Raw genomic sequence first — 55,326 nt, 5'->3', positions numbered from 1 at the left:
GAGCATAACGCGGGCCCGGCGTGGCGGGCCCGCGTTATGCCTTTTTAAAGGTGCTCGGCGAGGAAGGTCAACGTGCGGCCGTGCGCGAGCGCCGCCGCGCGCTGGTTGTACGAGGCGCGGTCCGTGCAGTTGAAGCCGTGCTCGGCGCCCGGGTAGACGTGAAACGACGCATCGCCGTGGCCGGCGAACGCGGCCTTCACCTGGTCGACGGCGGTGAGTGGAATGCCGTGGTCGTTTTCCGCGTAGTGGAACAGGATCGGCTGCGTGATCTGGGCGGCGAGATCGAGTGCGTTCTGGATGCCGCCGCCGTAATAGGCGACCGCCGCGTCGAGCTTGCCGGTCGCCGCCGCGCGGTACGCGATCTGGCCGCCGAAGCAGTAGCCGATCGCGGCGAGCTTGCCGCTCACTTCGGGGCGTGCGCGCAACGCGTCGGCCGCCGCGCCGATGTCCGCGACCGCGAGACCCACGTCGGTCTTCTTCATCAGCTCGATGCCCTTGTCGCGATCCGCGCCCTCGTAGGTCAGCTCGACGCGCGGCTGCGTGCGCCAGAACACGTCGGGCGCGAGCGCGACGAAGCCGTCGGCCGCGTACTGGTCGGCGACCGCACGGATGTGCGAGTTCACGCCGAAGATCTCCTGGATGATGATGACGGCAGGGCCCTTGCCGCGCTTGGGCAGTGCGAGATAGCCGCCGAAGCTGTCGTTACCGGTCGGGATGTCGATCCATTGGGCAGTCACGTTCTGAACTCCTGGCGTGCGGGGTGCGCGAGGCGCCCCGCGGGTAAAAAGAGGGCGGCCTAGTGTGCCACCAATCGTGCTGTGGTGCAGCGCGCGCGACCGCTTCTCGCGCAGCGATCGTTTCGATCTCGATTATTCATTTTTCGGCGCCGCGCCGCTTCGATAGAGTCGATGTGTCGGCCTTTACAAAGCGCTTTCGCGCATCGTCATCGAAGGATTCGCCATGTCTTCCCGCTCGTTTTCCACGCCCTTTTCCGAACGCTTCGGTTTGCGCCTGCCGCTCGTGCAGGCGCCGATGGTCGGCGCGACCACGACCGCGATGGTCACGGCCGCGTCGAATGCCGGTGCGCTCGGCAGCCTCGGTGCCGGCGCGCTCGCGCCCGAGCGCCTCGCGGCCGAAGTCGCCGCAATTCGCGCGGCGACCGATCGCCCGTTCGCGATCAACCTGTTCGTGCTGCCCGACGTCGCGCCCGATGCGGCGACGCTCGCGCGCGCACTGGCGGCGATCGACCCGCTGAACGCGACGCTCGGCTTGCCGCCGGGCACGGCGCCGGCGCGCTACGCGCCCGATTTCCGCGCGCAGCTCGATGCGCTCGTCGCGCTGCGCGTGCCGGTCGCGAGCTTCACGTTCGGCGTGCTCGACGCGGCCGACGTCGCGCGCCTGAAAGCCGTCGGCACTTATGTGATCGGCACCGCGACGCACGTGGCCGAAGGGCTCGCGTGGCAGGCGGCCGGCGCCGACGCGCTGTCCGCGCAGGGCGCCGAGGCGGGCGGCCATCGCGGCACCTTCATCGGTTGCGCTGACGATGCGCTGATCGGCACGTTCGCGCTCGTCCCCCAGCTCGCCGACGCGACGGGCTTGCCCGTGCTCGCCGCGGGGGGGATCATGGACGGCCGTGGCATCGCGGCCGCGCTCGCGCTCGGCGCGCAGGGCGCGCAACTCGGCACCGCGTTCCTCACGTGCGCGGAAAGCGCGATCGCGGCAGACTGGAAGGCGCGGCTGCTCGCGAGCGCCGATACGTCGACGCAGGTCACGCGCGCGATCACCGGCCGTCATGCACGCGGGCTGCGCAACACGCTGATGGCGCGGCTCGGCGAGCACGTGGCCGACGCCGCACCGTATCCGGTGCAGAATGCGCTGACCCAGCCGCTGCGCCAGGCCGCCGCGCGCGCGAACGACGGCGACTATCTGTCGCTGTGGGCCGGACAGGGCGCGCCGCTCGCGCGGCGGCGCGGCGATGCGCTGACGACGTCGCAGCTGGTCGCCGCGCTCGACGCGGAATGGCGTGCATCGGCCGCCTGAACGCTGCTTCATCCGCCGCAACCATCGATATCGGGCGGCGAAACGCGCGTGGTGTCACGCGCGTTTCATTCAATGATCACGGGCATAAAATACCGAATCGAAATGCCCCGTGAATAGGTCGAAACGACCTTTCGAAAGTATGCCGGGAATTAGCGGAAACCCTTATCCGCCGGGGCTTGCAGCGTTATTCGAGTCATCCTTCCAAAGCGCGCATATCGGTAGTGTTACCACTACCCCAAAAAAGTCCCACAAATTAATTTGATCACCTACACTTGCGCGCAAGTACGGGCGGGCAGCTGCTAAAAGCGGCGGTTTTCACGTACTTGAGGCCAAGTGCATGAACGATGCAACCGGCGAATCGTCCAGTGATGGCAAACACGGGGATGGCAGCGGGGCACCGGGCGATGGCGTTTTTTGGGACCGAACTGGAGACTTACATGAATATCAAGATGCAAAAGCTGTTGCCGATCACCGCAGCGGCGATGCTGTGTGCTGCAGCTGCAAGCAACGCGTCCGCCGATCAAGTCGTCAAGATCGGCCACGTCGCGCCGTTGACGGGCGGCATTGCACACCTGGGCAAGGACAACGAAAACGGCGCACGTCTCGCGGTCGAGGAAATCAACGCGAAGGGTCTCACGATCGGCGGCCAGAAGATCACGCTGCAACTCGACCCGCAGGATGACGCCGCCGACCCGCGGCAGGCGACGCAGGTTGCGCAGAAGCTCGTCGACGACAAGGTCGTCGCGGTGGTCGGCCACCTGAACTCGGGCACGTCGATCCCGGCCTCGAAGATCTACAGCGATGCCGGCATCGTGCAGATCTCGCCGTCGGCGACCAACCCGGTGTACACGCAGCAAGGCTTCAAGACCACGTACCGCGTGGTGGCGACCGATGCGCAGCAGGGCCCGGCACTGGCGAACTATGCGCACTCGAAGGGCATCAAGAGCGTGGCGGTGGTCGACGATTCGACCGCTTACGGCCAGGGTCTCGCGAACGAATTCGAGAAGAAGGCGAAGGCGCTCGGCCTGAAGGTGATGTCGCATGACGCGACGAACGACAAGGCGGTCGACTTCCGCGCGATTCTGACGAAGATCAAGGGCGAGAACCCGGACGCGATCATGTACGGCGGCATGGACGCCACCGGCGGCCCGTTCGCGAAGCAGGCGAAGCAGCTCGGCCTGCGCGCGAAGATCTTCGCGGGCGACGGCGTGTGCACAGAGAAACTGGCCGACCTGGCCGGCGACGCGACCGACAACATCGTGTGCTCGGAAGCCGGTGCTTCGCTCGAGAAGATGCCGGGCGGCAGCGCGTTCAAGGCGAAGTACGAGAAGCGCTTCGGCCAGCCGATCCAGATCTACGCGCCGTTCACGTATGACGCCGTGTACATCATCGCCGACGCGATGAAGCGCGCGAACTCGACGGACCCGGCGAAGATCCTGGCGGCGATGCCGGCGACGAAATACACGGGCGTGATCGGCACGACGACCTTCGATTCGAAGGGCGACCTGCAGCACGGCGTGATTTCGCTGTACAACTACAAGAGCGGCAAGAAGTCCCTGCTCGACGAAGTGAAGATGTAACGCAACGAGCGGTCGACAGGAGGGTGAAAGCGCGCATGCGGCAACGCATGCGCGCTTTCTTTTTGGGCCGGCGTGCGCCGCCGCGCCGTCAGATCTTCAGGTGCGCGAGCACCTTCGGTGCGACGAGCGCGACGAGCGCCGCGCACAGGGCGACGACCGACAGGCCGATCGTCAGGTTCGCGGCCTGCGCGACCGCGCCGATCACGACCGGACCGAACAGCAGTCCGAAATACGCGAGCCCGGCCACGTGCGCGAGCCCTTCGGCCGCATGGATGCCTTTCACGCGCGCGGCGGCCGCGAACAGCACGGGCATCATGTTGGCCAGCCCGAGGCCCATCAGCGTGAAACCGGTCAGCACCGCGACCGGATTCGGCAGCAGCAGCGCGCCGATCATCCCCGCGCAGGCGAGCGACGCGCTCGCGAACACGAGCTGCGGCGCGCCGAAGCGGGCGCGCACGGCGTCGCCCGCGAAGCGCGCGATGGCCATCCCGCCCGAGAACGCCGCGTACGCGGCGCTCGCGAGCGCCGGGCTCGCCGCGACCACGTCGCGCATGTAGACCGTCGCCCAGTCGTACATCGCGCCTTCGGCGATCAGCGCGACGAGCGCGATGCCGCCGAGCATCCACAGCGCGGGCGAGCGCCAGCGATTGCCGCCGCCGTGCGCCTGTTCGTGATGCGGCACGTGCGGCAGCACGGCCGGGCTCGCGACCACGAGCACCGTGGCGCACACCGCCGCCGCGAGCGCGAGATGCGCGACCGGCGCCATGCCGGCCGACAGCAGTGCGCCGCCGGCCGCCGCGCCGGCCATCCCGCCGATGCTGAACATCCCGTGCAGCGACGACATGATCGGCTTGCCGAGCGCGATTTCGACCGCGCTGGCCTCGGCGTTCATCGCGACGTCGAGCGTCGCCATCGAGAAGCCGAACAGCGCGAGCACCGCGAGCAGCATCCAGTAGTCGGGCACGACGAGGATCAGCGCCGCGCACGCGGACATCACGAGCCCGCCGGCGAGGCAAGCGGTGCGCGAGCCGACGCGCGCGATCCAGCGCGCGATGGTCAGCATCGCGGCGATCGACCCGCCGGCGACCGCGAACAGCGCGATCGACAGCAGCCCGGGGCTCAGCGCGAACTTGTCGCGCACGGTCGGCACGTGCACGCCCCACGACGCGTACATCATGCCGGCGACGAAGAACAGCGCCATCGACGCCGTGCGCGCACGCTGGCGGGCCGGCAGCGGCAGCACGCGATGCGCGTCGGGCGGCGCGGCGAACGGGGACGACGATTCGGGGGAGGAGGATTCGGACACGGGAAGGCTCGTCGGGAAAATGCGCGGGCGCACATGGCGCCCGGCGGATTTGTCCGATTCTATCGAACCGCTTACGTTTCTGCCGGGCGATGGCCGTTCGGTCGATGCTCGGGCGGTCGAGCCATCCCGCGGCGGCGGCCCGGTGTCGCATTGGCCGTTCGGCCGATGCGACGCGTGCGGCGAGCGCGGGTAACATCGAAGCCATGCCCGAGGCACCGCCTTTCGACCGCAGGAGTTCCTCTTGAACATCGATCCCGCCTTCGCCCTGCATCTGCTGCACCGCTGCGCGCTCGGCACGCTCGCCACCCATGCGCGCGAACCGCAGGGGTTCCCGTATCCGACGGTCGTGCCGTTTGCACCGGATGCAAGCCATCGGCCCGTGATCCTGGTGAGCGGCCTGGCCGAGCACACGCGCAATCTCGCCGCCGATCCGCGTGCGGGTTTCCTCGTCGTCGATGCCAATGACGGCGATGTCCTGAACGCCGAGCGCGCGACGCTGCTGGGCCGGTTCGTGCCGCTCGGCGACGATCCGCACGTTACCGCGCGTTACCTGCGCTACGAACCGGACGCCGCGCGCTATCTCGCGCTCGGCGATTTCGCGTTCTGGGCGCTCGAGATCGAGCGGCTGCGCTATATCGGCGGGTTCGGACGGATGGGCTGGGTCGACGGCACGCATCTCGATGCGCTGCCGCCGCTCGCGTTCGACGACGAACAGGCGCTATGGCGTGCCTACGAAGCGGGCGACGCGCACCGCGACGGGCTCGACCTGCTCGGCGTCGATCGCCATGGCGCGGACTGGCGATGCGACGGGCGCCGCGTGCGCACGCCGTTCGAGTCGCCGTCGGCCGATATCGGTGTGCTGCGCGAGCGGCTGATCGCCTGCGCGAAGAATGTGACGTGACGTCGCGGGTCAGTGATTTGTCCGTTTAGCAAACCGCGTCATGTGGTTTTCGCAAAACTGTCGTCCGATGAAAGCTTTGATTTTTTGAATGCAGGGTAATTGCGTATATTGATAGACCTAATAGCCAATCGCTAATGTCCTAATCTCTATGCAGGAGCGTAAAAATTTGAGAAAAGGCCGCGGCCGGTCAAAATGACATGTGCGAATTACAATTGGTCTCGGGATTTTCGTGAATCTCGCTTCTATCAAATCTTTTTTGTGCTAATCTCTGCCTTCGAAAATCCGAGGCACATATATTTCATGAATGGTGAGCTGGCTCAGACCGGCGCCATTGGTCAGATAGATAGAAAGGGAAACTATGTCTTCTTACAAGGACCTGCTGGCCCAGCGGGAGAAGCTGGAGAAGCAAATCGAAGAAGCGAAGTCGCGTGAATACGCTGAAGTGCTGAATGACGTGAAGCAGAAAATTGCCGACTACGGCTTTTCGCTCGCCGAACTCGGTCTCAGCCGCGCGAAGGCCGGCAAGGTCGGTCGCCCGCGCGCAGGCGTGGCGGCAAAATACCGCGATCCGGAAACGGGCGCGACGTGGTCGGGTCGTGGCAAGCCGCCGCGCTGGATCGCCGGCAAGAACCGCGAACAGTTTGCGATTTAAACGTTCGTTTAGGTTGTCCGCTCTTCAGAAGAGCCGCGTGTCCGTCGAGGAGCGCGGCTTTTTTGTTTTCCGGACGCCGGCAAGGTCGCTGTGCCGTCATGAAAATGTAAGTGTGTCATGTGAATGAAAATGCGACACGTTCGCATAAGCGATTGATTTAAATGAGAAATTTGTGGGTACTGGAAGGGCTCGCGGGGCGCCTTTGATAGAATTACGTCCCGCACACCGATATCTCATATTTCATGTCCACGTTTTCCGGCGACGCGCAGAGCGCAGATAAGCACGCAGTTGCGCGCAAGAGCACGCTCGTCAGTATTGTCCTGAATGTCGTGCTTGCGACATTTCAGATCGCCGTCGGCGTGATTGCGCATTCGCAGGCATTGATTGCTGACGGTGTGCATTCGATTTCCGATTTGATCTCGGATTTTGTCGTGCTGGTTGCGAATCGGCATAGCGGCGCATCGCCGGATGCCGACCACAATTACGGCCATAGCCGCTACGAGACGGTCGCGTCGCTGTTTCTCGGCGCGATCCTGATTGCGGTCGGTATCGGCATGCTCTGGCGCGCCGGCGACCGCCTCGTTAATCTCGAAAATATTCCGGCCGTGCATTTTTCCGCGCTGATCGTTGCGCTGACGGTGCTCGTGTCGAAGGAAGCGCTGTTTCGCTACATGCTGCGCGAAGCGCGGCGCGTGCGCTCGGCGATGCTCGTCGCCAACGCATGGCATGCGCGTTCGGATGCCGCGTCGTCGCTCGTCGTCGCGATCGGCATCGTCGGCAGCCTGGCCGGTGTGCGGCTGCTCGACCCGATCGCCGCGGCGATCGTCGGCTTCATGGTCGCGCGCATGGGCTGGACGTTCGGCTATGACGCGTTGCAGGACCTCTCCGACCGCGCGCTCGATACGGCCGACACGGCCGAGATCCGCGCGCTGCTCGCCGCGACGCCCGGCGTACGCGACGTGCACGACCTGCGCACGCGCAAGATGGGCGATGCCGCGCTCGTCGATGCGCACATCCTCGTCGATCCGAAGATCTCCGTCTCCGAAGGGCATTACATCGCCGAGACCGCGCGGGCACGCGTGCTGTCCGACCCGCGCGTGCTCGATGCGCTGATCCATGTCGACCCGGAGAACGACGCGGCGCGCCGTCCGGCGCTCGCGCTGCCGCCGCGCGACGAACTCGTGGCCCGGCTCGAGGCCGCGCTCGCGCAGCGCGGGCTGCGCGCCGCGGCGATCAATCTGCATTACCTGAGTACGGGCCTCGAGGTCGACGTGACGCTCGACAGCGACCCGCGCGACACCGATGCGGCGCTGGCCGGCCGGCTCGACGTCGAGACGCTGAAGCGCGAGTTCGGCGCGCGCCGGATCGGCTTCACGCGCACGTTGCCCGTGCAGACGTGACCGGCGGCCGGTAGCCGGCAGCCGCGAGCGCGGCCGGCCTCAGGCGGCAGGCCCGCGCGTTACAGCGGCAGTTGCGTGTCGAACTTGATTTCGCGCAGCACGACGCTCGTGCGTACCTGCGACACGGCCGGGATCTTGAAGATGCGTTCGTGCAGGAACACGTCGTAGGCCTTGATGTCCGGCGCGACGATCTTGAGGATGTAATCGGCTTCGCCGGTCGTGCTGTAGCACTCGGTGACTTCCGGGCAGGTCGCGATCTCGCGCTCGAACTGCTCGACGCCGCCTTCGTTGTGACGCGTCAGGTGCACGTGCGCGAGCGCGCAGACGTGCAGGCCGAGCTTCTCGCGATCGAGCAGCGCCGTGTAGCGCTGGATCACGCCCGACTGTTCCATGTCCTTGATGCGGCGCCAGCACGGTGTGCTCGACAGCCCGACCTGGTCGGAGATTTCCTGAACGGAACGGCGCGCGTCGAGCTGCAACAGGCGAAGGATTTTTTGCGAAAAGGAATCGAGCGTCACCTGCGCCTCCATGCGGCAGCTACAACACGCTGAATGTTAGAGGCCCGGGGAAGGAAAGGCAATCTGGCGACGCGCTGGTGAGCGGGATTCGCTAATTTGCTCGCGGATCCGTGGGATTTTGTCCCGCCCCCGCGCTTTCCGACCGATCGGTATCCGACACGGCCAGGCCCGCGAGCGCGGCCTGCTGACGGCGCAGGTCGGCGAGCATGTTGCAGAACAGCGCGCCTTGCTCGATCGCATCGTCGAGCGCGACGTGCGTGTGCGGATGGTCGTCGAACCAATGCTTCGGAAAGCGCGGCTTGATCGCCTTGCGGTACGGCAGGCCCGTCATCGCGAACGCGAGCGTCTTGATGTCGAGCGCCGACCACGAGAACGGGCAGCGCCCCGCGAAATGCATCATGTACCAGAACATGAAGGTGAAATCGAAGCCGGCCGGCATCGCGACGAACACCGGCTTGCCGGGCAGCGCCTCGACCCATTCGACGTAGGCGACCAGCGCCGCCTCGGGCGTCTGCAGGTCGCGCCGGCATGCGGCCCAGGCTTCGGGTTCGGTCTTCCACCAGGCTTCCTGCACCGGGTGCGCGTGCGCGCCGGGCAGGGTCTCGAGGTTTGCCGAAAACGTCGCGATCAGTTGCTTGTCCTCGGTATAGGCGGCTGACGCGAAGCTCAGCATCGAGTGCGGGCCGGGAATCGGGCCATCGGCCTCGACGTCGGTGCTGACGTAGATTTCGGGGATGGCGGTCTGGTTCATCCAAATACCTTGTCGGACACGAACGGGTTCGTGCGGCGCTCGTCGCCGAACGTCGACACCGGGCCGTGACCGGGCACGAACGTGACGTCGTCACCGAGCGGCCACAGCTTTTCCTTGATCGAACGGACGAGATCCTCGTGATTGCCGCGCGGGAAATCGGTCCGGCCGATGGAGCCCGCGAACAGGACGTCGCCGACGATCGCGACGCGATGTGCACGGCTGAAGAACACGACGTGGCCGGGCGTGTGGCCCGGGCAGTGATAGACCTCGAGCGTCTCGTCGCCGAACTGCACGGTGTCGCCGTCGTTCAGCCACTGGTCGGGCTCGAAGATGTCGGCGGCCGGAAAGCCGAAGCGTTCGCTCTGCGTCGGCAGCTTCTCGATCCAGAAGCGTTCCTCTTCCTGAGGCCCCTCGATCGGCACGCCGTAGCGCGTCGCGAGCGTCTTCGCGCCCGCGCAGTGATCGATGTGCCCATGCGTGAGCAGCACCTTCTCGACCTGCACGTTCTGCCGCGCGACTTCCTGTTCGATCCGGTCGAGATCGCCGCCCGGATCGACGACGGCGGCGCGGCCCGTCTTTTCGCAGACGAGCAGCGAGCAGTTCTGCTGGAATGGCGTGACCGGAATGAGCGTGACTTTCATGGGAGCACCGGCGGCTAAAAGGAGCGATTGTACCGGTCGCGCGCGCGGCCTGCCGTGCGTGCGATGCATGGCGCGGCGCGCCGATGAGGGCTTTCCCCGAGCATGCCGATTGTTACAGCCATAGTGAGAATCAATGGTCCGCCGGGGGCGCTTTTCGAGACAAGGTTTTGATTTATGTATAATGCGCCCCATTGCGCGTGAATTTCACGCAATTCGCTGGTGTTTCGGCCCCGTTAAACGAGGCATTCGATTCACCGTCAAGCATCGGCCGCCGGGAAGTCCGGCGGTGTATCCAGCACCGAGCATTCGGTGCTCACGTCTTGTCCGGCCGGGCGCTGCGCGCCCGCCTGCGGCCCTGCTGCCGCGCCGCCGGATGAGGCCTGTGCCGCCGTTCCTGTGCGTTGGTCGTATCGACGCGCGCGAACGTGAAGCCATGTTCGATGGCGGCATGTGGGGTCTGGTCAGGCTGTTGGGGACAGGTTGCGCCAGACGTGAAAGCTAATCAGGACGGTTGCGGCCTAGACGAATGCCGCGCCCATGCTAGCCGCCTGCTCGCACTCGAGCCGGGCGTGCACGCATTTGCCGTCCGGGGCGCATCTCTGCGTTGTGAAGCAGCGTTGTATCGATGCGGCCCGAACCAGAAGGCGACACGTCGATGAATTTACGTTTTCCGAGCCGATTCGGAACCATTGCATTGTTTTTTGCGCTGACGGGCTGTGCGGTGCCACCCAGCCAGACCACCGGCAGCGTGAGCCAGAAGAAGGCGGTCGACAAGACGGCCGCTGCCGCGAAGGCGGACGACGACAAGCAGCCGCTCAGCTTCGATTCCGCGCTGGCATCGATGCCGGCTGCCGACAGCAAGGACGCGAAGAAGTCGTCGCTGGCGGACGCCGAGCCGATCGACGGCAAGGATGTGTCCGATTTCCGCCAGACCGGCCGCGCATCGTGGTACGGGCGGGATTTCCACGGCCGCCGCACCGCGAACGGCGAGCGCTTCAACATGAACGCGTTCACCGCCGCGCACCGCACGCTGCCGCTGTCGTCGTACATCAAGGTGACGAACGCATCGACCGGCAAGTGGGTCGTCGTGAAGGTCAACGATCGCGGGCCGTTCAAGCGCGGCCGCGTGCTCGACCTGTCGTATGCGGCGGCCAAGGTGATCGGCCTCGTGCACGCCGGCACGGGCCGCGTGAAGATCGAAGGGTTGTCGCCGCAGGAAGCGCGCGAGGCGCGCGACGAAATGTTCGCGTCGATCTCGGCGAAGTAACGCGGCGGATCGTCCGCTCATGCACAAAGGGCTGCCTTCCGGCAGCCCTTTGTCGTTTCCGCGTGCCGGCGGCGCGCGTCAGCCTTCCTTCAGCGCGAGCGCACGTGCATACAGCGTGTTGCGCGACGCGCCCGTCAGCGCGGCCGCCAGCTTGGCCGCGCTCTTCACCGGCACTTCCTCCAGCAGCAGCCTGAGCAGCGCGTCGTGTGCGGTGTCGTCGGCTTCGCCGCTTGCCGCCGGCGCGCCTTCGACGACCAGCACGAACTCGCCGCGCTGCCGGTTCGCGTCGCCGGCGAGCCAGCTCTGTCCTTCGGCCAGGGTGCCCTGGAACAACTGCTCGTGTAGCTTGGTGAGCTCGCGCGCGATCAGCAGCCGGCGCGCGGGGCCGAACGCGTCGGCGAGTGCGGCGACGGTTTCGGTGATCCGGTGCGGCGCTTCGTAGAACACCAGCGCGTACGGGTGCGACGCCAGCGCCTGCAGCGCGGTCGCGCGCTGCTTCGCCTTCGGCGGCAGGAAGCCCGCGAACGTGAACGCGCCGGCCCAGTCGCCGGCCACGCTCAGCGCGGTCACGGCCGCGCTCGGGCCGGGCAGCGGAACCACCGTGAAGCCGGCGGCACGCACGGCGTCGACGAGCCGTGCGCCGGGGTCCGAGATGCCGGGCGTGCCGGCGTCCGACACGTAGGCCACGCGTTCGCCTCCGCGCAGCAGTTCGATCACGCGCTGCGCGGCTTCGCGTTCGTTGTGCTCGTGCACGGCGACGAGCGGTTTCGAGATCCCGTAGCGGGCGAGCAGCTGGCCCGTGTTGCGGGTGTCTTCGGCCGCGATGCGGTCGGCGAGGCCGAGCACATGCAGCGCGCGCAGCGTGATGTCGGCCGTATTGCCGATCGGCGTGGCGACCACGTAGAGCGCGGCGTCCGGGTAGTGCTGCGTATGCGCGAGTTCGAGGAGGGCAGTCATGGCAGGCAATGCACGCAATCGCGGCACGAACGGAACAAGGACGGCATTGTGCCACGCGGCGCCGGCCCGGCCGGATGGCGCGCGCGGCCGGCTGCGTTCGGGCGACAACTTTTCCGGCGCGGCGCGATCCAAACCGGTCGGCGCGGCGTTCGAGCAGCGCGCGCGGCAGTTTCTCGAGCGCCGTGGTCTCGGGTTCGTCGCCGCGAACGTGACGATGCGCGGCGGCGAGCTCGATCTCGTGATGCGCGAGCCCGACGGCATGCTCGTCTTCGTCGAGGTGCGCGCACGGCGCAGCACCCGGCATGGCGGCGCGGCCGCGAGCGTCGGCTGGCGCAAGCGGCGCCGTCTGGTCGCGGCCGCGTTGCAGTTCTGGGCGCGACACGGCGCCGGCGCCGCGTGCCGTTTCGACGTCGTCGCGTTCGAGGCCGGGCGGCTTGCGTGGCTGCGTGACGCATTTCGTACCGACGATGCGTAGCCGCGAGCTGTGACGAGATGTAAAGAGTTCTTGCCGGACCCCCGGAGAGGGCGCCGGAGTACGGTAAACTCGCCGCACCCACGATGTCGCGCGAGTTGTGCCGCGCGCCCAGTTCACCAGGAATCGATGTCAGTCGAACGTATTCAGCAACAATTCCGCGACAGCGCCGCGCTTCATGCCGAAGCGGCCGACGCGCTGTCGCTGCCGATCGCAGCCGCGGTCGATGCGATGTTCGCCGCACTGGCGAACGGCAACAAGATCATCGCGTGCGGTGACGGCCCATCGGCCGCCGCCGCGCAGTATCTCGCCGCGTCGCTGGTCGGCGGTTTCGAGCGCGAGCGTCCGGGCCTGCCCGCGATCGCGCTGGCCACCGACGCGTCGCAGGCCGGCCTCGCGGGCGCGGCAGCCGTCGAGCAGTTGTTCGCGCAGCAGGTGCGCGTGCTGGGCCAGACGGGCGACATCCTGCTGGTGCTCGACGCGGGCGGCGCGTCGCCGCGCGTGCTCGCCGCGATCGACGAGGCGCACGAGCGCGAGATGACCGTCGTCGCCTTGACGGGCGGCAGCGACCACACGGTCGCGGCCGCGCTGTCCGACACCGATATTCCGATCAGCGTGCCCGCCGTTCGCGCGGCGCGCATCCACGAAGTCCATCTGCTGACCATCCACTGCCTGTGCGACGGCATCGACGCGATGCTGCTGGGTGAGGATTGAACGAAGGAGAGCCGTCGATGAATCAAAGCCGCGTCAAACAGACGCTCGTCAGAACCACGCTGCTCGCCGCGCTGACGGCGGGCCTCGCCGTGTCGCTGCAGGGTTGTGTGCTCGGGGTCGTGGGCGCAGCGGCCGGCGGCGGCGCGCTGATCGCGACCGATCGCCGTACGCTCGGCGCGCAGACCGAAGATCGCGAGATCCAGGTCAAGTCGCTCACGCAGATCAACAACGGGCTGCCGGACCAGTCGCACGTGAACGTGACGGTGTTCAACCGTCGCGTGCTGCTGACGGGCGAAGTGCCGAACGATGCGTCGAAGCAGCGCGCCGAGGAAATCGTGCGCGGCATCAACAACGTGAACGGCATCGTCAACGAACTGTCGGTCGAGCCGGCGTCGTCGCTGTCGTCGCGTGCGAACGATTCGTACCTCGAAGGGCGCGTGAAGTCGGAGCTGATCGCGACGAAGGGCATCTCGGCGAACTACTACAAGGTCGTCAGCGAACGCGGCAATCTTTATCTGATGGGCCTCGTGACCGTGGATGAAGGCAATCGCGGTGCGGAAGCCGCGAGCCAGGTGCCGGGCGTCGAGAAGGTCGTGAAGGTGTTCCAGTACGTGAAGCCGCAGGACGCGCAGGCGCTGCAGGACGCGTCGCCCGCGAGCGGCGCATCCGCCGCGCAGGCGGCCGCCGCACCGTCGGACAGCGCGACGGTCGGCGCGGTGCCTGACGCGTCGGTGCAGTCCGCGCCGCTGCAGCCGCCCGCGCCGATCTCGAATTCGTCGAACGTGCATCCGGGCAATCCGAAGGCGAAGGCGCAATGACGGGCATGCGGATGAAGCGGATGAAACGATGGATGGTGCGGGGCGCCGCGGCTGCGGCGCTCGTGGCCGGCACGCTGGGCGTCGCGCATGCGGACGTCGGCGACGGCCTGAAGGTGGCCCGCAGCAACGCGTGCATGGGCTGCCACGCGGTCGACCGCAAGCTCGTCGGCCCGTCGTTCAAGGATATCGCCGCGCGCTACAAGTCGGATCCGCAGGCCGTCGCGAAGCTGTCGAAGAAGGTGAAGGACGGCGGCTCGGGTGTCTGGGGCGCGATTCCGATGCCTGCGCATCCGCGCATGAGCGACGCCGATGTCCGTTCGGTGGTCGAATGGGTGCTGGCGGGGGCGCCGTCGAAGTGATGCGTGAGCTAGGGGGAACCCTATTGCCAGGCGTGGAAATGCGTGTGTATGATGGTCGACTGTTGGGGCGGTAGCTCAGCTGGGAGAGCGTCGCGTTCGCAATGCGAAGGTCGGGAGTTCGATCCTCCTCCGCTCCACCAACGGAATTTGAAGGGCTCGGTCGCAAGATCGAGCCCTTTTGTTTTTTGCGGAATCTGTGACGACAGGCAGCGCCTGCACACTGCGCTCGGCGCGGCACGGCGCGGCGCGGCGCGACGACCGACGGTGACTACGTCACCAGCCCCTGCACAAACCTGAACGTCGGCACCGACAGCGCGGCGAACGCCACCGTGATGGCCGCGAGAACCGCCGTTCTCCTCCGCAGCAGCGTGCAGACGACGATCGACAGCGCGCAAAACGCGCCGGTCAGCAGGATCAGCCACGGAGCGTCGCATAACCCGCACCGCCTTCGAAATTCGATACGTTCCGCGCGATCCGGGTCGCGACATAGCCGGCGACGGCCATGCTCGCAGGCAGACAGAGCACCGAATACAGCACGAAGACGATGATTTGCCGCGGTGTCGGATCGGATGATGTCATGGAGAGCGTTCTTTGCGGGTGGACGACGGCGCCCGACCGTCCGCCGCGCGGACCGATCCGGGCAGCCGGCAGGATGCGGCCGTTTTCCGCGTTTGGCAAACGCTACCCGTCGGCCGCCTCCCGTCACCCCGCCCTAAACCCTCCCGAAACTCGGCCGCTTCGGATCGTACGTCCACCCCGGCACCAGATAGCGCATCGCGACCGCGTCATCGCGCGCCGTGCCGCCCACCTCTTTGTACAGCGCATGCGCGGCCTCGATCTGCGCCATGTCCAGCTCGATCCCGAGCCCCGGCCGTTCCGGCACGGCCACCTTGCCGCCGACGATCCTGAGCGGCTCGCGCGTAAGCCGCGCATCGCCTTCCTGCCAGATCCAGTGCGTATCGATCGCGGTGATCGTGCCGGGGGCGGCCGCTGCCGCATGCGTGAACATCGCGAGCGACACGTCGAAGTGGTTGTTCGAGTGCGAACCCCACGTGAGTCCCCAGTCGCGGCACAGCTGCGCGAGCCGCACCGAGCCCTGCATCGTCCAGAAATGCGGATCGGCGAGCGGGATGTCGACCGCCTGCAGCCGCACCGCATGATCCATCTGCCGCCAGTCGGTCGCGATCATGTTGGTCGCGGTCGGGATCCCCGTCGCGCGGCGGAATTCGGCCATCGTCTCGCGGCCCGAATAGCCGCCTTCCGGCCCGCACGGATCTTCCGCATACGCGAGCAGGTGGCCTTGCCCGCGGCACAGCGCGACGGCTTCGTCGAGCGACCACGCACCGTTCGGGTCGAGCGTCGCGCGCGCGTCGGGAAAGCGCGCCTTGATTGCCGCGATCGCTTCCATCTCGTCGGCGCCGGCCATCACGCCGCCCTTCAGCTTGAAATCGGCGAAACCGTAGCGCTCGACCGCGGCTTCGGCCTGCCGCGCGATCGCGGCCGGCGTCATCGCCGCTTCGTTGCGCAGCCGGAACCAGGCGTCCGACGCAGAGGCTTCGTCGCGATACGGCAGATCGGTGCGGCGCCGTTCGCCGATATAGAACAAATACGCGAGCATCGGCACCGCGTCGCGCTGCTGGCCTTCGCCGAGCAGCGCCGCGACCGGCACGTCGAGGTGCTGGCCGAGCAGATCGAGCAGCGCGGCCTCGATCGCGGTGATCACGTTGTCGAGCCGCAGGTTGATCTCGTGCGGCTGGCGCAGCACGGCCGCCTCGCCGGCCGACGTCACTTCGTGGCGGATCGTGCGTCCGGCGCCCGCGCCGGACAGTGCCGCGCGCACCGCGTTGAGCGTTGCCTGGTAGCGTCCGATCGACTGCCCGACCACGAGATCCGTCATGCGCTCGAGCGCGTGGCGGATGCCTTCGCCGCCCGGCACTTCGCCGACGCCCGTATGCCCGCTGCTGTCGTCGAGGATCACGAGGTTGCGCGTGAAGTACGGCGCGTGCGCGCCGCACAGGTTGAGCAGCATGCTGTCGCGGCCGGCGACGGGAATCACCTGCATGCGCGTGACGCGCGGGGTGCCGGCACGGCTGGGTTCGGACATCGGTTCGCTCCTGGTTCCGGTGGCGTGCGGGCCGCCGGACGCGCCGGCGCGGCCCGCGCCGTTCATTGAAGCTCGACGCGGCGGATCTCGCCGACGACGAACAGGTAGCAGATCACGGCGACGAGCGCATGCGCGACGACATAGACGAGTGCGCCGTTGAACGAGCCGCTGCGGTCGACGATATAGCCGATCGCGATCGGCGTCGTGATGCTGGAAAGATTGCCGCACGTGTTGAGCAGCGCGCCGCTCAGGCCCGCGATCTGGCGCGGCGCGGTATCGGCGTTGACGGCCCAGCCGAGCGCGCCGAGCCCCTTGCCGAAGAACGACAGCGCCATGAACACCACGACGAGCACGTGCGAATCGGTGTAATTGCAGACGATCATCGACATCGACAGCAGCATGCCGATCACGATCGGCACCTTGCGCGCGACCGACAGCGACCGCCCCTGCTTGAGCAGCGCATCGGACACGACGCCGCCGAGAATCCCGCCGAGGAACCCGCATACGGCGGGGATCGACGCGACGAGTCCCGCGTTGAGGATCGACATCCCGCGCGCCTGCACGAGATAGACGGGGAACCACGTGATGAAGAAGTAGGTGAGCGCGTTGATGCAGTACTGGGCGACGTACACGCCGACCAGCATCCGGTTTCTCAGCAGCGCCTTCACGTGGCGCATCGACGGGCCGCCGTCGCGCGCGCCCGTCGCCTGGTCGATGTTGACGAGCGCACCGCCTTCGGCGAGGTAGTCGAGTTCCGCGCGGTTGATGTTCGGGTGGTCCTTCGGGTCGTACATCGTGCGGTTCCACACCAGCACGAACGCGAAGCCGAGCACGCCCATCACCGCGAACACCGACTGCCAGCCGAACGCGTGCACGAGCCAGCCCATCAGCGGCGCGAACACGACGGTCGCCGCGTACTGCGCGGCGTTGAAGATCGCCGACGCGGTGCCGCGCTCGGGCGCCGGGAACCACGCGGACACGATCCGGCTGTTGGCGGGGAACGACGGCGCCTCGGCCGCGCCGACCAGGAAACGCAGCCCGAACAGCAGCGCGAACGCGGCCGCGCCGCCGAAGAAGCCGATCCCGCCTTGCAGCAGCGTGAACAGCGACCAGAAGAAGATGCTGAATGCGTAGACGATACGCGAGCCGTAGCGGTCGAGCAGCCAGCCGCCCGGCAATTGCGCGATCACGTACGACCAGCCGAACGCGGAAAAGATGAAGCCCATCTGCACGTGGCTCAAGTGCATCGAGCGGGCGAGGGCCGGGCCCGCGATTGCGATGGCGGCGCGATCCGCGTAGTTGATCGTCGTGATCGCGAACAGGACGGCCAGCACCAGCCAGCGCACGCGGGTGCGCCGGGCCGTTGCCGAGGCGGACGCCGGCAGCGCGTGAAGCGGATTCATGACTTGTCTCCTCCGAAGGGCGGAAGGTGCCGTCGTGCGGCAGGCGCGTCGGGTGCGCGCGTTGTGTGTGTAGATGCCGCCGGCGGGAGGCCGGGCACCGGACGCCGATTCAGACAGAGCGTCCCGGCCCATTCTGTCATGTCGAAATTTGCGCTTTCATGCCAATTGCTGACTTGATCGATTCAGTATTTGAATCGATCGAACGGGTGCATGGTCACGCGCGCGTCGTCCGTGTCGCTGCCGGGGGGCGCCACGTGCTGCGCGAGAAACGCGATGGCGGAGCGTCCCGCATGCCGCCGCGCTGTGCGCGGCTCGCCGACGATGCCGGCGTGCAGTTCGCGCACGCGATCGAGGAGAAGCTGCCGCAGCGGGCGTCGTCGGCGTTCGAAGGGCGAGTGTCGCACGCCGGCTCGCTGGCCGGCGCGAACGATCTCATCGGCGCACGCCGGTCGCCCGACAGAGTGGAGTCCATCCGCAACATTTTTACCCGGATAATATTGACATCCAATTAATACCCGGATAAAAATAGCGTCATTCCGATTCCAGCCTGTGGGCGGCTCCCATGACGACTTCCACGCTCCTTCCTTCGTACACGGCCTTCGACGGTCACCGGCGGCTCGCATCGGGCCCGCTCGCGACGGTCGCGCTGGCGGTCCGGCAGGCGGCCGGCGACGCGATGCCCGGTTCGATCCTGGTCTTCGACGACGCGACGGGCCGCTCGATCGGCCTCGACCTGCGCGGCACGGCGGACGACATTCGCGCGCGCTATGCGGTGCCGTCGGGCGATGCATCCGGCGGCGGCGGCGAGCCGGCAGGCGCGGGCGAACAGCGCGGCCGCGGCCGGCCGAAGCTCGGCGTCGTGTCGCGCGAGGTCACGCTGCTGCCGCGTCACTGGGAGTGGCTCGGCGCGCAGCCGGGCGGCGCGTCGGTCGCGCTGCGCAAGCTCGTCGAGGACGCGCGGCGCACGCATGCGGCGGCCGACCGGCACCGCGACGCTCAGGCCCGCGCCTACCACTTCATGTCGGCGATGGCGGGCGACCTGCCCGGTTTCGAGGAAGCCGCGCGGGCGCTGTATGCGAACGATCCGGCGCGGCTGGCCGAACGGGTCGCCGGCTGGCCGGCCGACGTGCGCGACCATGCGCTCGCGCTGGCGCGCGGCGACCTGCCGCCGTCCGCCGAAGGCTGCTGACGGAGCGCCGACGCGATGACCGTATTCGACCTGAACCGCGGCGCGATCGCGCCGGTCGCCGACGAAGTCGACATCGTCGACCTGCGCGTGACGGGCGCCATTCCGCACGAACTGGACGGCACGTTGCTGCGCAACGGCCCGAACCCGCCGGGCGGCCGCTTCGACGGCAACGACATGCTGTCGTGGTGGCCGGAGGCCGCGATGCTGCACGCGATCGCGTTCGACGACGGCCGCGCGGCCGGCTACCGGAACCGCTGGGCGCGCACGCAGCGCTGGGCCGCCGTGCATGCGCCCGGGCAAGTGCCGCATCTGCCCGACACCAATCCGAACGTGAACGTGTTGCAGCATGCGGGCGAATTGCTCGCGCTGGCCGAGGGCGGCGCGCCGCTCGCGATCACGGCCGCGCTCGATTCGTTCGGCATGCCGGCGCGGCACGCGGGCTTCGACGGCGGGATGACCGCGCATCCGAAAGTCGATCCGGTGACCGGCGAGCTGATCATGTTCCGCGCGGACTGGCGTGCGCCGTGGCTGCGCTACGGCGTCGCGGATGCGCAAGGCGTGCCGCGCGTCGATCTCGAGATCGAGCTGAACGCGCCGTCGATGATGCACGACTTCGCGATCACCGAAACCCGCAGCCTGCTGCTCGACCTGAACGTCGGTTACGACTTCTCGCTGCTGAAGCAGGGCCACCGGATGCCGCTGCGCTGGCACGACGACCGGCCCGCGCGCATCGGCGTGATCGCGCGCCACGGCGGCGCCGTGCGCTGGTTCGACGTCGAGCCGTGCTTCATCCAGCACGTCGTGAACGCGTACGACTGCGACGCGTCGTGCATCGTGCTCGACGCGGTGCGCTATCCGTCGTTCCTGCGGCTCGACGCGCGCACGGGCCGCTTCGCCGACAACCCGGTCGGCGAGCTGTGGCGCTACGTGATCGATACGGCGAACGGGCTGATCGACGAAGGGCCGCTCGCCGACGGCGGCATCGAGTTGCCGCGCATCAACGAAAGCCGGACCAGGCGCCGCTACCGCTACCTGTATGCGGCCGAGCAGCCGAACCCCGCGGAAATGCGCGGCGTGATGCGTTTCGATCACGTGCGCGGCACGACGATGCACTACGCGGTGCCGCCCGGCGACCAGAACGGCGAGCCGGTGTTCGTGCCGCGTCCGGGCGGCACCGACGAGGACGACGGCTGGCTGCTGGTGATGGTCTACCGCGCGGCGACAGATACGACCGACGTCGTGATCCTCGATGCGCGCGCGATCGACGCGGGGCCGGTCGCGACCGTGCATCTGCCGCGCCGCGTGCCGGCCGGGTTCCACGGCGCGTGGGTGCCGCGCGAGCGCTGAGCGGCGGCGGCGCGCGTCACTGCGCGCGCAGCGCGTCGACGATCTTCAGCCGCGCGGCGCGCATCGCCGGCAGGAATCCGCCGACGAGCCCCATCACGAGCGAGAACACGAGCGTCTTCACGACGATCGCGGGCGTCAGCAGGAAGCGGAACGACAGGTCCGAGAAGGTCTGGAAGTTGGTCGTCGAGAACGACGCGAACTGCATCAGCGACGCACACGCGAGCCCCATCACGCCGCCGACGAAGCCGAGCAGCAGCGCCTCCAGCAGGAACGCGGCGAGCACGTTGGTGCGCTTGAAGCCGAGCGCGCGCAGCGTGCCGATCTCGGCCACGCGGTTCGCGACCGATGCATACATCGTGATCATCGCGCCGATCATCGCGGCGATCGAGAAGATCGTCGACAGCGTGATACCGAGGATATTGATGAACGTCGACAGCGCCTTCGACTGGTCGCCGTAGAAGGTCTGTTCGCGCTTCGCCTCGTCGGTCAGCCGCGGGTCGACGTCGATGTCGGCCCTGAAGCGCGCGAAGCCGTCGGCGCTCGGGATGCGCAGCACCATCGACGAATAGCTGGTGCGCCGGAACGACTGCATCAACTGGTCGACGTCGCCCCAGATCTCCGAGTCGAAGCCGCTGCCGCCCGCATCGAAGATGCCGACGATGGTCCAGTCGCGCTGCGCGAAATGCAGGCTGTCGCCGAGCTGCGTGCCGCTGAAGCCTTTCGCGATCGCGCTGCCGACGACGATCTCCGACGAGCCGGGCGCGAACGGGCGGCCGGCCACGAGCTTCACGTGCGGCCGCAGCGCGAGGCCGGCCGGCGACACGCCGCGGATCACGACGTTCGACGGCTTGCCGGTCGACGTCTTGACGAGCGAGATCAGCACGACGGCTTCCTTCGACACGAGCGGCCGGCCGTCGGGGCCGAGCGCGACGGCCGGGTGCATCTCGAGCGCGTTGGCCTGCTGATGGTCGATCGAACTCTGGATCTCGGTCTCGGCGCCCTTGCGGATCACCACCGCGTTGTCCGGTTCGCCGGTCGACACGAGCGTTTTCGTGAGCCCCGCGTCGAGCATCTGCACCGTCGCGAACACGAAGATCACGAGCGCCATCCCGCCTGCGGTGAGCGCGGTGGTGAGGCGCCGGGTCCACAGGTTGCGCGCGATGTAGGTGAGCGGGATCGCCATGCGCGTCTCTAACCGATCGCCCGCAGGCCTTCGACGACGCGCACGCGCGCCGCCTGCCACGCCGGCACGAGCGCGGCCGCGAGGCCGACCGCGACCGAGCACGCGGCCTGCAGCACGACCGTCTCGGTCGAGACCTTGAACACCGGGAAGATGCCGCCGGCCGCCTGCTTGAACAGGCTTGCGGCGGGCGGCGTCGCGAGGATGCCGAGCCCGCCGCCGGCCACCGCGATCACGACCGATTCGCCGAACACGATCAGCGCGAGGAAGCCGGGGCCGAAGCCGAGCGCCTTCAGCGTCGCGTATTCGGCCGTGCGCTCGCGCGCGCTCATCGCCATCGCGTTGGCCATCACGGCCATGATGATCAGGATCACCACGTACGACACGAGGCGGATCGCCGCGATGATCTGGTTCGACATCGCGACGAAGCCGAGCTGGAACGCCTGTTCGGTCTCGGTCAGCGTTTCGGCGAGCGAGTTCTTGAACACCGCGTCGACGTTGCGCGCGATCGACGCGCCGTCATCGGGGTTCGCGACGCCGAGCACGAACACGCCGACCTGGTCGGCCTGCTTCGGCGTGCGCTTGCGCACCGTCTCGTTCAGGTATTCCCAGTGGAACACCAACTGGCGCGTGATCGTCGAATCGTCGCGGCCGTCGAGAATCCCGCGCACGACGAAATCCCACGTGCCCGGATAGATCGTGCCCTTCAGCGGGATCACGTCGCCGACCTTGAAGCCGAACTGCGTCGCGAGCTGGCGGCCCACGAGGCAGCCGCGGCGGTCGCGGGCGTAGTCGGCGCGCTGCTGCGCCGACAGGATGTATTCGGGATACAGGTCGAGATAGTTGTCCGACACCGCGAAGCTCGCGAAGAAATTCTTCGGGTCGCGATAGATGCCGCCGAACCAGTTCGAGCGGACCACGGCCGTCACGCCGTCGACGCCGCGGATGCGGTTCTCGTAGCTCACCGGCAAAGGAAACACCAGCGAGATCGCGTTGCGCGTGACGAGCCGGCCGCTGGACGCGGCCGCCGCGCCCGCGTACCACGCGTCGACCACCGTGTGCAGCAGCCCGAACGCGAGCACGGCGATCGTGAGCCCCAACACGGTCAGGAGCGTGCGCAGCCGGTGCCGCAGCGCGTTGCGCGCGATCAGCTTCAGCACGTACATCGCGCGCGCTCCCGCTGCCGCTGCCGGTCAGCCGGCGTGCCCATCGATCAGCTCCCCTTTTTCCAGATGGACGAGCGAGCGCGCGGCGCCGGCCGCGTGCGCGTCGTGCGTCACCATGATGATCGTCTTGCCGAGTTCGGCGTTCATCCGCTGCAGCATCGCGAGCACGTCGGTCGCCGACGCGCGGTCGAGGTCGCCGGTCGGCTCGTCGGCGACGATCAGCACGGGATCGGTGATCAGCGCGCGCGCGATCGCGACGCGCTGCTGCTGGCCGCCCGACAGCTCGGACGGGTAATGGCTCGTGCGATCGCCGAGATTCACCATGTCGAGCACGAGCTCGACGCGCTCGCGCCGCTCGCGGCGCGACAGGTGCGTGAGCATCAGCGGCAGCTCGACGTTCTCGAACGCGGTGAGCACGGGCATCAGGTTGTAGAACTGGAAGATGAAGCCGACGTTCGCGGCGCGCCATTCGGCCAGTTGCGCCTCGGCGAGTTGCGAAATGTCGAGGCCGCCGACGCGCAGCTCGCCGCTGTCGGGCCGGTCGATGCCGGCCACGAGGTTCAGCAGCGTGCTCTTGCCGGAGCCGGACGGCCCCATCAGCGCGACGAAGTCGCCTTCGCCGATGTCGAGCGTGATGTCGGTCAGCACGGGCACGATCTGGTTGCCGCGCCGGTACGACTTCGCGACGTGGCTGATCTCGACGAGGGGCGGCGGGGCGTCGTTCACGCGCGCTACTTCTTCGCGACGGTCACTTTCGCGCCGTCCTTGAGCTTCGCGCCCGGCGCGAGCACGACCGTGTCGCCGGGTTTCACGCCACGGATCGCCACCAGCTCGCCGATCCGCATGCCGCGCGTCACGGCCACCGCATGCACGGCGTCGTCCTTCACGACGAACACGACCGGCCTGCCGTCGCGCTCGACCACGGCGCTCGCCTGCACGGCGGTCACGGGCTGCCGGTCCTGCGGCGACGCCGGCTTCGACAGGAACGCGATCTTCGCGCTCATGTCGGGCAGCACGCGCTCGTCGCGGTCGACGAAGCGCACCTTCACGAGCACGGTGGCCTTCGAGCGGTCGACGGTCGGCACGATCCGCGACACGCGGCCGGCGAAGCGCATGTCGGGCAGCGCGTCGAGCTGGATCTCGCACGGCTGCTCGGCGCGGATCTTCGCGATGTTCGATTCGGCGACGTCGGCTTCGACCTCGAGCGTCTCCATGTCGGCGATCGTCACGACCGCGCCCTTGCTGTCCGACGCGGACGAGAACGGCGTGATGTTGTCGCCGACGTTCGCATGCTTGGCGAGCACGATGCCGTCGAACGGCGCGCGGATCACCGTCTGGTCGACCGCGACCTGCGCGGCTTGCGCGTTCGCTTCGGCGGACGTGATCGCTGCCTGGTCGCTGGCGAGCGTCGCGCGCGCCTTGTTCACGCGGGCCGTGTCGGTGTCGAGCTGCGCGGCCGGCACGGCGCCGCGCGGCGCGAGCGCGGCGGTGCGGCGCAACGCGATCTCCGCATCCTTGAGTTCCGCCTGCGCGACGCCGAGGTTCGCGCGGGAGACCTGCACCTGCGCGCGCGCCTGGGCGAGCGACGCCCGCACGTCGCTGCTTTCGAGCCGCGCGATGATCTCGTCCTGCTTCACGCGCGTGCCCTCGAGCACGCCGAGCCATTCGACGCGCCCCTGAGCCTTCGACGCGACCGCGGCCTTGCGCTGTGGCACGACGTAGCCGGTCGCATTGAGCTGCGTGTCGTTCTGGTACGGGTAGGCGGACGTGACGGAGGTGGTGTCGACGGTCGGCCGACCGGTGAGGGCGAGGCCGGCGACGATCGCGATGACGATCAGCGCGGCGGCGACCGCATAGCGGGCCCACCGGCGCCGGCGCGGCACCGGTGCGATCGGACGCCGGTCGATTTTCAGTTTATCCAGATTGTGATCGGGCAATTTGAGCGCCTCGAGACGGCGGCGGTCGTGCGACCGGCGCGATCCGGTTTCCGGGGAAAGGGACGGATGGACGCCAGTATAAGCGTCGCCCCGGTGCCGCGCGAGCCGGTTTGCGGCGCCGCCTCGGCGGCCGGCTGGCCGGTCGCCGGCGCCGGGTGACGCACCCGCCCCCGGGGAAACCCGAGGACGCAAGCAACGTGTCAACTTGCCGCGAACGCGATGCGTTATGGAACCAGTGCGTCAGGTTTTGTCGCGACGGAACGGCGCAAGCCGGCCTCGCGGCCTGGGGCTCCGGTGCGAATGCCTCGCATCTTTGATTACCGGTACGTTTGATTTTTTCTCCGCTAAAGGAAGAACAATGAAGAAGACGCTCGCTTCGATCATCGCCGCAGCATTCGCTCTCGCATCGGTTTCGGCATTCGCCCAGGAGGCGGCGTCGGCGCCGGCAGGCGCGATGGCTCCCGCTTCCGCGCCGATGAAGAAGGATCACAGCAAGCCGAAGCACCAGCTGAAGCACCACGGTTCGAAGAAGGGCCAGGCGAAGGCTTCGGCCGCTTCGGCCGCCGGCACGAACGACGCAGGCACGCAGAACTAAGCGGTTCGCCGCCACGGCCGGCGTTGCCGGTCATCGGTCGGCCAACCCCGCATGCTCCGGCATGCGGGGTTTTGTTTTTTTCAGGCGTCGGATTTGCCCGGTTCGTCGAGCCGGGCGGGCGGCGGCATGCGCATCGCGTCGACCACCGCGCGCATGCGCCGCCAGTGCGAGCCTTCCCAGAACACGCGCCGGCACACGTCGCATGCGGCGAAGCGCCGGTGCCGCTGCCGGACGCCGGCCGGCACGCGCGGCGCGGCGGCTGCCGCATCGAGCGGATGCAGCGGCGCGTTGCAGCGCAGGCACAGCCGGAACGGCCGCATGTGCGGCGCGAGATCGAGCCGCTCGAACAGTTCGCGCAACTGGTCGGCCGGCTGCAGCGCATGGAGATAGCAGCCGCGCACCACCGCGCGCCGCTTGAGCAGCTCGCGGTCGCGCGTCAGCACGATCCGGTTCTCCCGCCCGGCGAGCGCCGCGAGTTCGTCGTCGCGGTAGTGGTTGTCGTAGCAGGTGTCGAAGCCGGCGAGGCGCAGCAGTTGCGCGAGACCGCCGAGATGCGCGTCGGCGACGAAGCGCCATGACGTCGGCTGCAGCGCGGGTGCGCCGTCGGCCGCCGGCCCTGCGCGCTCGGGAAAGACGTCGACGCGGTCGCCGTCGTCGAGCGGCCGGTCGAGCGCGGCTGGCGCGTCGTTCACGGACAGCCGGCCGATTTCGGTATGCGGGACGCCGAGCGCTTCGATCGCATGCTTGACCGTCGCATCGCGGGCGCACGCGTGCGCGAACGCCCGGTCGCGCTGCGGGCGCGCGAGAAAGGCGTTCAGTTCGCCGTGAAAGCGGAAGGTCGCGGTCGCCATCCGTGCAGTATCGCACCGCGCCCGGCCGGCGGCAGGCGCTGCAGAGCGCCGGCATCTGTGTTTAACTCGCGGCTTCACGGAGCGAAGGAGCGGGCAATGGATCTCGGGTTTATCGGGCTGGGCGAAATGGGGCAGGCGATCGCGACGAACCTGCTGAAGGCGGGCCACACGGTGCGGGTCTGGAACCGGTCGCGCGAGCGGGCCGAGCCGCTGGCGGCATTCGGCGCGCGGGTCGTCGACACGCCGGCCGACGCGTTTCGCGGCGACGCCGTGTTCTCGATGCTCGGCGACGATGCGGCCGCGCGCGCGGTATTCGACGACGCGCTGCTGGCCCAGGCGCCGCGCGGGCTGATCCACGTGAACATGGCGACGGTATCGGTCGCGCTCGCCGAATCGCTCGCGCACGCGCATGCGTCGCGCGGCATCGACTATGTCGCCGCGCCGGTGATGGGGCGCCCCGACGTCGCGGCCGCTGCGCGCCTGACGATCATGGCGGGCGGCCCGGCCGAGGCGATCGACCGCGTGCAGCCGCTGTTCGACGCGATCGGCCAGAAGACCTGGCGCTTCGGCTCGCTGCCGCAGCACGCGAACGTCGCGAAGATCGCCGCGAATTTCACGCTCGCGTCGGCGATCGAGACGCTCGGCGAGGCGTCCGCGCTGCTGGGCGCGCACGGCGTCGCGATGCGCGATTTCCTCGACGTGATCACCAGCAGCGTGTTTCCGGGGCCCGTCTACGAAGGCTACGGCGCGATGATCGCGGAGCGGCGCTACGAGCCCGCGCGTTTCAAGGCGCGGCTCGGGCTGAAGGACGTCCGGCTCGCGCTGGAGGCCGGCGACGCGACGTCGGTGCCGCTGCCGGTGGCGAGCGTCGTGCGCGACAGCCTGCTCGACGCGCTCGCGCACGGCGGCGGCGACCAGGATTTCGCGGTGCTCGGCGAGGCCGCGCTGCGCCGCGCCGGCCGCTGACACGCGACAGAAGCACCGTGCGCACGGCATAATCGGCAGTCCGTTTTCCCTACATTTATTTCAGGCAGAGGCAGTCATGAACTTGCATACGTGGTGGCTTTTCGTGGCGACGGTGTTCGTCGTGTCGGCGATTCCGGGCCCGAACATGCTGCTCGTGATGACCCACGGCGCGCGGCACGGGCTGCGGCGCTCGTCCGCGACGATGGCCGGCTGCCTGAGCGCGCTGGTGCTGATGCTCGCGGTATCCGCGGCGGGGCTCGGCGCGGTGCTCGAGGCATGGCCGGCGATGTTCAATGCGTTGCGCTTCGCGGGCGCCGCCTACCTGATCTATCTCGGCGTGAAGGCGTGGCGCGCACGCGTGGACGACACGTCGGCGGCCGACGTCGAGGCCGTGTCGCAAGCGGCGTCGGCATCGCGCGTGGCGCTGTTCCGTAATGGCTTCCTGGTCGCGGGCAGCAACCCGAAGGCGATCCTGTTCGCGGCCGCGCTGCTGCCGCAGTTCATCAACGCGGCCGAGCCTACGCTGCCGCAGTTCGGCATCCTCGTCGTCACGTTCGCGGTGATCGAGGTGAGCTGGTATCTCGTCTACGCGGCGTTCGGCACGCGCATCGGCGCCACGCTGAAGAGCCAGAGCGTCGCGAAGGTGTTCAACCGGCTGACCGGCGGGCTGTTCGTCGGCTTCGGCGCGATGATGGCGCTGGTTCGTCACTGATTCCCGACCGACACCGGCGTACCGAACGCCCCGTCTCTCGCAAGAGGGCGGGGCGTTCGGCTTTTGGGCGCCGCGTCGCTGCTGTGCGCTTATGCCCGCTTACGCCCCCGGGGATCCAGCGCCGCCGCGCCGGCTCCGCGTCCAGCCGCCAGCCCGAACACGGCCGCCGCGCCGGCGAACGCGAACCCGACACCGCACACCGCGCTCCATCCGCCCCACGCCCATGCGCTGCCAGCGAGCACCGCGCCGAGCGCGCCGCCGACGAAGAACAGCCCGACGAACAGCCCGTTCAGGCGTCCGCGCGCGGCCGGATTCAGCAGATTGATCTCGCGGCGGCCGATCGTCTGGTCGACGATGACGCCCGCATCGAGCAGCGCCGCGCCGCCGGCCAGCAGCGCGAGCGCGAGGCCGCGATGCGCATGCGCGTCGAAGCCGAACCAGCCGGCGCCGGCGATCCCGAGCACGGCGAGCGCCGCGAGCATCGTGCCGTGCGCGAGCCGCTGCGCGGCCGGGCCGTGGCCGCGGTCGCCCGCGCGGCCGGCGAGCGGCGTGACGATCGCGCCGCTGGCGCCGGCGAACGCGAACAGCGCGATCCCGTGCAGGTCGAGCGCGAACGGCGGCTGCGCGAGCCGCAACCCGATGGCGGTCCAGAACGCGCTGAACGCGGCCATCGCGAGCGCGGCCGACAGCGCATGCCGGCGCAACACCGGCTCGTCGGCGAGCAGGCGTCCCATCGACGCGAGCAACGCGCGGTAGCCGGCCGTGATCGACGGCGTACGCACCGGCAGGCGCAGCGCGAGCACGACGGCGATCACGGCGTTCGCGAGCGCGGCCAGCAGATAGAACGTGCGCCAGCCGGCCGACCCCGCGATCAGGCTCGCGAGCGGCCGCGACAGCAGGATCCCGAGCATCAGCCCGCTCATCACGTTGCCGACCGCGCGGCCGCGTTGCGCTTCGGGCGCCATCGACGCGGCCATCGGCACGAGCATCTGGATCACGCTCGACGCGGCGCCGGCCGCGAGCGTCGCGAGCAGGAACACGGTGCCCGACTGCGTGAAGGCGGGCAGCGCGAGCGCCGCCGCGCAGACGGCGAGCGTCGCGACGATCAGGCGGCGGTTCTCGAGCAGGTCGACCAGCGGCACGAGCAATGCGAGCCCGGCCGCGTAGCCGAGCTGCGGCAGCATCGCGACGAGGCCGGTGAGACCGGGCGGCAGATGCAGGTCAGCGCTGATAGGGCCGGTCAACGGTTGCGCGGCGAACAGATCCATCACGATCACGCCGACCGTCGCGGCGAAGAACAGCGTCATGCCCGTGCTCAACGCGGGCGGCGCCGCGACGGACGGGGAAACGGGGGCGGAGCAACGATTGGCAGGGCAGTTCATCGGAAGCCTGGCGTGGAGATCGAAGGAATTCCCATCGTAGGTGTCCGATGTTTATGCGACAATTGAAATATGTCTAATATGATTATGCGAGTTTGTTTTGAATACGCGTGATCTCCAGGCGTTCGTCGCGGTCGTCGACAGCGGGTCGATGGTCGCCGCGGCCGCGAAGCTCCACCTGACGCAGCCGGGCCTGACGCGGCGCGTGCAGAACCTCGAAACGCTGCTCGGCGTGCCGCTCCTCGAACGGCAGAGCAAGCCGCTGAAGCCGACCGCGGCCGGGCGCGACGTCTACGCGCTCGCGCGCAACGTCCTCGGCGCGGTCGACGAGCTGATGGCGGCGGGCGCACCGGACAGCGAGCCGTCGGGCGAGCTGCGCATCGGCGTGCCGCCGTTTCTGTCCGAGCTCGCGCTGGAGCGGCCGATCGACCGGCTGCGCGACGCGTTCCCGCGCCTCACGCTGCGCGTGACGGCCGGCTGGTCGCCGGCGCTGATGCAGGGCATGGAGCGCGGCGCGCTCGACGTCGCAGCCGTGATGGTGCCGGCGAGCGCCGTGCTACCGGACACGTTGACGGCGACGCTGCTCGCCATGCAGCCGACGGTGCTCGTCGCCGCGCGCGATTTCCCGCTGCCGGACGGTCCGCTGTCGCTCGACACGCTGTCGGGTTTTCCGTGGGTGCTGAGCCAGGACGGCTGCGGGATGCGTTCGGCGCTGAGCCGAGCGCTCGGCGCGGCCGGGCTGCCGTTCGACGTCGCGGTCGAGGCATTCGGCTCGGAGCTGCAGTTGTCGCTCGTCGCGCGCGGCGCCGGCATCGGGATCGCGCCGCCGAACGCGCTGGCGCGCAGCGCGCATCGCGATGCGCTGAGGATCGTGGAAACGGTGGGGCTGGAAACGCGGATCAACGTATGGATCGTGCACGGCACGCTGCCGGGCCGGCTGGTGCGGCCGGTCGCGCTGCTGCGCGACGCGCTGGGCGAGGTGCTCGAACGGGAGAATGGAAAGGGGGCGGGTGCCGTAACAACGAACTAGAGGCCGCATTCGAGGGAAAGTCCTTATTTTCTCTACGGAAATGTTGCATTGCGGAAACCGATTCGCTATAGTTGCACCTGTCTCCTCCATGTCTCCTCTGATATGGATTCAGCCCGCCACTTAGGCGGGCTTTTTTTTGCCTGCGATTTTGTCGCGGCGCTCCATTTGCCGGCGGTCGCCGCGCTCAGAACTTGTACGTCATCCCGACGTAGCTGATGATCGGATCCGCCTTCAGGTCCGATTTCGACTCGGCGAGCACCGAGCCGTCGGCCGCCTTGATCGTCACCGTCGACGTCGTCTTCAGCGGGATGTAGGTCACCGACGCGACCAGCCCGAAGTGTTCCGTCAGGTTGTACTGCAGGCCCGCGTTGAACACCGGCTGCCACGACGACGACGCCTTCGCCTCCACCGAGGTCGTCCCCGGCTTGCCCGCGCCCGCCGCGAGGATCGCACCGAGGTTGTCCTGCGTCTGCTTGATGAAGTTCGTGTTGAGCTGCAGGTCGCTGAACCAGTTGTACGACACGCCGAGGCCGAGGAACGGCCGGAACTTCGCGGTGGCCTGCCCGAAGTAGTACTGCAGGATCACCGCCGGGCTCCACTGCCGCACGCTCTTCACGATCGGATTGACCGATCCCAGCCCGATGTTCTGCGTGCCGAGCGCGCCGGCAGGGCCGGGCGGCTTGATCGTGCCCTGGCCCGATACCTTGAACACAGGCGGCACGCCCGCCACCGAGGTGACCGCGATGTGATCGGTCAGGAAGTGGCTGACCGTCAGGCCGACGGTGTCGGCGCCGTTCGTACGCAGCCCGGTGCCCGGCGACGTGAACGACGGCGGCAGCCGCAGCGGCGTGTTGATCGGCGTCGGCGCGACGTTGGTCGTCATCGGCGTGCTGCTCTGCTGCGGCATGATGTGGAACCAGCCCAGCGTGACGACGTTGCTGCCGGCGCTCTGCGCGTGCGCCGCGAGCGGCGCCGCGACGGCGGCGGCGCCGGCCGCCGCGCAGAGAAGGGTTTTCTTCATCACGGCTTCTCCCTCCGCTTACTGGACGAATGCGCCGATCGTGAAATACGGCGTCGATCCGGCGTTGTCGAGGAAACCGAACACGCCACCCGTGAAGATGAACTTGCCGGTCGGCGACGTGCTGCCCGAACCCGTGTGGATCGTCGTGACCGTGCCCGGCACCTTCTGCGTGTAGTCGAGGTCGAGCGCGGTCGCGAGCGACGCCTGCGACGGCTGGAACGGGTCGAGCAGCGTGGCCTGCTTGTCGATCAGCGCGGTGGTCCGGTAATCGAACTGGCTGTCGACGCCGATGTACTCCCCGTTCTGCGAGCCGGCCGCCACGGCCGTCTGCGGCGCGAGGATCGAGATGCTCGATTCGTCGTCGGCGGTCAGGCCCGGCACGCCGTTGCTGTCGGGCGTCGGGTTCGGGTTCGCGACCCCCGTGCGCACGAGGATCGGCACGAGCTGGTTGCGCAGCTTGCCGACGATCATGAAGCCCTTGCCCTGCGGCGTGGCCGACAGCGTCGGCTTCAGCTGGCTCGCGTAGTTGTTCGACTGGAACGCGCCGCTGCCGTCGGCCGACGGCACGAAGTTCGTGCCCTGCTGCGTGCACGCGCCGCCGGCGAACTGGCCGGTCGTGTCGCACTTGGTCCACGTGCCGTCCGCGTTGATCGTCACCTTCGCGTCGATCGATGCCGGCGCGAATTTCTGCGACGGCACTTCGCCGAAGCCGACGTGGCTGTACGTGCCCGCGACCTTCGTGATGTCGGTCTCGATCGACGAGAAGCCGATGAACGGGTAGTACGGGAATTTCGTGTCGGGCACCGCGGCCTGGCCGAGCACGCCGTCGAACTGGATCTCCTTGCCCGGAATCGTGCCGCCCGCGACGCCGAAGCCGACGAAGATGCGCGCCGGACGCGACGCGTCGAGGCTCGCGCCGTTCAGGCGGAACGCGCACTGGTTCAGCTTGTTGGTCGGCAGCAGCGTTTCCTGCGTGAGCGTGCCGCTGTCGACGGTGCCCGCACGGGTCGGCGTGACCGTGCCGGTCTTTTGCGGCACCGCCGATTCGACATAGGTGACCTGCCAGGTCATCTTGGTCGTATCGAGCTGGACCTTCGCGAGTTCGCCGCTGCCCGCGCCGCCCGTGAACACGGTGTTGTAGTCGAGCGACGCAGGGCAGAGCCGGTCCTCGACGAGCGGGGGCGGATTGTCGCTGCCGCCGCCGCATGCGGAAAGAAGGGGGGCGGCAAGGGCCGCCGCCAGAATGAGGTTGCGCTTCATGTTGCTCCTCCAGATTTGTCTTGTGCGGCGGCCAGCTCCCTGTCGGCCGCTTCTGTTGTGTGCTCGTCCTGCTTGCGCCGAGCCGAGCGCCTTCGTGCCTTCCCTGCGTCACGCGGCGGCGGGCCGGCCGCCGCGTCCTCGATCGCTACTTGCTGATCTGCGCGCCCACGCCGAAGTACGGGGTCGACGACGTGCCGTCGATCGCCGACGTCGACGTGACGCCGCCGTTCACCGTGCCCTGCACGAGCGCCGCATACAGCCCGCCCGTCGCGATCACCACGCCCGACGCGGACGGGTAGCTCGCGCCGCTCGGCGGGGCGGTCTTCGCGTTCAGCAGGCCCGGCGTCGTCTGGCCGTAGTCGAGCGTGAAGCCGTCTTCCTCGGCCTGCGTGGACGGGTTGATGAACGACGCGTTGCTACCGCGGATCAGCGCGGCCGTGTACTTGAAGTTCGAGTCCGCGCCCGCATAGCCGCCGTCGATCGCGCCCGACGTGATCGCCGTCGCCGCGCCGAGCACCGCGATGCCCGACTCGTCGTCGACCTGCGCGTCGGTGTGCAGCGGTGGCGTGCCGAGGTTCACGTTGCCCGTGCGCACGATCACCGGCACCGTCGCGCCGTTGAGCTGGCCGATCACCATGTGCGCGGTCGCCGACTTGCCGGTCGCGCCGACGATCGGCAGTTGCGTCTGCGGCAGCGTCTGCGGTGCCTTGGCGCTGTCGAAGTAGCCGCCCTTCGCGCTCGTCTTCCACGGATCGCCGGTCGTCTGGCAGCCGCCCGAACCGCTCGACGTGCACGCGCCGTTCGCGTCGAACGTCTCGCTCGAATTCGAGCCCTTCGTCGCGTAGTTGCCCGACGGCACGAGGTGATAGAGCAGCGCGTTGTACGTGCCCGGCAGTTTCGAGATGTCGGTCGTCGTGTTCGCGAAGCCGAGGAACGGATAGAAGTCGAAGTGACGGTTCGGCACCTGGCCGACGTTCTGCACGATGCCCGGGATGATCGTCAGCCCGTCGTACTGGATCGTCGCGCCGGGAATGCCGCCGCCCGCCACGCCCATGCCGACCAGCAGCATCGGCGGGTTCGCCTGGTTGAAGTCGGCGGCCGTCGAATAGGTCGAGCCGTCCGGCGCGGGGCCGGTACCCGGCGTGAGGACGAACGCGCAGCGCGTCTGCTCGGCGGTCGGCAGCGTGCCGGTCGGCGGGTGGATGACCTTGCCGGTGATGGTCGTGCCGACGCGGCTCGGCGTGACGGTGCCCGTCTTCAGCGGAATCGGCGATTCGAGCCACTTGAGCGTGTACGTCATCGCGACCGCGTCGATGTTGACGCTGACGATCTCGCCGCTACCTGCGCCACCGAGATACGTGCTCTTCACGATATCCGCGTCGGCCGGGCAGAGTGCGCCGTTGATGGGCTGCGAAGGCGGCGGCCCTTGCGTGCCGCAGCTCGAGCCGGAACATTGGGGCGCATTGATCGGCGCGGGCGCGCCGCCGGAGTCCCCCCCACCACATGCAACCAGGAAAGGGGCAATGGCAAAGGCCGTTGCCACCCCCTTCGATAAGGCGTGCGACATGCCGCTGTCTCCAATCGTTTAATTGTGCGAGCTAATGTCGCTGCCTGGATTTTTGCTGTCAATTGATGAACCCGTCTAAAAAAGGCGATTGAAACGGGATCGGCGATTTGAATCCTTGCCCGATAAGGCAATTGGTAAGAATTTAAACGCGAGACGGGCTGTCGAAAGCTGCCGCAGTGGGGGATCCGCGACGCCCGGCGCGTTCTCGCAGCGCCTTCTCGCGTATAACGGCAGCGTTTAAATCGACGGTATCCGGTTTATCCCTATTCGGGATTGACTGGATAAGGGAGGGGCGGGATTAATTCACTGGTAATCGCGCAATGGAAAGCTTGTAAATATTTGTAAATGCGCGATCCGGTGTTTTTGTATATTGCCTGATACGGGTAAATAAAAAGCCGGCCAGTGGCCGGCTTTGCATGGCGTGCGATGCTGAATCAGCGTTTGAGGCCCGCGTCCTCGGCCGCGCCGATGCTGAGGTTCATGCACTGGATCGCGGCGCCCGACGCGCCCTTGCCGAGGTTGTCGAGGCGCGCGACCGTGACGAAGCGCTCAGCGTTGCCGAACACGAACAGGTCGACACGGTTCGTGTCGTTGTTCGCCTGCACGTCGAAGAAGCCGCTGTCGAGGTTCGCATCCGCGTCGAACGGTGCGACGCGCACGAACGCTTCGTCCGCGTAGTACTCGGCGAACACGCGCTGCACGTCCTGCGGCGTCGCGCGTTTCGCGAGCTGCTCGGGCGTGAAGTAGGTCGTCACCGCGAGGCCCTTCAGGAACGGGCCGACGATCGGCGTGAAGATCGGCGCGTTCGCGAGGCCGGTATGCGCGGCCATTTCCGGCAGGTGCTTGTGAGCAAGGCCCAGTGCGTACGGGCGCGGGCTCGCGAGCTTGCCGCCCGGCGCGGCGCTTTCGTACTCGGCGATCATCGACTTGCCGCCGCCGCTGTAGCCGGTGATCGAGTAGCTGTGCGCGGCGAACGTCGGCGCGACGATGCCCGCATCGACGAGCGGACGCATCGCGAGCACGAATGCCGATGCGTGGCAACCCGGCACCGCGATGCGCTTCGAGGTACGAATCTTCTCGCGCTGCGCGCGAGTCAGCTCGGGCAGGCCGTAGGCCCAGTCGGCGCTGGTGCGGAACGCGGTGCTCGCGTCGATCAGCGTGGTGTTCGGGTTCTCGACGAGCGATGCGGATTCGCGCGATGCGACATCCGGCAGGCACAGGAACGTGACGTCCGACGCGTTGATCAGGCGGCGGCGCTCGTCGACGTCCTTGCGCTTCGCTTCATCGATGCGCAGGATCTCGATGTCGCTGCGTGCCGACAGGTATTCGAAGATCTTGAGGCCGGTCGTGCCTTCCTGGCCGTCGACAAAAACTTTGGTGCTCATTTCGCTCTCACTGAATGAAACGGGAGCCGCGGCGCCCTGAAACCGCCATTTTAAGACGTCATCCGGCGGCACTGCACCGCGCGGGGCGAAAAAAGACGGCCGGCGGGCCGTCTTGTGTCCCTTTGACGCGCCCGGCGCCGCGTGGCCGCGAACGGCTGCACGCGAGGTCGGGCGCCCGGGTGTGCTCAGCGACCGCCGGCCACCCAGCGCGCCGTCGCGTCGGCAACGCGCCGGCCGAACGCTTTCGCGGTGTCGAGGTCGCCGGGCAGCGGGCCCTCGTCGGGCGTCGCGTCCGCCGGCGACTGCGCGAGCAGGCCCGTGAAGCCGCCGACGTAGTTGATGTCGTTGCGCGTGGCCGCCTTCGAGTTGGCCGGCATCATGCCCGTGCCGACCCACACCATCCCATGTTGCATCGCCAGCGTGACGAAATACTGAATCGTCGAGAACTTGTCGCCGTTCATCGTCGCCGAGTTCGTGAAGCCCGCGGCGATCTTGTCCTTCCATTTCTGCGTAAACCACGGTTTCGACGTGGCGTCGGCGAACTGCTTGAACTGCGCGGACGGTCCGCCCATGTAGGTCGGCGCGCCGAACACGATCGCGTCCGCCGCGTCGAGCGCGGCCCAGCCCGCGTCGTCGAGCTCGCCGACGGCGATGAGGCGTGCGGTGGCGCCGGCATCCTGCGCGCCCGCGTGCACGGCCTCGGCCAGCTTCTGCGTGTGACCGTAGCCGCTGTGATAGACGATGACGATGTTCGACATGAAGCGTTCTCCGGAAAGGAATGGGAGCGGCGGACCGCAGGCTCGCCGCGTCACGCGCCGCACTCGGGCGGCGCGACGGATGGGCGGCGGGTGCCGCGACCGGTGCAGTCGAGTCTAGCAAGCCGAAATGACGGGAAAAAGCACGCGGGCCGCGCTCGGAAATTCGCGGGCGCGGGCAGGCAATCGCGAGCTGCAACGGGCGGCGGCGCGCGAGCGCTTACTGCCCGTAAGTGACCGTGAGTTGCGCGGTGCCGATCGCGAGCGTGCCGATCTCATGCTCGAACATCGGCGCCGGGCGGCCCTGCGAGATGCGCAGGTCGGTGCCCTTCAGCGCATAGACGGTGATCACGTAGCGATGCGGCTTGCCGGGCGGCGGGCACGGGCCGCCGTAGCCGTCGATCCCGAAATCGTTGCGCGCCTCGCTCGCGCCGATGCGGCGCAGGAAGCCGGATGCGCTCGCGTCGGCCGGCAGGCTCGTGACGGTTGCCGGGATGCCCGCGACGGCCCAGTGCCACCAGCCGTGCCCGGGCGCGTCGAGATCGAAGATCGTGACCGCGTAGCCGCGCGTGCCGGGCGGCGGGTTGTGCCACGCGAGTTGCGGCGAGCGGTTCGCGCCCTTGCAGTCGCCGCGGTCGAACACGTTCGCGGCCCGCACGCGGGCGCCGGGCGTCAGGTCGTCGCTCGTCACGGTGAACGGGCCTTCCGCATGCGCGGGCAGCGCCGCGAAAACGGCGGCGCACAGGAGAACGGGGAGGAGGAACGGAGACGGGCGACCCGATGGCGCAGGCGGAGTGATCCGGCGATCCACACGCATATGGCGCTTCTCCCGTCACGTGGGCCGGTGGAGGCTCCCGGCATTGTTGGCGTTGTGCGTTGCCCGCGCCGCCGATGGCGGCGATGGATCAAGTCTAGCATTAGGGTTCGATGAGCGACGCACATCGGCGAGCGCGATTGCGATCGGTCAGGGCGCCGGTCGACGGACGAAAAAAAACCGCCTGCGATGAAGCAGGCGGCTTTCTCGGCCAGCGCGCCGGCATGCGTGCCGGCGTGGCGTCATTCCTTCGGGGCCGTCGCGCCGCCGTGCGCGGCCGACCACTCGGCCGGTGCGTGCAGGAATTTCTCGACTTCGTCGAGCGTCTTCGTCTCGAAGTAGCCCGAGGCCTTCGCGACGCGCAGCACGTCCCACCACGTGGCGAGCGCGTGCAGGTCGACGTCGATGTCCTTCAGGACCGACACGCTTTCCTTGAAGATGTCGTAGTGGAACAGCACGAAGCAGTGGTTCACCGTCGCGCCCGCGGTGCGCAGCGCGTTGACGAAGTTGATCTTGCTGCGGCTGTCGGTCGTCAGGTCTTCCACCAGCAGCACGCGCGAGCCTTCCTCGAGATGGCCTTCGATCTGCGCGTTGCGGCCGAAACCCTTCGGCTTTTTGCGCACGTACTGCATCGGCACCATCATCCGGTCCGCGATCCAGGCCGCGAACGGAATGCCGGCCGTCTCGCCGCCCGCCACCGCGTCGATCTGCTCGAAGCCGATGTCGCGCGTGATCGTCGTTTCAGCCATTTCCATCAGCGCACGGCGCACGCGCGGATACGAGATCAGCTTGCGGCAGTCGATATAGACGGGGCTTGCCCAGCCGGACGTGAAGATGAACGGTTTTTCGGCATTGAAGTGCACCGCCTGCACTTCGAGCAGGATTTTGGCGGTCGTATCCGAGATCGACTGACGATCATAGCCTGTCATGGGCATTCCTTGGGTGATGAGCGAGGATCGGGCGCGGGCCCGGTGGCGCAGCAAGGGAACCCGCCCGGGGGGCCGGGGCGCGATCGGCGAACCAATCGCATCGCTGCGCGCGTAGCCGGCTATTTTACCCGATTCAGGCCGGTTTTCGGCGGAATTCGCGCGGGTTCACGATGCCGCTCACCACCCGCGAAACAAACGGGGCGCGATCAGTTCGATGCTGATGCCGAGGATGCGGCGCTGCACCAACAGAGGTCATTTAGGGGGTGTACACTAGGCGACCCTTGGAAATCGTTCAGTACTTTGTACTTTCTTCTTGCCATCCGCCAAGGTTCGTTGGCGTGCCGATCCGGCGCGTCGCGGGCCGTCTCGCAGTCGACCATCCCCTCGATTCAAGCAGACGCGGCCGAAGGTGCTGTGTACTGAGTCGTCAATATTTCGCATGTCTCTCGCAGGTCAATCATGGACGAACAACTGAAGCAGGCCGCTCTCGCTTATCACCTGAATCCGAAACCCGGCAAGATTTCGGTCACCCCGACCAAGCCGCTGTCGAACCAGCTCGATCTGTCGCTCGCGTATTCGCCCGGCGTCGCCGCCGCGTGCGAGGCGATCCACGCCGATCCGCTCGACGCGCAGAAGTACACGTCGCGCGGCAACCTCGTCGGCGTCATCACGAACGGCACGGCCGTGCTCGGTCTGGGCAACATCGGCCCGCTCGCCGCGAAGCCGGTGATGGAAGGCAAGGGCTGCCTCTTCAAGAAATTCGCGGGCATCGACGTGTTCGACATCGAATTGTCGGAGTCCGACCCCGACAAGCTCGTCGAGGCGATCGCGATGCTCGAGCCGACGCTCGGCGGCATCAACCTCGAGGACATCAAGGCGCCGGAATGCTTCTACATCGAGCAGAAGCTGCGCGAGCGCATGAAGATCCCCGTCTTCCACGACGACCAGCACGGCACCGCGATCATCGCGTCGGCCGCGATCCTGAACGGCCTGAAGGTCGTCGGCAAGAAGCTCGCCGAAGTGAAGCTCGTATGCTCGGGCGCGGGCGCGGCAGCAATCGCGTGTCTGGATCTGCTGGTGAACCTCGGCCTCACGAAGTCGAACATCCTCGTCGCCGATTCGAAGGGCGTGATCTACGAAGGGCGCGGCAACCTCGATCCGTCGAAGCAGCGCTATGCGGCGAACACCGACGCGCGCACGCTCGCCGACGCGATCGTCGGCGCGGACGTGTTCCTCGGCTGCTCGAGCGCGGGCGTGCTGAAGCAGGACATGGTCAAGACGATGGGCGACCGCCCGCTGATCCTGGCGCTCGCGAATCCGGAACCGGAAATCCGCCCGGAAGACGCGAAGGCCGTGCGCCCGGACGCGATCGTCGCGACCGGCCGTTCGGACTATCCGAACCAGGTCAACAACGTCCTGTGCTTCCCGTTCATCTTCCGCGGCGCGCTCGACGTCGGCGCGACGACGATCACCGAAGAAATGAAGCTCGCGTGCGTGCGCGCGATCGCCGAGCTGGCCGAGGAAACCGACCAGAGCGAGGAAGTCGCGAAGGCGTATGAAGGCCATTCGCTCGAATTCGGGCCGGACTACCTGATTCCGAAGCCGTTCGACCCGCGCCTGATCATCAAGATCGCGCCGGCCGTCGCACAGGCCGCGATGGATTCGGGCGTCGCCACGCGCCCGATCCAGGACATGGACGCCTACCGCGAGCAGCTCGGCGCGACCGTCTACCGCACCGGCATGGTGATGCGCCCGGTGTTCGCGACCGCGAAGCAGAAGCAGGCCCGCATCGTGTTCGCCGAAGGTGAAGACGAGCGCGTGCTGCGTGCCGCGCAGTTCGTGCTGCTGGAAAAGATCGCGAAGCCGATCATCATCGGCCGTCCGTCGGTCGTCGACATGCGTCTCGCGAAGATCGGTTCGAAGCTGAAGGCAGGCACCGATTTCGAAATCGTCGATCCGGAAGACGATGCGCGCTACCACCGCTACTGGCAGGCGTATCAGGAGATCGGCGCGCGCGACGGCGTGACGCCGGAAGTCGCGAAGGCCGCGATGCGCAAGTTCAACACGCTGATCGGCGCGATGCTCGTGCACCTGGGCGATGCGGACGGGATGATCTGCGGGATGATCGACACGTTCCACAGCCACCTGAAGTTCATCGAGCAGGTGCTGGGCCGTGCGAAGGGCGCCGAGCACTTCGCCGCGATGAACCTGCTGATGCTGCCGGGCCGCAACCTGTTCGTGTGCGACACGTACGTGAACGAACTGCCGAGCGCCGACCAGCTCGCCGACATGACGATCCAGGCCGCGGCCGAGATCGAGCGCTTCGGCATCGCGCCGAAGGCCGCGCTGCTGTCGAACTCGAACTTCGGCAGCGCGCCGTCGGCGTCGTCGCGCCGGATGGCCGAGGCTCGCAAGCTGATTGTCGAACGCGCGCCGAACCTCGAAGTCGACGGCGAAATGCACGGCGACGCGGCGCTGTCGGAACTGATCCGCAAGCAGGCGTTCCCGGGCACGACGCTGTCGGGCGAAGCGAACCTGCTGATCATGCCGAACGTCGAAGCCGCGAACATCGCGTACAACCTGCTGAAGATGGTCGGCGGCGAAGGCGTGACGGTCGGCCCGTTCCTGCTCGGCGCGGCAAAGCCGGTCCACATCCTGACGCCGGCCGCGACCGTGCGCCGGATCATCAACATGACGGCCGTTGCCGCCGCGAACGTGAACACGAAGTAAGGCCACGCCCGCGTGTGCCGCGCGTCACGCGCGGCGCAATGAAAAACGCCACGGAACCTGCGTTCCGTGGCGTTTTTTTTTTGCGTGAACCGTAAATGAAGACAGCGGCGCGGGCGGGGCGCTCCGAACGCGAACGCCTCGCCCGCCGCGTACCGTTACGCGACCTGCTGGTGCGACTGGCCGCCGGCCGGCGAACGCCACGTCGCCAGCAGCGTTTGCCACTTCTGGCGCACCGCGCGCAGGTTGTTCTCCTTCACGTGACCGTAGCCGCGAATGCCATCCGGCAGCGCCGCGAGTTCGAGCGCGAGCGGGCGGTTGGCCGCGTTCAGCTTGGCCAGCACCTCGTCGATCAGCGCTTCGTACTCGCCGATCAGCGCGCGCTCGGTGCGGCGCTCCGCGGTGCGGCCGAACGGATCGAGCCCCGTGCCGCGCAGGAACTTCGCCTTCGCGAGCAGCCGGAACGCCGACATCATCCACGGGCCGTACGCCTTCTTCACGAGATGGCCGTGCGCATCCGTCTTCGCGAACAGCGGCGGCGCGAGGTGGAATTTCAGCTTCCAGTCGCCTTCGAACTGCGCGGTCAGGCGCGCGAGGAACGCGGGATCGGACTGCAGCCGCGCGACCTCGTATTCGTCCTTGTACGCCATCAGCTTGAACAGGTTGCGCGCGACCGCTTCGGTCAGCGGCTCCTGCACGGTGTCGCCGTCCGCCAGCGCACGCTCGCTGGCACGCACCTTGTCGACGAAGGCCGCATAACGCGACGCGTACGCGGCGTTCTGGTACGCGGTGAGGAATTCCACGCGCTTCGCGATCAGCGCGTCGACCGCCTTCTTCGTATGCAGCGAGATCACCGTGGCGCCTTGCGCGGGGCGGGCGTCGCCGGCCGCGGCCTGCTTCACGCTCGCCAGGTCGTACGCGGCGCGGCGACCCCAGTCGAACGCCGCGCGGTTCTTCTCGACCGACACCGCGTTCAGCTCGATCGCGCGTTCGAGCGACGCGAGCGTCAGCGGCAGCCAGCCTTTCTGCCATGCGTAGCCGAGCACGAACGGGTTCGTGTAGATCGCGTCGCCGAGCAGCGCGACCGCGAAGCGGTTCGCGTCGATGAAGTCGACCGCTTCCCCGGCCGCCGCGCGGATGTCGTTCTCGGCCGACACGCCGGGGAACGCCCAGTTCGGGTTCTTGATGAACTCGGCGGTCGGCGTCTGCGCACTGTTGACGACGACCCGCGTCGTGTCGTGCCGCATCCGCGACGTGCATTCGTCGCCGGCCGTGACGATCGCATCGCAGCCGATCACGAGATCGGCTTCGCCCATCGCGATCCGCGTGGCGTGGATGTCGGTCGGCGCGTGCGAGATCTGCACGTGGCTCATCACGGCGCCGCCTTTCTGCGCGAGGCCGGTGACGTCGAGCACGGTCACCCCCTTGTTTTCCAGGTGCGCGGCCATCCCGAGCAGCGCGCCGATCGTGACGACGCCCGTGCCGCCGACGCCGGTGACGAGCACGCCGTACGCGCGGTCGATGTCGGGCAGCGTCGGCTCGGGGATCGGCGGCAATGCGCTGCCGTCGACCGACACGGCCTTCGGCTTCTTCAACTGGCCGCCCTCGACCGTGACGAAGCTCGGGCAGAAGCCCTTCACGCACGAAAAGTCCTTGTTGCAGCTCGACTGGTTGATCTGGCGCTTCGTACCGAATTCGGTTTCCAGCGGCTCGACCGACAGGCAGTTCGACTGCACCGAGCAGTCGCCGCAGCCTTCGCACACCGCTTCGTTGATCACGACGCGCTTGGCCGGGTCCGGATACGTGCCGCGTTTGCGACGGCGACGCTTCTCGGTCGCGCAGGTCTGGTCGTAGATCAGGATCGTCGTGCCTTCGATCTCGCGCAGCTCGCGCTGCACGTCGTCGAGCTGGTCGCGGTGATGGATCGTCACGCCCGGTGCGAGCAGCGCCTTCTGGCTGTCGTACTTCTCCGGTTCGTCGGTGACGATCACGATCTTCTTCGCGCCTTCGGACGCGAGCTGGTGCGTGATCTGCGGCACCGTCAGCACGCCGTCGACCGGCTGGCCGCCCGTCATCGCCACCGCGTCGTTGTAGAGGATCTTGTAGGTGATGTTCGCCTTCGACGAGATCGCCGCGCGCACCGCGAGCAGGCCCGAATGGAAATACGTGCCGTCGCCGAGGTTCGCGAATACGTGCTTTTCGTCGGTGAACGGCGCCTGGCCGATCCACGGCACGCCTTCCCCGCCCATCTGGCTGAAGGTGCTCGTGCTGCGGTCCATCCACACGGTCATGTAGTGGCAGCCGATCCCGGCGATCGCGCGCGAGCCTTCCGGCACGGTGGTCGACGTGTTGTGCGGGCAGCCCGAGCAGAACCACGGCTTGCGCTCGGTCTGCACGTGCGGCTTCGCGAGCGCCATTTCCTTCGCGTTGATTACCGCGAGCCGCGCGGCGATGCGCGCGCGCACGTCGGACGGCAATTCGAACTTCTCGAGCCGCGTCGCGATCGCCTTCGCGATGATCGCCGGCGACAGCTCGTAGTGCGCGGGCAGCAGCCAGTTGCCCATCGGCACCGACCATTCGCCGCCGGCGCCGTCCTTCTCGTCGAACTTGCCGAATACGCGCGGGCGCTGCGCATCGGGCCAGTTGTATAGCTCTTCCTTGATCGCGTATTCGAGGATCTGGCGCTTTTCCTCGACGACCAGGATTTCGTCGAGGCCGCGCGCGAACGCCTGCGCGCCCTGCGCTTCGAGCGGCCACACGCAGCCGACCTTGTAGAGCCGGATGCCGATCCGCGCGCAGGTTTCGTCGTCGAGACCGAGGTCGACCAGCGCCTGGCGCACGTCGAGGTACGCCTTGCCGCCGGTCATGATCCCGAAGCGCGCATGCGGCGAATCGATCTCGATCCGGTCGAGCTTGTTCGCACGGACGTAGGCGAGCGCCGCGTACCACTTGTAGTCGAGCAGCCGCGCTTCCTGCACGAGCGGCGGATCGGGCCAGCGGATGTTCAGCCCGCCTTCCGGCAGGATGAAATCGGTCGGCAGCACGATCTCGGTGCGATGCGGATCGATGTCGACCGATGCCGACGATTCGACCACGTCCGTCACGCACTTGAGCGCGACCCACAGGCCCGAGTAACGGCTCATCGCCCAGCCGTGCAGGCCGAAATCGAGATATTCCTGCACGTTGGACGGGAACAGCACCGGCAGCCCGCAGGCCTTGAAGATGTGCTCGGACTGATGCGCGAGCGTCGACGATTTCGCCGCGTGGTCGTCGCCGGCCAGCACCAGCACGCCGCCGTGCCGCGACGAGCCGGCCGAATTCGCGTGCTTGAAGACGTCGCCGGTGCGATCGACGCCCGGGCCCTTGCCGTACCACATGCCGAACACGCCGTCGTGCTTCGCGCCGGGGTACAGGTTCACCTGCTGGGAGCCCCACACGGCGGTGGCGGCGAGATCTTCGTTGAGGCCGGGCTGGAAGACGATCTGGTGGGCGGCCAGGTGCTGCTTGGCTTTCCAGAGCGACAGATCGAGGCCGCCGAGCGGCGAGCCGCGGTAGCCGGAAATGAAGCCGGCCGTATTGAGACCGGCGGCGCGGTCGCGTTCCTGCTGGAGCATCGGCAGGCGCACGAGGGCCTGGATGCCGCTCATGTACGCGCGGCCGCGTTCCAGCGTGTATTTGTCGTCAAGCGTGACGGACTTCAGCGCGGCTTCTAGCGACGCGCGTTGGCCTGCGTCTAGCGGGGCATTCATTAACTGTCTCCTCCACCCGGTCTGGGATCACCAAAACTTCGGTTGCGTCGGCATCTTTTGGATGCATCTGCAGTGGCCGGCATGTTCGCCGGTTTTAAGGGATGGTAGCACTGGGGCAAACCCGCCGCCCATCGGCCGCAACGCGGGGGAATGGCCGGCGGCGCGCCACGAAACAGGGCGAGACCATGCGTTACATCATGTAAAAGCATGTAAAGCCGCGTTGATCTGCGGGCAAATGCCGTTAATCTTGTCGGCCTGCCGGAGGTGCCTGGCCGCGTGGGTTCGTTCCGACGCAGTCGGGGAGGCGCCGGCAGTTTTACAGGAGGTGCAATGAACACACGTCATATCCAGAGTTTCCTGATCGTGTCCGCCGCGTTTTTCGCGATGACCGGCCCGGTGCGCGCGCAAGGCGCGAGCGCACTGGCGGCAGCCGGCGCGCAGATGCGTCAGATCGTGCCGGCCCCGGACGCCGCGGCACAGCCGTCGGCCGAGCGCGCCGCCGTATCGAAGGCGAACGTGCGTTGACGCGATCGCGCGGCCTCGCAGGCTGCGCCGGAATACAAAAAGGGCGGGAATCAGAGGATTCCCGCCCTTTTTTTGTGCCGCCGGGTCGCGCGGCCGCCCCGACTGCCCGGGGCTGCCGCCGCGCGGCGCAAGCGTCAGGCCTTGTCCTGCACGACACCGCGGCGAATCTGGTCGAGCTCGATCGATTCGAACAGCGCCTTGAAGTTGCCTTCGCCGAAGCCCTGGTTGCCCTTGCGCTGGATGATTTCGAAGAAGATCGGCCCGATCTGGTTTTCGGTGAAGATCTGCAGCAGCAGGTCGTCGCGCGCGCCGTCGATCAGGATCTTGCGCTTCTTCAGCTCGTCCAGCGATTCACCGTGGTTCGGCACGCGGCGATCGACCAGCTCGTAATACGTGTCGATCGTGTCGAGCAGCTTCACTTCCTTGCTGCGCAGCCCGTCGACCGCCTGGTAGATGTCGCTCGCGCCGAGCGCGATGTGCTGGATGCCTTCGCCGTGATACGCGTCGAGGTATTCCTGGATCTGGCCGGCCGTGTCCGAGCCTTCCTCGTTGATCGGGATGCGGATCTTGCCGCACGGCGACGTCATCGCCTTCGACTTCACGCCCGTCACCTTGCCTTCGATGTCGAAATAGCGCACTTCGCGGAAGTTGAACAGGCGTTCGTAGAACTCGGCCCATTCCTGCATGCGGCCGCGATGCACGTTGTGCGTCAGGTGGTCGATGTAGGTGAGGCCGTGGCCGACCGGGTTCGGGTTCGCGCCGGGAATCGGCTCGAAGTCGACGTCGTAGATGCTGATGTCGCCGATCGCGCCCGGTTGCGCACCATTCTTGCCGCGCCAGCGGTCGACGAAGTAGATCAGCGAATCGCCGATGCCCTTGATCGCCGGGATGTTCAGCTCCATCGGGCCCGTCTTGTTGTCGAAGCCCCATGCGCCGAGTTCCAGCGCGTGCTGGTACGCCTTGGCGGCGTCCTGCACGCGGAACGCGATCGCGCAGATCGACGGGCCGTGCAGCCGCGCGAAGCGTTGCGCGAACGAATCGGGTTCGGCGTTGATGATGAAGTTGATGTCGCCCTGGCGGTACACCGTCACGTCCTTGTGGCGGTGGCGCGCGATCGCGGTGAAACCCATCCGTTCGAACAGTTGTCCCAGTGCTTTCGGGTCCGGTGCCGTGTATTCGATGAATTCGAAGCCGTCGGTGCCGACGGGGTTGTCCCAGTTGGGGATCTGCATGTCGTGTCTCCTGTGCGGGGCGATCGGCCAGGGCGGCGTGCGCGTGCCCGGCGTGGTTCGATGTCGACGGCCGCGCCAGCAACGCGCGTGCGCGGCGAGTCGGGACATGCGACAGAGTGTAGCGGGCAGCCGCGAGCGGAAACTTGCGAACTTAATCGCCGGCGCCTACGATGGCGCAATTTCCAGTCTTAGAATAATCAATGGAGGGCAGAAGATGGCGCAAGCCGAATTGGACGCCATCGATCGGCGAATTCTCGCGATTCTTCAGGAGAACGGTCGCCTGTCGAACCAGGAGATCGCCGAACGCGTGAACCTGTCGCCGAGCCCGTGCCTGCGGCGGATCCGGCGGCTCGAGGAAATCGGCGTGATCACGGGCTACGTCGCGCTGCTGAATCCGCAGAAGCTCGGCCTCGACCTGCTTGCCTACGTGAGCGTGCGGCTCGAAAAGCGCGGCGGCCTCGCGCCGGTCCGGGCCGACGAGACGTCGGCGCGCGCGGGCGCGACCCACGCGGAGCTGTTTCGCGCGGCCGTGCAGACCTGGCCGGAAGTGGTCGCGTGCCATGCGATGACGGGGGACATGGATTACCTGCTGCGCGTGCAGGTCGAGGACATGGCGCATTTCTCCCGCTTCGTGCAGGAGCATCTGCTGCATCACCCGTCGGTGATCGACGTGAAAACGAGCTTCTCGCTCGACTGCTTCAAGGAAACGACGGCGTTGCCGATTCGTTCGGCGCGCTAGCGCCGCGGCAGGGGAAGGGAGGGCGCCGGGCGTGCCGCGGGCACGGCCCGGCTGGCCGACGTCAGGCCGTCAGCGCGGCGGGCATCAGCGATTCGATGAACTTCGTCGTGCGGCGCGCCTGGCGCTTCATCGCGTAGTCGAACACCGCGGCCTGTTCCTGCATCATCTCGGCGATGATCGTCGAGTGGTCGGCCGGCGGCAGCGACAGGTACGCATCGGCTTCGCCGTACGCGTACTCGATCCGCATCCCGGACTTCTTCGCGATGTGCATCATCGTCGCGTTACGCGACAGGCAGTGCATGTACAGCATCGTCACGTGCGTGTTGCGGCTGCGGATCGCCGCGCGCTCGAACAGCTTCGAGCCGACGCCGCGGCCGCGCGCGCTTTCGAGCACCGACACGCCGAATTCCGCCGTACGCGCGTCGCCCTCGGCCGGCAGATAGGCCAGATGGCCGACGCCGATCAGTTCGAGGTCGTGGTCGAACACGCCGAACACGGTATCGCGACCGAAATCGATCGTGCGGACATAGTTCTCGATCACGTGGTCGGGCACCATCTGGCCGAAGCGCAGCAGGCGGTCCTCTTCGTCGAGCGAGAGAAAGTGGGTGAGCATCTGCTCACGGTCTTTGGAAGCCAGTTCCCTGACGAGAACCGGCGCAGTACCGACCTTGCCGACAGCATCGGCACGGCCGTTGAATTGCGTGTTCATCGTGGGTTCCTCAGTGTGGGAGCACAAGCGGGTTGTGCAATGCAACAGCATTTTAGCCGACCGAGGTTGGGGAAAACCCGTATTTGACGTTATTTGTGCTGAGGGGGAATTCTAAATCCGCTTAGTACATTCTCTATCTATTTGATTTTAAACGGATATAAAATTCATCATATGAAATGCGCGACGGCGGTCGCACTGTGCCCGCCGCGCAACGCATGCTGCTGCGCGGCAATCAGGCGGCCGTCGACAGCCCGCGCTCGATCAGGTCGATCACCTGTTCGGCGAAGTCGCGGTAGCCGAGGCGCCCGCCCGGCTTCAGCCACGTGAAGGTCCAGTTGATCATCCCGAACACCATCATCGTTACCGAGGTCTGGTTTTCCTTCGAGATGCGGTCCGGGTACGCGCGCGCGAGCTGCCGCGTGAACGCCGCGACGATATCGCGCTGGCGGTCGAGCACGATTTCGCGCTGCGCGTCCTCGAGATACTTCACGTCGTTGAGCAGCGCGACGTGGCGGCTGTGCGACGTCTCGTATTCGGAGAGGAACGCGCGCACGAGCTCCGCGAACGCGTCGCGCTCGCTGAGGCCGCGCCGCTGGCTCGCGCCCTCCACCTCGGCGATGATCAGCATCAGCCGTTTCGTGTAGCGGTCGAGCAGGTCGAACAGGATCGCTTCCTTGCTCTCGTAATAGTGATAGAGCCGCGCCTTCGACGTGCCGCTCGCGGTCGCGAGATCGGACATCGACGTGCTCGGGTAGCTCGTCTGCGCGAATTTCTCGGCGGCCAGGTCGAGGATCTGCTCGCGCTGGGATTCGTGGTCGGGCGCTCGGGTTCGGGCCATGGTCGAATACGGAAGATTAGCGTTGCTCGGCGGCGCGGGCCGCGCGCACCTGCGTGGAAGAGAGGGCGTCCGGCGCGTCGTCCTGCAGCTCGAGCCGGCCGGCGGCCGCGAGTTCGCGGCAGCGCCACCACGCGATCGAGTCGCTGACGAACAGTCCGCCGCGGTCGGCGGCGGCCATGATGCTGCCGACGAGGCGCCGCCCGGGCTGCCAGTCGGTTTGCGCGCGCGCGACGATCAACGCGTCGAGATCGGCGTAGTGGCCGCTCTTGATCGTGTTGCTGACCCAATAACGCAGTTCGGCGTTCAGGTGCTTCGCTTCCTGCCATTCGAGCGCGAGGCGGCCGATGCGCAGGACCGAGACCGGCGCGGCCGCCGGCCGCTTGCGCGCCAGTTCCGCGGGCGAGAACATCCCGGTCGCGCATGCCTGGTCGGCGCGCGACAGCGAGGCGCGTTGCGCGGCGTCGAGGTCGGCGGCCGACAGCCGCACCTCGTTCAGGCGCTGCGGCACGTTGCGCAGGTGATAGGCGACGCGGCGCAGCAGCAGCTTGTCGCCGACGCTCGGCGCGTGCCACACGACGACCTGGCCGGTCTCCGTCGCCAGTTGGTCGAGGCGGGCGAATTCGCCTTCGATTTCCGCGTTCCAGTCGGGAATCTGGTCGCCGAGCACGTGCTGCCAGAAGGCGGCGCGCGTGTCGGGCGTCTCGTCGGCGCCCTTCAGCGGCCCGACGCCGAGATCGTCGAGCAAACCCACGACGCGCTCGTCGCGTCCGGCTTGCGCAAGGCCCTCGCGCAGCGACGCGGCGGCGGTGCCGCCCTGAATCACATGAATGGTACTCATCGGCCTGTCGTCAACAAAAGAAAGCCGCCGGCGGGCGGACGTTGCGACGTCCAGCCGGCCGGCGGCCCCTAGTGTAAGCGAGATGTGTGACGGCGAGAAACCGTACCGCGCCGCGGCGCGATGCCGCTCAACGTTCGTCGAAGCTCACGACGACCTTGTCGCTGATCGGGTGACACTGGCACGTGAGCACGAAACCGTCCTTCACCTCGTGCTCCTCGAGCGTGTAGTTCTTCTCCATCCGCACTTCGCCTTCGACCACCTTCGCGCGGCACGTGCAGCAGACGCCGCCCTTGCACGCGTACGGCAGCGCGAGGCCCGCGCGCAGGCCGACGTCGAGCAGGCTCACGCCTTCGTACGGCAAACGCAGCTTGCGCTTCTTGCCGTCGAGCACGATTTCGAGGTCGGCGGCCGGCGTCTGGTCGGTGATCTCGACGACCGGTGCGCCGGCCTGCGGCAGCGGCGTGCCGAAGCGCTCGACGTGCACCTTCGCCTGCGGCACGCCGGCGGCTTTCAGGGCGGCTTCGGCGGCGTCCATCATCGGCGCCGGGCCGCAGATGAACGCCTCGTCGATCGCGTCGGCCGGCGTCAGCGTGCCCAGGAATTCCGCGCATTTCGCCTGGTCGAGCACGCCGTTGAACAGCTCGACGTCCTGCAGGTCGTCCGACAGCACGTGATAGAGGACGAAGCGGTTCATGTAGCGGTTCTTCAGGTCCTCCAGCTCCTCCGCGAACATGATCGCGTCGACGCTGCGGTTGCCGTAGATCAGCGTGAACGTGCTGCGCGGCTCGAGTTCGAGCGTCGTCTTCACGATCGCGAGCACCGGCGTGATCCCCGAGCCGCCGGAAAACGCGACGTACTGCTTGCCGTGGTCGGCGTTCAGGTGCGTGAAGAAGCGGCCGTCCGGCGTCATCACGTCGATCGTGTGGCCGGCCTTCAGCGTGTCGAACGCGAAGTTCGAGAAGCGGCCGCCGCGCACGCGCTTGATGCCGATGCGCAGTTCGCCGTCGCGGTCGTAGTCCGTCGTGCCGACGCAGATCGAATACGAGCGGCGCGTCTCCTCGCCGTCGATGTGGGTCTTCAGCGTGACGAACTGGCCCTGCGTGAAGCGGTATGCATCGCGCAGCTCGGGCGGCACGTCGAACGAGACGGTCACGGCGTCGGCGGTCTCGGGCCGCACGTCGCGGATACGCAGCGGATGAAATTGCGGGGTCGCCATATTCAGTAGGGTTTGAAGTAGTCGAAGGGTTCGCGGCAGTCGACGCAGCGATACAGCGCCTTGCAGGCGGTGGACGCGAACTGGGCGAGACGTTCGGTGCGCGTGGAGCCGCAGCGCGGGCAGGTGGGCGCGGCGACCGGCCGCGGCACGAAGCGCACGACGTTCTCCCGCGGCGCGGCGCTGCCGCACTGGCCGACCGGTGGCGCGATGCCGTACGCGCGCAGCTTCTCGCGCGCTTCCTGCGTGATCCAGTCGGTCGTCCACGCGGGAGCGAGCACCGTCTCGATCCGGTGCGGCGGCAGATCGGCGGCCTGCAGCGCGGCGGCGATGTCCTCGGCGATCTGCGACATCGCCGGGCAGCCCGAGTAGGTCGGCGTGATCACGACTTCGAGCCGGCCGTCGTCCGCGCGGCGGACGTCGCGCAGGATGCCGAGTTCGCGGATCGACACGACCGGGATCTCCGGATCGGGCACGGTTTCCAGCACGTCCCACGCACGGGCGAGCAGCGGATCGTCGCGGTGCGCGGCGGGGGCGGGGGCGGCGGTCTGGGCGGACATCATCGGGCTCCGTGGCGTGGGCCGGTTACCAGCTCGCGCCGGGATGCTGGCGCGCGAGGCTCTGCATTTCGGCGAGCAGGTAGCCCATGTGTTCCGAGTGCTCGCCCTGCTTGCCGGTCGTCACATGCTTGACGGGCGCCGGCTGCGTGAGCGTGGCCTCGGCGAGCGCGTCGTCCACGTCCGCGCGCCACGCGGCCTCGATCGCGGCCGGCGCCGGGCCGATGCCCGGTGCGACGATCGCGTCGTCGATCGCATCGGCGGCGAAGAATTCGCGCGTGTACGGCATCAGGTAGTCGAGCGCGGCCTGCGCGCGGCGGTGCGATTCGTCGGTGCCGTCGCCGAGGCGCACGAGCCACTCGCGCGCGTGCTGGACGTGATAGCGGGTTTCCTTCACCGATTTCGCGGCGATCGCGGCCAGTTGCGTGTCGGTCGACGTTTCCAGCGCGCTCCACACGTGCAGCATCAGCGCCGCGTACAGGAAGTTGCGCACGATCGTCACCGCATAGTCCTTGTCGGCGTGCGCGGTGCCGGAGAACGGGCCGTAATGCGGCAGCTCGGCGAGCGTGAAGTTCGCGAATTCGCGCTCGGAGCGGAAGTACGCGTAGTCGTCCTCGGTCTTCGTCGCGCCGGAGAGCTGACGCTCGAGCTCGGCCGCGTGTGTATACAGCATGCGCGCCTGGCCGATGAGGTCGAGGCTCATGTTGGTGAGCGCGATGTCTTCCTCGAGGATCGGGCCGTGGCCGCACCATTCGGCGTTGCGCTGACCGAGGATCAGCGCGTTGTCCGCGAGGCGCAGCACGTAGGAGAGGTGTTCGGGCGTGATCGTCATGGCGCGGGCGTTACATGTGGTTGACTTCGTCGGGCAGCGTGTAGAACGTCGGGTGACGGTAGATCTTGTCGCCCGCCGGCTCGAACAGTTCGGCCTTTTCGCTCGGATCCGACGCGGTGATCGCCGACGACGGCACCACCCAGATGCTCACACCTTCCTGGCGACGCGTGTAGACGTCGCGCGCCATGCGCAGCGCCATCGTCGCGTCGGCGGCGTGCAGGCTGCCGCAATGCTTGTGGTCGAGGCCCTGCTTGCTGCGCACGAACACTTCCCAGATCGGCCATTCCTTGTTCATCGCTTTCTCCTGATTCCTGAATTCGAGGGGTGCCGCTCAGGCGGCGTGCTGTTCGGCGTGGGCGCGGCGCTTCGCTTCGTGCGCGAGCGCGGCTTCGCGCACCCAGGCGCCGTCCTCGTGTGCTTTCACGCGAGTCGCGAGGCGTTCCTTGTTGCACGGGCCGTCGCCGTTGACCACGCGCCAGAATTCGTCCCAGTCGATCGTGCCGTAGTCGTGATGGCCGCGCGCTTCGTTCCATTTCAGGTCGGGATCGGGCAGCGTCACGCCGAGCACCTTCGCCTGGTCGACCGTCGCGTCGACGAATTTCTGGCGCAGATCGTCGTTCGAGATCCGCTTGATGCCCCATTTGGCGGACTGGCTGCTGTGGACCGAATCGGCGTCGCTCGGGCCGAACATCATCAGCACCGGCCACCACCAGCGGTCGACGGCCTGCTGGACCATCGCGCGCTGTGCGTCGCTACCCTTCATCATCGACAGCAGCGCGTCGAAACCCTGGCGCTGGTGGAACGACTCTTCCTTGCACACGCGGATCATCGCGCGCGCGTACGGACCGTACGTGCAGCGGCACAGCGGGATCTGGTTCATGATCGCGGCGCCGTCGACGAGCCAACCGATCACGCCGACGTCGGCCCAGGTCGGCGTCGGGTAGTTGAAGATGCTCGAGTATTTCGCCTTGCCGGCGTGCAGCGCGTCGATCAGCGCATCGCGCGATACGCCGAGCGTTTCGGCCGCGCTGTAAAGATAGAGGCCGTGGCCGGCTTCGTCCTGCACCTTCGCGAGCAGGATCGCCTTGCGCTTCAGGCTCGGCGCGCGCGAGATCCAGTTACCTTCCGGCAGCATGCCGACGACTTCCGAATGCGCGTGCTGCGAGATCTGGCGTACCAGCGTCTTGCGGTACGCATCGGGCATCCAGTCCTGCGGTTCGATCTTGCCGTCCGCGGCCATCACTGCATCGAACCGCGCCTGCTCGGGCGACTCGGCTGCGGCGTCGAGCGGCGCGACGTTGCCGGGGATGTCGAGGGATTGCGTGTACATGGCGAAGGCTCTCGTCCGGTTGAATGTGTGCGAAGTATAAACCAACCGACCGGTCGGTTAATAAATTTCTTGCGGATTTGCAGCGGGACTCGGGTAAACGGGGGAGGTCGGGGCGCGATCAGGTGGCGCGAATTCGGCTTCGCGCATGGGGCCTCGCGTCTTCTTCGCGCCAGCGCAAGCGCGTGGTCCCGCTCGCGCTGCTCGGCGACACGATGATGGACGTTCCAGACCGACACGCCGGTCGCCGCGACCGCGACGCCCGCGGCGCCCCCGAGCGCCTGCCACGGCACTGCGGCACAATGCCCGCTTTCCGATGAGGATTTTGCCGATGTCATTTCGAAGCAGTTTCGCCGCGGTAGTGCTGGGGGCGGCCGTTTTCGTGTCGCCGCTTGCGGCGTCGGCCGCGCAGGGCGGTTGGGTCGCCGCGTGGGCGACCGCGCTGCAGCCCATTCCCGATCTCGCCGCACCGCCGCCGCTCTACCGCGCACCCGACGTGGCCGGCCGGACCGTGCGCCAGATCGTCTACCCGACCGTGTCGGGGCGGGCCGCGCGGATTCGCGTGAGCAACGCATACGGTCGCGCGCCGCTGGTCATCGAGGCCGCGAGCCTCGCGCGCGCCGGCGAAGGGGCGGCACTCGGCGGCGCGGCGGTGCCGGTCCGGTTCGGCGGCAAGGCGTCGGTGACGCTTGCGCCGGGCCAGGAGCTCGAAAGCGATCGGGTGGCGATCGACGTGACGGCCGCGCAGCCGTATGCGATCAATCTTCAGATGGGGCCGAACCAGCGGATGACGGTCTGGCATCGCGTGTCAAACCAGTTCAACTATGTGTCCGCACCAGGCGAGCACGTGAGCGATCCGGGCGCCGCCGCGTTCCGCACCCGTTTCACCCAATATGCGTGGGTAACCGAACTGGCCGTCGAGGCGGGTTCTGCTCACGCCAGCGTCGCCGCGATCGGCGATTCGATCACCGACGGGCTGCGCTCCAGCGTGAACCGGAACCGTCGCTGGCCCGACGCGCTCGCGCGCCGGCTGGCGGCGTCGGGCGCCGATTCGATCGGCGTCGTGAATCTCGGCATTAGCGGCAACCGGCTGCTCAGCGATTCCGCATGCTACGGCACGTCGCTGGCGTCGCGGTTCGAGCGCGATGCGCTGTCGCGCTCGGGCGTGAAGGCGGCGATCGTGCTGATCGGGATCAACGACATCAACTTCGCGGCGATGCCGCCGCGCACGGGGCTCGATTGCGATCACCCGCATACGCAGGTGACGGCCGCGTCGTTGATCGACGGCTATCGCCGGCTGATCGAGGCGGCGCACCGGCAGGGCGTGAAGGTCTTCGGCGCGACGCTCACGCCGGCGGCGTTGCCGGCCGGACGCGAAGCGATCCGGCTCGAGGTGAACCGGTGGATCCGCGGCGGCGGCGGGTTCGACGGCGTGGTGGATTTCGATGCGGTGCTGCGCGATCAAGCGCGCCCAAGCGTGCTGCAGCGCCGATACGATAGCGGCGACGGTATCCATCCGAGCGATGCGGGCTACGCGGCGATGGTCGACGCGGTGCCGGTCGAGCAACTGCAGGCTGCGGTGGGCGGCAAGTGACGCGCTTCTATATAGCTTCTATATATAGAGGGAAAGGTTGCCGACGGCCTGCGGGTCGACAGCGCGACATCGTTCGTCGCGCCCAAAGCCTCCGTGCGCGGCAGCGCACGGAGGCTTTTTCAAATTTTCTTCACAAAGGGCTTGCGCGGATGGGGGTGGGTGCTTAGAATCACGCCTCTTTCGCGCTAACGGAAACGCGGCGCGGGAGGAAGGGAAGCGGTGCTGGTGAGGTTCGGTAGTAACGAGCCTTGGCGGTGCAGGAAGATGGGGCCCCGCAGTCGCAACGATGTAGTGCAGAAAGTTGTTGGCGAGCTGCGAAACACGGTTCATAATCTCGCTTCTCTGCTGCTGAAAACGCAGCGCTGCCGGGAAACCTCAGGTTTCTCGCAGAAATGCTCTTTAAAAATTAACAGCCGATAAGTGTGGGCGCTTGATGGAAGCGAGCTGATCCTCGGATCAGAAAGCGAAAGTATCAAGAGT

At 67.6% G+C, this 55,326-nt stretch carries 53 protein-coding genes and 1 tRNA gene; 22 read left to right on the top strand and 32 right to left on the bottom strand.

Annotated features, from left to right (window positions below):
* Window positions 1-44: 44 nt before the first annotated feature.
* Window positions 45-737 carry a dienelactone hydrolase family protein gene (locus HWX09_RS32525; RefSeq protein WP_027783251.1) on the bottom strand — a complete coding sequence of 231 codons (693 nt, stop codon included), beginning with the start codon at window positions 735-737 and terminating at the stop codon, window positions 45-47.
* 223 nt (window positions 738-960) lie between these two features.
* Between HWX09_RS32525 and HWX09_RS32520 the strand changes: the two genes are divergently transcribed.
* Both HWX09_RS32520 and HWX09_RS32515 read left to right on the top strand, forming a co-directional pair.
* Complete coding sequence (locus tag HWX09_RS32520) at window positions 961-2,040, top strand: nitronate monooxygenase (protein ID WP_027783252.1); 1,080 nt, start codon at window positions 961-963, stop codon at window positions 2,038-2,040.
* A 437-nt stretch (window positions 2,041-2,477) separates the two neighbouring features.
* Window positions 2,478-3,620, top strand: coding sequence for a branched-chain amino acid ABC transporter substrate-binding protein (locus tag HWX09_RS32515; protein WP_027783253.1), 1,143 nt, complete (start codon window positions 2,478-2,480; stop codon window positions 3,618-3,620).
* Between the two features lie 88 nt (window positions 3,621-3,708).
* On the opposite strand, the gene HWX09_RS32510 is transcribed toward HWX09_RS32515, so the two are convergent.
* Window positions 3,709-4,926: an MFS transporter gene (locus tag HWX09_RS32510; protein WP_027783254.1), complete on the bottom strand. Its 1,218-nt coding sequence runs from the start codon at window positions 4,924-4,926 to the stop codon at window positions 3,709-3,711.
* Window positions 4,927-5,167: 241 nt separating this feature from the next.
* On the opposite strand from HWX09_RS32510, the gene HWX09_RS32505 reads away from it, so the two are divergent.
* The 3 genes from HWX09_RS32505 to HWX09_RS32495 all read left to right on the top strand — a co-directional run bounded on the left by HWX09_RS32505 (window position 5,168) and on the right by HWX09_RS32495 (window position 7,879).
* Window positions 5,168-5,827: a pyridoxamine 5'-phosphate oxidase family protein gene (locus HWX09_RS32505; protein ID WP_027783255.1), complete on the top strand. Its 660-nt coding sequence runs from the start codon at window positions 5,168-5,170 to the stop codon at window positions 5,825-5,827.
* 358 nt (window positions 5,828-6,185) lie between these two features.
* Complete coding sequence (locus HWX09_RS32500) at window positions 6,186-6,479, top strand: H-NS histone family protein (protein WP_006491875.1); 294 nt, start codon at window positions 6,186-6,188, stop codon at window positions 6,477-6,479.
* 242 nt (window positions 6,480-6,721) lie between these two features.
* Window positions 6,722-7,879 (top strand): cation diffusion facilitator family transporter, encoded by a 1,158-nt coding sequence (locus HWX09_RS32495; RefSeq protein WP_027783256.1) that lies wholly within the window; start codon window positions 6,722-6,724, stop codon window positions 7,877-7,879.
* A gap of 59 nt (window positions 7,880-7,938) precedes the next feature.
* Here HWX09_RS32495 and HWX09_RS32490 read toward each other — a convergent pair whose 3' ends face one another.
* The 3 genes from HWX09_RS32490 to HWX09_RS32480 all read right to left on the bottom strand — a co-directional run bounded on the left by HWX09_RS32490 (window position 7,939) and on the right by HWX09_RS32480 (window position 9,789).
* On the bottom strand, window positions 7,939-8,409 hold the full coding sequence (locus HWX09_RS32490; protein ID WP_006477376.1) for an Lrp/AsnC family transcriptional regulator: 471 nt from the start codon (window positions 8,407-8,409) through the stop codon (window positions 7,939-7,941).
* Window positions 8,410-8,488: 79 nt separating this feature from the next.
* Window positions 8,489-9,148 (bottom strand): exonuclease, encoded by a 660-nt coding sequence (locus HWX09_RS32485; RefSeq protein ID WP_027783257.1) that lies wholly within the window; start codon window positions 9,146-9,148, stop codon window positions 8,489-8,491.
* Complete coding sequence (locus tag HWX09_RS32480; RefSeq protein ID WP_027783258.1) at window positions 9,145-9,789, bottom strand: MBL fold metallo-hydrolase; 645 nt, start codon at window positions 9,787-9,789, stop codon at window positions 9,145-9,147. The genes HWX09_RS32485 and HWX09_RS32480 overlap by 4 nt, the downstream gene beginning before the upstream one ends.
* Before the next feature lie 655 nt (window positions 9,790-10,444).
* Between HWX09_RS32480 and HWX09_RS32475 the strand changes: the two genes are divergently transcribed.
* Complete coding sequence (locus HWX09_RS32475; RefSeq protein ID WP_027783259.1) at window positions 10,445-11,056, top strand: septal ring lytic transglycosylase RlpA family protein; 612 nt, start codon at window positions 10,445-10,447, stop codon at window positions 11,054-11,056.
* A 78-nt stretch (window positions 11,057-11,134) separates the two neighbouring features.
* On the opposite strand, the gene rsmI is transcribed toward HWX09_RS32475, so the two are convergent.
* Entirely contained in the window at window positions 11,135-12,013 is an 879-nt protein-coding gene (rsmI, locus tag HWX09_RS32470) for a 16S rRNA (cytidine(1402)-2'-O)-methyltransferase (RefSeq protein WP_027783260.1), read from the bottom strand.
* A gap of 46 nt (window positions 12,014-12,059) precedes the next feature.
* On the opposite strand from rsmI, the gene HWX09_RS32465 reads away from it, so the two are divergent.
* The 5 genes from HWX09_RS32465 to HWX09_RS32445 all read left to right on the top strand — a co-directional run bounded on the left by HWX09_RS32465 (window position 12,060) and on the right by HWX09_RS32445 (window position 14,516).
* Window positions 12,060-12,488: a YraN family protein gene (locus HWX09_RS32465; protein ID WP_027783261.1), complete on the top strand. Its 429-nt coding sequence runs from the start codon at window positions 12,060-12,062 to the stop codon at window positions 12,486-12,488.
* Window positions 12,489-12,614: 126 nt separating this feature from the next.
* Window positions 12,615-13,199 (top strand): SIS domain-containing protein, encoded by a 585-nt coding sequence (locus tag HWX09_RS32460; RefSeq protein WP_027783262.1) that lies wholly within the window; start codon window positions 12,615-12,617, stop codon window positions 13,197-13,199.
* 17 nt (window positions 13,200-13,216) lie between these two features.
* A complete protein-coding gene (locus HWX09_RS32455; RefSeq protein WP_027783263.1) occupies window positions 13,217-14,017 on the top strand; it encodes a BON domain-containing protein in 801 nt (266 codons plus the stop codon).
* Window positions 14,014-14,376 carry a c-type cytochrome gene (locus tag HWX09_RS32450; RefSeq protein WP_027783264.1) on the top strand — a complete coding sequence of 121 codons (363 nt, stop codon included), beginning with the start codon at window positions 14,014-14,016 and terminating at the stop codon, window positions 14,374-14,376. The genes HWX09_RS32455 and HWX09_RS32450 overlap by 4 nt, the downstream gene beginning before the upstream one ends.
* 64 nt (window positions 14,377-14,440) lie before the next feature.
* Window positions 14,441-14,516 (top strand) — tRNA-Ala (locus HWX09_RS32445).
* A 274-nt stretch (window positions 14,517-14,790) separates the two neighbouring features.
* On the opposite strand, the gene HWX09_RS33760 is transcribed toward HWX09_RS32445, so the two are convergent.
* From HWX09_RS33760 to HWX09_RS32430, 3 genes are all read right to left on the bottom strand, one after another.
* Window positions 14,791-15,054, bottom strand: coding sequence for a hypothetical protein (locus tag HWX09_RS33760; protein ID WP_230469115.1), 264 nt, complete (start codon window positions 15,052-15,054; stop codon window positions 14,791-14,793).
* 34 nt (window positions 15,055-15,088) lie between these two features.
* On the bottom strand, window positions 15,089-16,480 hold the full coding sequence (locus HWX09_RS32435) for an enolase C-terminal domain-like protein (RefSeq protein ID WP_027783265.1): 1,392 nt from the start codon (window positions 16,478-16,480) through the stop codon (window positions 15,089-15,091).
* Window positions 16,481-16,542: 62 nt separating this feature from the next.
* Complete coding sequence (locus HWX09_RS32430) at window positions 16,543-17,883, bottom strand: MFS transporter (protein ID WP_027783266.1); 1,341 nt, start codon at window positions 17,881-17,883, stop codon at window positions 16,543-16,545.
* A 158-nt stretch (window positions 17,884-18,041) separates the two neighbouring features.
* Here HWX09_RS32430 and HWX09_RS33755 point away from each other — a divergent pair, with 158 nt between their 5' ends.
* Genes HWX09_RS33755 through HWX09_RS32415 form a run of 3 tightly spaced genes read left to right on the top strand, consistent with a single transcriptional unit; the run spans window position 18,042 to window position 20,419 of the window.
* Window positions 18,042-18,395 (top strand): hypothetical protein, encoded by a 354-nt coding sequence (locus HWX09_RS33755; protein WP_230469116.1) that lies wholly within the window; start codon window positions 18,042-18,044, stop codon window positions 18,393-18,395.
* Between the two features lie 50 nt (window positions 18,396-18,445).
* Window positions 18,446-19,072, top strand: coding sequence for a DUF2239 family protein (locus HWX09_RS32420; RefSeq protein WP_027783268.1), 627 nt, complete (start codon window positions 18,446-18,448; stop codon window positions 19,070-19,072).
* A gap of 15 nt (window positions 19,073-19,087) precedes the next feature.
* The gene (locus HWX09_RS32415) at window positions 19,088-20,419 is read left to right on the top strand and encodes a carotenoid oxygenase family protein (RefSeq protein WP_027783269.1); all 1,332 of its coding nucleotides are present in this window, start codon (window positions 19,088-19,090) and stop codon (window positions 20,417-20,419) included.
* Window positions 20,420-20,435: 16 nt separating this feature from the next.
* Here HWX09_RS32415 and HWX09_RS32410 read toward each other — a convergent pair whose 3' ends face one another.
* Genes HWX09_RS32410 through HWX09_RS32395 form a run of 4 tightly spaced genes read right to left on the bottom strand, consistent with a single transcriptional unit; the run spans window position 20,436 to window position 24,702 of the window.
* Window positions 20,436-21,602, bottom strand: a complete 1,167-nt coding sequence (locus HWX09_RS32410; protein ID WP_027783270.1) for an ABC transporter permease — start codon at window positions 21,600-21,602, stop codon at window positions 20,436-20,438.
* An 8-nt stretch (window positions 21,603-21,610) separates the two neighbouring features.
* Window positions 21,611-22,765 carry an ABC transporter permease gene (locus tag HWX09_RS32405; protein WP_027783271.1) on the bottom strand — a complete coding sequence of 385 codons (1,155 nt, stop codon included), beginning with the start codon at window positions 22,763-22,765 and terminating at the stop codon, window positions 21,611-21,613.
* A 27-nt stretch (window positions 22,766-22,792) separates the two neighbouring features.
* Complete coding sequence (locus HWX09_RS32400; RefSeq protein ID WP_027783272.1) at window positions 22,793-23,491, bottom strand: ABC transporter ATP-binding protein; 699 nt, start codon at window positions 23,489-23,491, stop codon at window positions 22,793-22,795.
* Window positions 23,492-23,496: 5 nt separating this feature from the next.
* Window positions 23,497-24,702 (bottom strand): efflux RND transporter periplasmic adaptor subunit, encoded by a 1,206-nt coding sequence (locus HWX09_RS32395; protein WP_027783273.1) that lies wholly within the window; start codon window positions 24,700-24,702, stop codon window positions 23,497-23,499.
* Window positions 24,703-25,060: 358 nt separating this feature from the next.
* Between HWX09_RS32395 and HWX09_RS32390 the strand changes: the two genes are divergently transcribed.
* Window positions 25,061-25,297 (top strand): hypothetical protein, encoded by a 237-nt coding sequence (locus HWX09_RS32390; protein WP_027783274.1) that lies wholly within the window; start codon window positions 25,061-25,063, stop codon window positions 25,295-25,297.
* Window positions 25,298-25,377: 80 nt separating this feature from the next.
* On the opposite strand, the gene HWX09_RS32385 is transcribed toward HWX09_RS32390, so the two are convergent.
* On the bottom strand, window positions 25,378-26,148 hold the full coding sequence (locus tag HWX09_RS32385; protein ID WP_027783275.1) for a Mut7-C RNAse domain-containing protein: 771 nt from the start codon (window positions 26,146-26,148) through the stop codon (window positions 25,378-25,380).
* Here HWX09_RS32385 and HWX09_RS32380 point away from each other — a divergent pair.
* Both HWX09_RS32380 and HWX09_RS32375 read left to right on the top strand, forming a co-directional pair.
* A complete protein-coding gene (locus tag HWX09_RS32380) occupies window positions 26,038-27,114 on the top strand; it encodes an NAD(P)-dependent oxidoreductase (RefSeq protein ID WP_267896662.1) in 1,077 nt (358 codons plus the stop codon). The two genes, HWX09_RS32385 and HWX09_RS32380, sit on opposite strands and share 111 nt — an antisense overlap.
* Window positions 27,115-27,190: 76 nt before the next feature.
* A complete protein-coding gene (locus tag HWX09_RS32375; protein ID WP_027783277.1) occupies window positions 27,191-27,826 on the top strand; it encodes a LysE family translocator in 636 nt (211 codons plus the stop codon).
* An 89-nt stretch (window positions 27,827-27,915) separates the two neighbouring features.
* Here the strand turns inward: HWX09_RS32375 and HWX09_RS32370 are convergent, their stop codons facing one another.
* Window positions 27,916-29,208, bottom strand: a complete 1,293-nt coding sequence (locus tag HWX09_RS32370; RefSeq protein WP_027783278.1) for an MFS transporter — start codon at window positions 29,206-29,208, stop codon at window positions 27,916-27,918.
* 97 nt (window positions 29,209-29,305) lie between these two features.
* Here HWX09_RS32370 and HWX09_RS32365 point away from each other — a divergent pair, with 97 nt between their 5' ends.
* Entirely contained in the window at window positions 29,306-30,235 is a 930-nt protein-coding gene (locus HWX09_RS32365) for a LysR family transcriptional regulator (protein ID WP_027783279.1), read from the top strand.
* 184 nt (window positions 30,236-30,419) lie between these two features.
* Here HWX09_RS32365 and HWX09_RS32360 read toward each other — a convergent pair whose 3' ends face one another.
* From HWX09_RS32360 to HWX09_RS32330, 7 genes are all read right to left on the bottom strand, one after another.
* A complete protein-coding gene (locus HWX09_RS32360) occupies window positions 30,420-31,256 on the bottom strand; it encodes an OmpW family outer membrane protein (protein WP_027783280.1) in 837 nt (278 codons plus the stop codon).
* An 18-nt stretch (window positions 31,257-31,274) separates the two neighbouring features.
* A complete protein-coding gene (locus HWX09_RS32355; RefSeq protein WP_027783281.1) occupies window positions 31,275-32,516 on the bottom strand; it encodes a DUF2957 domain-containing protein in 1,242 nt (413 codons plus the stop codon).
* 145 nt (window positions 32,517-32,661) lie between these two features.
* Entirely contained in the window at window positions 32,662-34,083 is a 1,422-nt protein-coding gene (locus HWX09_RS32350; RefSeq protein WP_027783282.1) for a DUF2957 domain-containing protein, read from the bottom strand.
* A 434-nt stretch (window positions 34,084-34,517) separates the two neighbouring features.
* Complete coding sequence (gene argC, locus HWX09_RS32345; RefSeq protein ID WP_027783283.1) at window positions 34,518-35,468, bottom strand: N-acetyl-gamma-glutamyl-phosphate reductase; 951 nt, start codon at window positions 35,466-35,468, stop codon at window positions 34,518-34,520.
* 185 nt (window positions 35,469-35,653) lie between these two features.
* A complete protein-coding gene (locus HWX09_RS32340) occupies window positions 35,654-36,226 on the bottom strand; it encodes a flavodoxin family protein (protein ID WP_027783284.1) in 573 nt (190 codons plus the stop codon).
* Window positions 36,227-36,443: 217 nt separating this feature from the next.
* Entirely contained in the window at window positions 36,444-37,040 is a 597-nt protein-coding gene (locus tag HWX09_RS32335) for a YbhB/YbcL family Raf kinase inhibitor-like protein (protein ID WP_027783285.1), read from the bottom strand.
* A gap of 239 nt (window positions 37,041-37,279) precedes the next feature.
* The gene (locus HWX09_RS32330) at window positions 37,280-37,966 is read right to left on the bottom strand and encodes an orotate phosphoribosyltransferase (RefSeq protein ID WP_011546659.1); all 687 of its coding nucleotides are present in this window, start codon (window positions 37,964-37,966) and stop codon (window positions 37,280-37,282) included.
* A gap of 459 nt (window positions 37,967-38,425) precedes the next feature.
* Here HWX09_RS32330 and HWX09_RS32325 point away from each other — a divergent pair, with 459 nt between their 5' ends.
* Complete coding sequence (locus HWX09_RS32325; protein WP_027783286.1) at window positions 38,426-40,696, top strand: NADP-dependent malic enzyme; 2,271 nt, start codon at window positions 38,426-38,428, stop codon at window positions 40,694-40,696.
* A 155-nt stretch (window positions 40,697-40,851) separates the two neighbouring features.
* Here the strand turns inward: HWX09_RS32325 and HWX09_RS32320 are convergent, their stop codons facing one another.
* A complete protein-coding gene (locus HWX09_RS32320) occupies window positions 40,852-44,442 on the bottom strand; it encodes an indolepyruvate ferredoxin oxidoreductase family protein (protein WP_027783287.1) in 3,591 nt (1,196 codons plus the stop codon).
* Window positions 44,443-44,772: 330 nt separating this feature from the next.
* Here HWX09_RS32320 and HWX09_RS32315 point away from each other — a divergent pair, with 330 nt between their 5' ends.
* The gene (locus HWX09_RS32315; RefSeq protein ID WP_027783288.1) at window positions 44,773-44,967 is read left to right on the top strand and encodes a hypothetical protein; all 195 of its coding nucleotides are present in this window, start codon (window positions 44,773-44,775) and stop codon (window positions 44,965-44,967) included.
* Between the two features lie 134 nt (window positions 44,968-45,101).
* Here the strand turns inward: HWX09_RS32315 and hppD are convergent, their stop codons facing one another.
* The gene (gene hppD, locus HWX09_RS32310; protein ID WP_027783289.1) at window positions 45,102-46,199 is read right to left on the bottom strand and encodes a 4-hydroxyphenylpyruvate dioxygenase; all 1,098 of its coding nucleotides are present in this window, start codon (window positions 46,197-46,199) and stop codon (window positions 45,102-45,104) included.
* Between the two features lie 214 nt (window positions 46,200-46,413).
* On the opposite strand from hppD, the gene HWX09_RS32305 reads away from it, so the two are divergent.
* Window positions 46,414-46,938: an Lrp/AsnC family transcriptional regulator gene (locus HWX09_RS32305; protein ID WP_027783290.1), complete on the top strand. Its 525-nt coding sequence runs from the start codon at window positions 46,414-46,416 to the stop codon at window positions 46,936-46,938.
* A 61-nt stretch (window positions 46,939-46,999) separates the two neighbouring features.
* Here the strand turns inward: HWX09_RS32305 and HWX09_RS32300 are convergent, their stop codons facing one another.
* The 8 genes from HWX09_RS32300 to paaA form a co-directional block, all read right to left on the bottom strand.
* Window positions 47,000-47,647 (bottom strand): GNAT family N-acetyltransferase, encoded by a 648-nt coding sequence (locus tag HWX09_RS32300; RefSeq protein ID WP_027783291.1) that lies wholly within the window; start codon window positions 47,645-47,647, stop codon window positions 47,000-47,002.
* A 232-nt stretch (window positions 47,648-47,879) separates the two neighbouring features.
* On the bottom strand, window positions 47,880-48,485 hold the full coding sequence (locus HWX09_RS32295) for a TetR/AcrR family transcriptional regulator (protein WP_027783292.1): 606 nt from the start codon (window positions 48,483-48,485) through the stop codon (window positions 47,880-47,882).
* 16 nt (window positions 48,486-48,501) lie between these two features.
* Window positions 48,502-49,323, bottom strand: coding sequence for a DUF1835 domain-containing protein (locus HWX09_RS32290; protein ID WP_027783293.1), 822 nt, complete (start codon window positions 49,321-49,323; stop codon window positions 48,502-48,504).
* A 127-nt stretch (window positions 49,324-49,450) separates the two neighbouring features.
* Window positions 49,451-50,539 carry a 1,2-phenylacetyl-CoA epoxidase subunit PaaE gene (paaE, locus tag HWX09_RS32285; protein WP_027783294.1) on the bottom strand — a complete coding sequence of 363 codons (1,089 nt, stop codon included), beginning with the start codon at window positions 50,537-50,539 and terminating at the stop codon, window positions 49,451-49,453.
* A 2-nt stretch (window positions 50,540-50,541) separates the two neighbouring features.
* Window positions 50,542-51,096 carry a 1,2-phenylacetyl-CoA epoxidase subunit PaaD gene (gene paaD / locus HWX09_RS32280; protein ID WP_027783295.1) on the bottom strand — a complete coding sequence of 185 codons (555 nt, stop codon included), beginning with the start codon at window positions 51,094-51,096 and terminating at the stop codon, window positions 50,542-50,544.
* Between the two features lie 25 nt (window positions 51,097-51,121).
* On the bottom strand, window positions 51,122-51,925 hold the full coding sequence (paaC, locus tag HWX09_RS32275; protein ID WP_027783296.1) for a 1,2-phenylacetyl-CoA epoxidase subunit PaaC: 804 nt from the start codon (window positions 51,923-51,925) through the stop codon (window positions 51,122-51,124).
* Between the two features lie 10 nt (window positions 51,926-51,935).
* Window positions 51,936-52,220: a 1,2-phenylacetyl-CoA epoxidase subunit PaaB gene (gene paaB, locus HWX09_RS32270; protein ID WP_006482881.1), complete on the bottom strand. Its 285-nt coding sequence runs from the start codon at window positions 52,218-52,220 to the stop codon at window positions 51,936-51,938.
* 36 nt (window positions 52,221-52,256) lie between these two features.
* Entirely contained in the window at window positions 52,257-53,255 is a 999-nt protein-coding gene (gene paaA, locus HWX09_RS32265) for a 1,2-phenylacetyl-CoA epoxidase subunit PaaA (RefSeq protein ID WP_027783297.1), read from the bottom strand.
* A gap of 328 nt (window positions 53,256-53,583) precedes the next feature.
* Here paaA and HWX09_RS32260 point away from each other — a divergent pair, with 328 nt between their 5' ends.
* Window positions 53,584-54,846, top strand: coding sequence for an SGNH/GDSL hydrolase family protein (locus HWX09_RS32260; RefSeq protein WP_027783298.1), 1,263 nt, complete (start codon window positions 53,584-53,586; stop codon window positions 54,844-54,846).
* Window positions 54,847-55,326: the final 480 nt, after the last annotated feature.

Source organism: Burkholderia sp. BCC1208, from assembly GCF_902833095.1.
Lineage (GTDB): Bacteria > Pseudomonadota > Gammaproteobacteria > Burkholderiales > Burkholderiaceae > Burkholderia.
This window is presented reverse-complemented; position numbering and strand designations above follow the sequence as displayed.

What these genes read in the sequence shown, in the direction of transcription:
- HWX09_RS32460 (WP_027783262.1), top strand. Translation starts at nt 12,615, where the DNA reads ATGTCAGTCGAACGTATTCAGCAACAATTCCGCGACAGCGCCGCGCTT.
- HWX09_RS32490 (WP_006477376.1), bottom strand. Translation starts at nt 8,409, where the DNA reads ATGGAGGCGCAGGTGACGCTCGATTCCTTTTCGCAAAAAATCCTTCGC.
- HWX09_RS32415 (WP_027783269.1), top strand. Translation starts at nt 19,088, where the DNA reads ATGACCGTATTCGACCTGAACCGCGGCGCGATCGCGCCGGTCGCCGAC.
- HWX09_RS32370 (WP_027783278.1), bottom strand. Translation starts at nt 29,208, where the DNA reads ATGAACTGCCCTGCCAATCGTTGCTCCGCCCCCGTTTCCCCGTCCGTC.
- paaA (WP_027783297.1), bottom strand. Translation starts at nt 53,255, where the DNA reads ATGTACACGCAATCCCTCGACATCCCCGGCAACGTCGCGCCGCTCGAC.
- HWX09_RS32335 (WP_027783285.1), bottom strand. Translation starts at nt 37,040, where the DNA reads ATGCGTGTGGATCGCCGGATCACTCCGCCTGCGCCATCGGGTCGCCCG.
- HWX09_RS32420 (WP_027783268.1), top strand. Translation starts at nt 18,446, where the DNA reads ATGACGACTTCCACGCTCCTTCCTTCGTACACGGCCTTCGACGGTCAC.
- HWX09_RS32355 (WP_027783281.1), bottom strand. Translation starts at nt 32,516, where the DNA reads ATGAAGCGCAACCTCATTCTGGCGGCGGCCCTTGCCGCCCCCCTTCTT.
- HWX09_RS32315 (WP_027783288.1), top strand. Translation starts at nt 44,773, where the DNA reads ATGAACACACGTCATATCCAGAGTTTCCTGATCGTGTCCGCCGCGTTT.
- HWX09_RS32290 (WP_027783293.1), bottom strand. Translation starts at nt 49,323, where the DNA reads ATGAGTACCATTCATGTGATTCAGGGCGGCACCGCCGCCGCGTCGCTG.
- HWX09_RS32360 (WP_027783280.1), bottom strand. Translation starts at nt 31,256, where the DNA reads ATGAAGAAAACCCTTCTCTGCGCGGCGGCCGGCGCCGCCGCCGTCGCG.
- HWX09_RS33755 (WP_230469116.1), top strand. Translation starts at nt 18,042, where the DNA reads ATGCCAATTGCTGACTTGATCGATTCAGTATTTGAATCGATCGAACGG.
- HWX09_RS32350 (WP_027783282.1), bottom strand. Translation starts at nt 34,083, where the DNA reads ATGTCGCACGCCTTATCGAAGGGGGTGGCAACGGCCTTTGCCATTGCC.
- argC (WP_027783283.1), bottom strand. Translation starts at nt 35,468, where the DNA reads ATGAGCACCAAAGTTTTTGTCGACGGCCAGGAAGGCACGACCGGCCTC.
- paaE (WP_027783294.1), bottom strand. Translation starts at nt 50,539, where the DNA reads ATGGCGACCCCGCAATTTCATCCGCTGCGTATCCGCGACGTGCGGCCC.
- HWX09_RS32475 (WP_027783259.1), top strand. Translation starts at nt 10,445, where the DNA reads ATGAATTTACGTTTTCCGAGCCGATTCGGAACCATTGCATTGTTTTTT.
- HWX09_RS32435 (WP_027783265.1), bottom strand. Translation starts at nt 16,480, where the DNA reads ATGTCCGAACCCAGCCGTGCCGGCACCCCGCGCGTCACGCGCATGCAG.
- HWX09_RS32450 (WP_027783264.1), top strand. Translation starts at nt 14,014, where the DNA reads ATGACGGGCATGCGGATGAAGCGGATGAAACGATGGATGGTGCGGGGC.
- HWX09_RS32330 (WP_011546659.1), bottom strand. Translation starts at nt 37,966, where the DNA reads ATGACAGGCTATGATCGTCAGTCGATCTCGGATACGACCGCCAAAATC.
- HWX09_RS32480 (WP_027783258.1), bottom strand. Translation starts at nt 9,789, where the DNA reads ATGAAAGTCACGCTCATTCCGGTCACGCCATTCCAGCAGAACTGCTCG.
- HWX09_RS32385 (WP_027783275.1), bottom strand. Translation starts at nt 26,148, where the DNA reads ATGGCGACCGCGACCTTCCGCTTTCACGGCGAACTGAACGCCTTTCTC.
- HWX09_RS32305 (WP_027783290.1), top strand. Translation starts at nt 46,414, where the DNA reads ATGGCGCAAGCCGAATTGGACGCCATCGATCGGCGAATTCTCGCGATT.
- HWX09_RS32390 (WP_027783274.1), top strand. Translation starts at nt 25,061, where the DNA reads ATGAAGAAGACGCTCGCTTCGATCATCGCCGCAGCATTCGCTCTCGCA.
- HWX09_RS32325 (WP_027783286.1), top strand. Translation starts at nt 38,426, where the DNA reads ATGGACGAACAACTGAAGCAGGCCGCTCTCGCTTATCACCTGAATCCG.
- HWX09_RS32260 (WP_027783298.1), top strand. Translation starts at nt 53,584, where the DNA reads ATGTCATTTCGAAGCAGTTTCGCCGCGGTAGTGCTGGGGGCGGCCGTT.
- HWX09_RS32375 (WP_027783277.1), top strand. Translation starts at nt 27,191, where the DNA reads ATGAACTTGCATACGTGGTGGCTTTTCGTGGCGACGGTGTTCGTCGTG.
- HWX09_RS32500 (WP_006491875.1), top strand. Translation starts at nt 6,186, where the DNA reads ATGTCTTCTTACAAGGACCTGCTGGCCCAGCGGGAGAAGCTGGAGAAG.
- rsmI (WP_027783260.1), bottom strand. Translation starts at nt 12,013, where the DNA reads ATGACTGCCCTCCTCGAACTCGCGCATACGCAGCACTACCCGGACGCC.
- HWX09_RS32430 (WP_027783266.1), bottom strand. Translation starts at nt 17,883, where the DNA reads ATGAATCCGCTTCACGCGCTGCCGGCGTCCGCCTCGGCAACGGCCCGG.
- paaC (WP_027783296.1), bottom strand. Translation starts at nt 51,925, where the DNA reads ATGACGATCACGCCCGAACACCTCTCCTACGTGCTGCGCCTCGCGGAC.
- HWX09_RS32495 (WP_027783256.1), top strand. Translation starts at nt 6,722, where the DNA reads ATGTCCACGTTTTCCGGCGACGCGCAGAGCGCAGATAAGCACGCAGTT.
- HWX09_RS32485 (WP_027783257.1), bottom strand. Translation starts at nt 9,148, where the DNA reads ATGAACCAGACCGCCATCCCCGAAATCTACGTCAGCACCGACGTCGAG.
- HWX09_RS32410 (WP_027783270.1), bottom strand. Translation starts at nt 21,602, where the DNA reads ATGGCGATCCCGCTCACCTACATCGCGCGCAACCTGTGGACCCGGCGC.
- HWX09_RS32520 (WP_027783252.1), top strand. Translation starts at nt 961, where the DNA reads ATGTCTTCCCGCTCGTTTTCCACGCCCTTTTCCGAACGCTTCGGTTTG.
- paaB (WP_006482881.1), bottom strand. Translation starts at nt 52,220, where the DNA reads ATGAACAAGGAATGGCCGATCTGGGAAGTGTTCGTGCGCAGCAAGCAG.
- HWX09_RS32515 (WP_027783253.1), top strand. Translation starts at nt 2,478, where the DNA reads ATGAATATCAAGATGCAAAAGCTGTTGCCGATCACCGCAGCGGCGATG.
- hppD (WP_027783289.1), bottom strand. Translation starts at nt 46,199, where the DNA reads ATGCAGATCCCCAACTGGGACAACCCCGTCGGCACCGACGGCTTCGAA.
- HWX09_RS32380 (WP_267896662.1), top strand. Translation starts at nt 26,038, where the DNA reads ATGCTTGACCGTCGCATCGCGGGCGCACGCGTGCGCGAACGCCCGGTC.
- HWX09_RS32405 (WP_027783271.1), bottom strand. Translation starts at nt 22,765, where the DNA reads ATGTACGTGCTGAAGCTGATCGCGCGCAACGCGCTGCGGCACCGGCTG.
- HWX09_RS32295 (WP_027783292.1), bottom strand. Translation starts at nt 48,485, where the DNA reads ATGGCCCGAACCCGAGCGCCCGACCACGAATCCCAGCGCGAGCAGATC.
- HWX09_RS32455 (WP_027783263.1), top strand. Translation starts at nt 13,217, where the DNA reads ATGAATCAAAGCCGCGTCAAACAGACGCTCGTCAGAACCACGCTGCTC.
- HWX09_RS32340 (WP_027783284.1), bottom strand. Translation starts at nt 36,226, where the DNA reads ATGTCGAACATCGTCATCGTCTATCACAGCGGCTACGGTCACACGCAG.
- HWX09_RS32300 (WP_027783291.1), bottom strand. Translation starts at nt 47,647, where the DNA reads ATGAACACGCAATTCAACGGCCGTGCCGATGCTGTCGGCAAGGTCGGT.
- paaD (WP_027783295.1), bottom strand. Translation starts at nt 51,096, where the DNA reads ATGTCCGCCCAGACCGCCGCCCCCGCCCCCGCCGCGCACCGCGACGAT.
- HWX09_RS32320 (WP_027783287.1), bottom strand. Translation starts at nt 44,442, where the DNA reads ATGAATGCCCCGCTAGACGCAGGCCAACGCGCGTCGCTAGAAGCCGCG.